Source organism: Pectobacterium atrosepticum, assembly GCF_000740965.1.
Taxonomy (GTDB): Bacteria; Pseudomonadota; Gammaproteobacteria; order Enterobacterales; family Enterobacteriaceae; genus Pectobacterium; species Pectobacterium atrosepticum.
In genome coordinates, this window is record NZ_CP009125.1 from 3112109 (window position 1) to 3169779 (window position 57671).

Consider the following 57671-nt stretch of genomic DNA (forward strand, 5'->3'; position numbering starts at 1 on the left):
ATCGCTTCCTGCACCCAGCGATGCGCATCGCTTCCCAATTGCAGCTGCTGAATATTGTCATCAATGCGCTGTTTCTCGGTCGCATCAATATGGCCGTCACTCTTGGCAGCAAAAACCAGCGCCTGAATCAGACGTCGAGCGCGAATATTATCGGCCGAGGATTGGGTACCAAACTGAGGATCATCCTGATGTGTGTCGCGAACACGTTTCTTATACTGATTCCACAACACCACACCCGCCGCCGCACTGCCCCCAATGATCAGGGCATTTTTACCCAATGAGCCCATAATTTTCCGTGCGGACTTATTCGACAACAACACACCCGCCAAACCGCCCAACGCCGCAGGTTTCAGCATATCGCCCAAATTGCCGTTTTTACCGCCTTGATGATGAGACCCCGGCTTGCTACCGGCACCTAATAAACCCTGAATTTGTTGCAGCCAATTATTCATTTTCATTCCTCAAGGAAAAGTGACATCACTGATGGTGTTGTCACCCATAGTAATGGTGCGGAAGGCGTTTGTTTGTCAGATTGTGTATAGCAATGAAAAGTATGGACCGCGGTTTCTACTCGGTCCATTTGGGCGGTCCATCTGGCTATGCTGGGAACGTTATGACGCGGGTTTCAACGGCGCTTTTCTCACTGGCGTGCTTCCAGCGACATAGTAGCGCGCCTTGCTGCGTGGCAGAGGCTGACGACGGCGAATTCGGTCTGCAATCTTCTCCGCGATCATGATGGTCGTCGCATTCAGATTACCAGTAATAATCTGCGGCATGATGGAAGCATCGACAACACGCAATCCTTCCATGCCGTGGACACACCCTTGCCCATCGACAACCGACATGTCGTCCTCTCCCATCTTGCAGGAGCAAGAGGGATGGAATGCCGTCTCAGCATGAGTGCGGATGAACTCATCCAGTTCCTCATCCGTCTGAACTGCCAGACCAGGACTGATCTCTCGCCCACGGTATTTATCGAGCGCTGGCTGCGCCATGATTTCACGCGTAATGCGGATCGCGTCACGAAACTCCTGCCAATCTTGTTCCGTTGACATGTAGTTGAACAGGATGCTAGGGTGCTCGCGGGCATCTTTGGAGCGCACCTGAACACGCCCCCGACTGAGTGAGCGCATAGAACCGACGTGCGCCTGAAACCCGTGCTCTTTCACTGCATTGCTGCCGTTGTAATTAATCGCGACGGGCAGGAAATGGTATTGAATATTCGGCCAGGTGAATTCGTCCCGACTGCGAATAAAACCGCCCGCCTCGAACTGGTTGCTAGCACCAATGCCTGTGCCGTTGAACAACCATTCCGCGCCGATTTTCGGCTGATTAAACCACTGCAATGCCGGATAGAGCGATACCGGTTCTTTGCAGGCATATTGCAAATACATTTCCAGATGGTCCTGCAAATTCTCGCCGACACCGGGCAAATCGTGCACCACTGAAATATCGAGCCTCTGGAGCAAATCTTTCGGCCCCACACCAGAACGTTGCAGAATTTGCGGTGAGGCAATTGCACCAGCACACAAAAGCACTTCGCGGCGTGCCTTTGCCGTCTGGGCACTTTCGCCTTTAAAGTAAGCCACGCCAACAGCACGTTTTCCGTCAAAGAGAATCCTGTCGGTTAAGGCATGCGTCACGATAGTCAGATTCTTACGGCTTTTCGCCTGATCCAAATAGCCACGGGCGGTGCTGGCGCGACGCCCCTTCGGCGTGACGGTTCTGTCCATCGGCCCAAAGCCTTCCTGCTGATACCCGTTGAGATCGTCCGTACGCGGATAGCCCGCCTGCACGCCAGCTTCAACCATCGCGTGAAACAGTTCGTTGTTTCCCATCTTCGGTGTTGTAACCGAAACAGGGCCAGACGCGCCATGGTAGTCATTCGCCCCCACATCCCGCGTTTCCGCTTTGCGGAAATACGGCAGGCAGTCAAGGTAACTCCAATCTTCCAGACCCGACATAGTCGCCCAGTGATCAAAATCCATCGCATTGCCGCGGATGTAACACATTCCGTTAATCAGCGACGAACCACCCAATCCTTTTCCTCGACCGCATTCCATTCGGCGATCATTCATATGAGGCTCGGGATCGGTTTCATAGGCCCAGTTATAGCGTTTCCCCTGTAATGGGAAGGCTAATGCGGCGGGCATCTGTGTACGAAAATCCAGCCGATAGTCGGGGCCACCCGCCTCAAGCAGCAGCACGCTCACATCGCTTTCTTCTGTTAAACGCGCAGCCAGCACATTGCCTGCTGAGCCAGCACCGATAATGATGTAATCATATTCCATTAGGCTTTATCCCCTTCGTTTAAAATACCGAGCGGAATTCACCCAGTTCAACCTGTATAGATTTAATTTGCGTGTAGTGTTCCAACGTTGTTACGCCGTTTTCACGTCCGACACCCGAATGTTTGTAGCCGCCCACAGGCATTTCGGCCGGAGATTCTCCCCAGGTGTTGATCCAACAAATCCCCGCCTCAAGCTGATGAATAACCCGATGCGCTCGATTTAGATCGCGGGTTACAATGCCAGCCGCTAGCCCATACTCACTATCATTGGCGCGGCGGATAACCTCATCCTCGTCCTGATACGTCAGAATACTCATGACCGGACCAAAAATTTCCTTTCGGACAATCTTCATGTCATCCCGGCAGTCAGTGAACACCGTAGGGGCAACGTATGCGCCTTGTGCATAGTCACCATCTGTCATAGGTTCACCGCCCACCAGCACGCGAGCGCCCTCTCGTTTTCCGCTTTCGATGTAACGCAGAACGGACTCTCTATGCGGGAAACTGACCAGTGGTCCAAAATTCACCGATTCATCGGTAGGATCGCCAGCGCGAATTCGCTGAACACGTGCCAGGATTTTTTCCTCAAACTGCGTCTGCAATGCCTGTGGTACAAAGACGCGCGTGCCGTTAGTGCACACCTGCCCTGAGCTGAAAAAATTCGCCATCATGGCAATGTCCGCCGCCTTATCAAGATCGGCATCATCAAAAATAATCAGCGGCGATTTCCCCCCCAGCTCCATCGTGACGTCTTTCAGCGTCGAGCCTGCGGCATTGGCCATGACCGTTTTCCCGCTGGTGATACCGCCAGTGAAAGAGACCTTGGCAATGCCAGGGTGTGTGGTCAGCGCCTGACCAACGGATTTCCCTGTTCCCGTCAGCACGTTAAATACACCTGCCGGCAACCCAGCTTCGGTGTAAATTTCCGCCAGCTTCAGCGCGGTGAGCGACGTGACTTCACTGGGTTTGAAGATCATTGCGTTGCCTGCCGCCAGCGCGGGCGCCGATTTCCACAACGCGATCTGAATGGGATAGTTCCAGGCACCGATACCGGCGACAACACCAAGCGGTTCACGACGTGTATAAACAAACGAGGTATCGCGCAGCGGGATCTGTTGACCTTCCAGCATAGGAATCAACCCCGCGTAATACTCCAAAACATCGGCGCCGGTCACGATATCGACGGTACGCGTTTCTGAAAGCGGCTTGCCGGTATCGTGCGTCTCAAGCAACGCGAGTTCACCATTGCGCTCACGTAAGATATCAACAGCACGGCGTAAAATGCGCGAACGCTCCATCGCCGTCATCGCCGCCCATACCTTCTGCCCTGCGGTGGCTGCGCTGACCGCCCGGTCAACGTCAGCGGCGGTGGCAGACTGAATACAGGCAATAATGTCGCCATTAGCAGGATTCACGGCATCAAACGTATCGTTACCTGTGCTATCGACATAGGCACCGTTGATGTAAAGCTGTTGTAAACCGTAGCGAGACATAAATTCTCCTGTCTGATGACTGCCCGATCGTGCGTTTCGAGCAGGGAAGGCAAAATAATAAGGAAGGATTACGCATGAGTGAGCTGCTGATCGATATAATCGTAGGTAATGCTCAGCGCTTCTTCACAGTTGAAGACGTTATGACTTAGCGCACCGCGCAGCCACAAGCCATCGATCAGCCCCGCCACTCCTTTTGCCGCAATGCGTGCTTTGTCTTTCGGCAAACAGCGGCTGAACTCGACACTCAAATTGGAGTAAAGCCGCCGATCGTTAACCTGCTGTAGCCGATGAAGCATGGGGGAATGCAGACTGCTGGCCCAAAACGCTAGCCAGGTTTTCATCGCTGCGCTATTCGTCTGGCTATCATCAAAATTCCCCTGAACAATCGCCCGCAAACGAGCACGAGGCGTATTTTCTGTCAGGTTCAGTAATCTTGATTTCACCGCTAACCCCAGATGGCTAATCAGATAGCGCATCGTCGCTTCCAATAAGCCATTTTTATCGCGGAAGTAATGACTGATGATTCCATTCGACACCCCTGCGCGTCGGGCAATCTGCACGATTGAGGCATCGTGCATCCCCACATCGTTAATCGCTGCCAGCGTCGCTTCGATGAGCTGCTGCCGTCTGATGGGCTGCATTCCGACTTTAGGCACCGCACTCTCCCTTCATTTTTTGTGTTATGAATCACGGTAAAAGACAGTTATTCGTGATCCGATTTATCCCATTAAACTTTTTTTTGATTGAACGTTCAATAAAAAATGAATATCTTTTATTACCGAAAGGTTAAAAGTCTGTATCAATTATCACGAAAAGTGGCTTTACTTCAGACGATAACGTCGCTTTAAAATAAATGACTTGTTTTTTGTTCTGACAACCATCTTCAGCGGAAAGCGTACTCAGCGGATGTCCTGCGCCTTGTTATTGGTCTGGGTTAAGCTCTTGGTATGCGCTAAGCGCGCTTCGTGGAAAGAGAAGTCAGAGTACTGGTTCACATAACGCAAGGGATAACCATGCCAGCCTCAGAAACCACCACCCAACAGGACCGCCTGAATCCTGTCGTGTTCTACACATCAGCGGGATTAATTCTGACCTTCTCGCTGATGACGATGCTGTTTAACAAAGAAGCGAACGAATGGATTACCCATGCTCTCAACTGGGTTTCTGCCACATTTGGTTGGTACTACCTGCTAGCCGCCACGCTCTACATCGTTTTCGTCATCTTCATTGCATCGTCTCGATTTGGGTCGATTAAACTCGGACCAGAGCAATCAAAGCCTGAATTTAGCCTGATGAGCTGGGCGGCGATGCTCTTTGCGGCAGGGATCGGCATCGATTTAATGTTCTTTTCCGTCGCGGAACCTATCACGCAATATATGATGCCGCCTGAGGGACAAGGGCAGACGATGGAGGCGGCGCGGCAGGCCATGGTCTGGACATTGTTTCACTACGGACTGACGGGCTGGTCAATGTACGCGCTGATGGGGATCGCGCTGGGTTACTTCAGTTACCGGTATAATTTGCCGCTGACGATTCGCTCGGCCCTGTATCCTATCTTTGGTAAACGCATCAATGGCCCGATTGGGCACAGCGTCGATATTGCAGCCGTGCTAGGCACCATTTTCGGTATCGCTACCACGCTGGGCATCGGGGTAGTTCAGCTTAACTACGGGCTGAAAGTGCTGTTCCAAATCCCAGAGAATCTCACCGTGCAGGCTTCCCTGATCCTGCTTTCCGTGATCATGGCGACCATTTCCGTAACGTCCGGTGTCAATCGCGGCATTCGCTTCCTCTCCGAGCTTAACGTTCTGCTCGCGCTGGGTTTAATTCTCTTCCTGCTCTTTTGGGGCGATACCGAGTTTCTGTTAAACGCGCTGGTGCTTAACGTGGGGGATTACATCAATCGCTTTACGGGCATGACGCTCAACAGTTTTGCGTTCGATCGCCCGACAGAATGGATGAATAGCTGGACGCTGTTTTTCTGGGCATGGTGGGTCGCGTGGGCACCGTTTGTTGGACTGTTTCTGGCACGCATCTCACGCGGTAGAACGATTCGCCAGTTCGTCGTCGGCACGCTGATCATTCCGTTTGTCTTTACGCTGCTATGGCTCTCCATTTTCGGCAACAGTGCGCTTTATCAGGTGATCCACGGTAATCTGGACTTTGCGAATGAAGTCATGCAGCACCCGGAACGCGGATTCTACAGTCTGCTGGCACAGTACCCGGGCTTCAGCCTGAGCGCCTCTGTCGCCACCATTACTGGCTTGCTGTTTTATGTCACGTCTGCCGATTCCGGTTCACTGGTGCTGGGCAACTTTACCTCTCGCCTTGCCGACATCAACAATGATGCGCCAAACTGGCTGCGCGTTTTCTGGTCAGTCGCCATTGGCCTGCTGACCCTGGGTATGCTGATGACAAACGGCGTTTCAGCATTACAGAACACCACCGTCATCATGGGGTTACCGTTTAGCTTTGTGATGTTCTTCATTATGGCAGGGTTATATAAATCACTACGGGTTGAGGACTACCGTAAAGCCAGCTCATTACAAACATCGGCACCCATGCCAATATCAGGCGACGATCGCTTGAACTGGAAGCAGCGCCTCTCGCGCGTCATGAATTTCCCCGGCACGACGCATACACAGAAAATGCTGGATAACGTCTGTAAAGCCGCGATGGACGATGTTGCACGTGAGCTACGTCTACGAGGCGCCAGCGTTGAAGTCAACACATTGCCCCCTGTCGAAGATGAACGCTTGAACCATCTCGAACTCTTGGTTGATTTGGGTGATGAACAGAACTTTCTTTATCAGATTTGGCCACAGCGTTATAGCGTCCCAGCGTTTACCTACCGCGCCCGCTCAGGCAAATCAGATTATTACCGACTTGAAACCTTCTTATTAGAAGGAAGTCAGGGGAATGACCTAATGGATTACAGCAAAGAACAGGTGATTAACGACATTTTGGATCAGTACGAACGACACCTGAATTTTCTTCATCTTAATCGAGAAGCACCGGGCAATACGCTCACCTTCCCCGATGCATGATCATCACCCCGATGGCGCTGGATACAGCGCCATTTTTCAATTACTTATCTCTGCACCACTCGTTTTCCCTTCATGGTGTTTTTCCCGAATTTACGGGCTGTGCCGCATTCTTTGCTTCCACGATTTGCGCTTTATTTTTGAAACGGTATACTGCACACATCAAATTGAAATACAGTTTTAAAAAATGTATTTGTCCGTCACAGAAAAGGAACGAACATGAAAATTGCACTGATTAATGAGAACAGCCAGGCTGCCAAAAACGCCATCATCGCCGAGTCTCTGACCAAAGCGGTTGCACCGTTGGGCCACACTGTACACAACTACGGCCAATACGCAGTTGAAGATGCAGCGCAGCTGACCTACATCCAGAACGGTATTCTGGCAGCTATCCTGCTGAACTCTGGCGCAGCTGATTTCGTCGTAACTGGTTGCGGTACTGGCCAAGGCGCAATGCTGGCTTGTAACTCCTTCCCTGGCGTAATCTGCGGTCTGGTTGTTGACCCATCTGATGCTTACCTGTTCTCTCAGATCAACAACGGCAACGCAGTATCCGTTCCTTACGCTAAAGGTTTTGGCTGGGGCGCTGAACTGAACCTGGAAAATCTGTTCACCCAGTTGTTCAAAGAAGAAGGCGGCAGAGGCTATCCAAGCGATCGCGTTGCTCCTCAACAACGTAACAAGAAAATCCTGGATGCTGTAAAAGCAGTGACCTACAACGATCTGATCACCATCCTGAAAGGTCTCGATCAGGATCTGGTTAAAGGTGCGATTGCTGGTCCTAAATTCCAGGAATACTTCTTCGCTAACAGCAAAGACGAAGCACTGACTAGCTACATCAAAACGCTGCTGGCATAATCGTCCAATAGCTGCAAAAAACCATAGGCCATCACGGTCTGTGGTTTTTTTATGCGATTTTTTCACTAATTTTGTCTGCATTTTGACGACACGGTTACATGGACTATCCGTTACCGTTCAATGCTTAGCCAGACGCACCAATCGCGCTAAATACTGCTTGACCGAAGCTAAGTGACTCCCTATAGTAGCGCCCCGTTGCCCCTTGTGGGTAACCCCCGGTGAGGTGTCCGAGAGGCTGAAGGAGCACGCCTGGAAAGTGTGTATACGTGAAAACGTATCAAGGGTTCGAATCCCTTCCTCACCGCCATATAAAAGAAAACGCCCCTGATGCAAATCAGGGGCGTTTTCTTTTATGCTGATGGCACGAGAATTTTTATTCCCGTGCCACACAGATATCAGCCATAGGCATGGAGCGTACGCTGGCACAATGCCGAGCGAACGCAGTCCTCTTTACCGAAAGAGACCACGCCAATCATGTCATCCTCAACAAAACGCTCCAGTGCGTCTCGCAGGCCGGATTTAACCCCAGCAGGCAAGTCACACTGCGTCACATCACCATTCACGATAACGGTGACATTCTCGCCTAAACGCGTCAGGAACATTTTCATTTGGTTCACCGTCACGTTTTGCGCTTCATCTAGAATCACAACCGCATTTTCAAACGTCCGCCCGCGCATATAGGCAAAAGGCGCGATTTCGACTTTGCCTATTTCCGGCCGTAAGCAATACTGCATAAAAGATGATCCCAGCCGGCGCAAGAGTATGTCGTAAACTGGGCGGAAATAAGGCGCAAACTTCTCCGAAATATCTCCGGGTAAAAAGCCAAGATCCTCATCGGCCTGTAATACCGGCCGCGTAACAATAATGCGCTCAACCTCTTTATGGATTAGTGCCTCCGCCGCTTTCGCAGCGCTCAGATACGTTTTACCGCAGCCAGCTTCGCCTGTGGCAAAAATCAACTGTTTATTTTCTATCTCAGACAAGTAATGTTCCTGGGCGGCGGTACGAGCTTGAATCACGGAATTATCACGATTCTCACGCGCCATTCCGATTGTTTCAATCCCGCCCATCTGTACCAGAGAAGTGACCGACTCTTCCTCACGCTGACGATGGCTACGCGAATCACGACGGATAACGCGTTTTGCTTCACGACGAGCTTTGATCACTGCTTTTTGTCTTCCCATAGTGGCACCTTACAGTTTGTTTCACTTACCGCACTGCTTTGCAGCGCGTGACGTTTAACTCACTAACGAGGTCAGGCTTCCTTATTAAGCCAATAGCGGACAGAAAATACACATGAGCCATCCACGAACCGAGTGAAAAACGGGCCGAGCATTCATGGATAGAAAAATAAAATAAATGGAGTGTTTGGGTAAAGAGAGAATGGCGCAGCGTTGAAAATAAGTGGGAGGAAAATCCCTCGCATCGGCGAGTCAGCAGCGTAGAATCTTGACATCGACTACAAAGTCCACAAAAGGACATTACCATTCGCGTTCCTCACTGTGACAACGACTATTCCACTGAATAATGATTGATCGCATCGTAGAACTACCGCTAACCATTGCCTAAAAATTAGTGCCGAATGATTTCAGTAGTATGACAGTGCAATAATTTGCCCCTGCAATGCAAGCATTTTTTACACTGTCATAACATTTACGTATAGTCAGTATCCCTTGGATTAGCAATGTCGGCCTGAGAACGACGCATATGCGCGTCAGAAATGTCGCTGCCAGTCCAAATATTGATCGTATTTTCGTAAGGCGCTGCGGTAGATATTTTGTTCAATGTCAGGAAGGTAATCGCATACCCGCTGCTGTATCCCACCACGGTGCCCGGAAAAGGTTTCTGCAGGATAATTATTTGCGACCAGCAATTCATCCAACCTCCGCAGACGAATGACATACTCGCGCATCGTGCTATGACGAACTTCGGTTTGCTCGATCAGATATTGTGTGAAAGCTTTAATATCGAAATAGCTAGCAGTGGTATTGCATAATATTTCGCTACAAAAGCGGCAAAGTGGGATTAATTCCTTCTGGAGACCAGACCATATTTCGTCATCGATAAGTCTGTCGATACTGCCAATCGATTTTTTATTTATAAGCTGGTTGCGAAACACCAGTGAAACGCGGTCGAGCTCTTTATCACACTGGGAACAGTTGGTCTGTCTATGTTTAAAGTCTTTCAGATAACGGCTTAGCAGCTGTTTCTTCCTAATTGATGGGTGCATGAATCCATTCCATGACAATATATAACTTCAACGCGAAGCAATAGCACCGCTCATCACGCCAGAGGGTCGGGTGCTAAAAAACAGACAGCATTGACTATTTAGGTACTGATACAAAACACTTATCAAGATTCAAAAATTGTCATAACGCTGCAGCTTCAGTGGATGAAGATATATTTTGATAACAGTATTCCTACGCAGCGCAATTAAACATCGTTCATTAATTTCACGCGCAGGCGCTTTATCGCCTGGCTATGCAACTGGCTGACTCTCGATTCTCCGACCTCAAGAACAGCACCGATCTCTTTCAGGTTCAACTCTTCCTGATAGTAGAGCGTCAACACCAACTTCTCACGTTCTGGCAAGTTTTCAATTGCATCCATCACACGATGGCGCAAGTTGCCTTCCATCAGTTGATGCAATGGGTTGGCATCTTCATTGCCTTCCAGTAACGCCTCGGCGCTATCACCATGTTCTTCACGCCATTCATCGTAAGAGAAAAGCTGACTATTGTTCGTATCCAGCAATATCTGACGATAATCTTCAAGCGTGATATTCAGGGTCTGCGCAACTTCCTGCTCCGTTGGAGTACGACCGAGTTGTTGTTCAGTCTGTTGCATTGCTTGTGCCACTTCCCGCGCATTACGCCGTACACTGCGTGGAGCCCAATCACGACTGCGTAATTCATCCAGCATCGAGCCACGGATTCGTTGAACGGCATAAGTGGTAAACGCCGTACCTTGCAACGAATCATAACGTTCAACTGCGCTCAGCAAGCCAATACCGCCAGCTTGTAGCAGATCGTCAAGTTCAACACTCGCGGGGAGACGAACCTGTAAACGCAAGGCTTCATGGCGCACTAGTGGAACGTAGCGCTTCCAAAGGGAATTTTTATCCATTGTGCCTTCGGCGGTATACAAATCGCTCACAGTGACAAATACCTACGATGATAATGTTATCGACACTATTATGCTTTTAGGTAGGGTAGCCAATCGCCTGAATAGCGTCAAAAAAGAAGGGTTATTCCTGCCATGTATGACAAGATTAGGTAAAGAATCTGCAGAGAGAAACACAAATGGCAGTCGCATAGAGTGCAACGAGACACCAAATTTGTGATGTACATCTCTTTCGAGGAAAAATGACTCTAGCGTAAACCACTAGCAGAGGAAAGGAAGTTTGATCGGTGACAGCTCAAAAAAAGGGATAACAGCGGATAATATTTTAACAACAAAATGTTGCCATTTTACGCATCACTGATGTCTGACTATACCGAACACACCAAAAGCGATGCCACTATAATTAAACTACATCAGTGATATCACAGCGATCAATAGTATTAAAGGAGTTATATCAGATTGCATTCCGTGAAAAATTCAAACCAGATGCAACCAATCTGGCAGATGCCTATAAAAATTATCAGCAACTGCCAAATCAGACCTAAATCAAAAGGAATACTACTATTGATTTATTCCTTTCTCGCAAAGTAAAAATATACTTGCGCAAAGGTCAGGGTATTGCTGACCAAGTTGGTAGCAACCGTCCAGATATTCTTTTGATAAGATATCCGTTTGCAATATTTGGTCCCATTGAAAATTAGCTAGCGCTTTAAAGAAAATGCCTGAACGATATGTAACCTGTAATCCAGCACGACTCGCATCACGCTCAAGCGTATCTAACGCATATGTGCAACGGTGCCCATGTGCGAATTCGGCTTCAGTCACGGCCGAATTATGGGAAATAATCCCCATTTTTACGGCTATCTGCCGGGACACTGCATTTGCATTAGGGCAAACGAGGAATAGACGCCCACCTTCAGCTAACCAATCGTCATTAATACGCTTAAGCAGAGCGACAGGATCATCAATATGTTCAAGCACATGCGTCAAAACGATATTATCGTAACGACGAGGTAACTGCGCATCTTCAAAACGTGAGTGAATATAAGTTATTCCGTCTTTTAATCGGCCCTGAGCATGTGAAATAGCTTCTTCGGAAGCTTCAACGCATGTGATGTCGTTGAAATGTTCCTGTAGCCGCAAAGTGAAATCACCTTTGAAGCTACCTAGCTCCAGTAAATTGCCTGGACGAAAGAAAGGAGTGAATGCGCGAACCATAAAAGGATGCATTACATCAAAGTCGAAATTATAGGCGTATTTATGACCTGCTGTATCCTTAATTTCCTGATCATAATTTCTGCTGATTGTCATGTTCTCGTCTCACAATGTCGGGTCATTTGTAGGATATTGCCGCTAATCTCTGACTGAATAAAAGCGTGTTTTAGATAGAAACCTCTGGCAACCTGATTACTTTCTTCAACTTCCAAACGTATTTCTATCGCACCTAGTGTTTGCATTTTCGTTATACATTGTTCTAACAGAATACCACCAGAACCTACCCCTTGGGCTTCCGTTAATACCGAAACATTAGTAATAAATGCAATCTTTGTTTGCGCATTAAAATAGGAAGCAACAAGGCCAACCAAACGTTCGTTTTTCCATCCTTCAATGCAATGAGCAAGGCGAGCGATTTTATCTGCGTAGGCCGCTATTTCAACTCGCTGCTCCAACGCACGGACAAACGCATCATCGCAGGCACGTAGATGACATGCGATATCCTCCGCCGTGGCGCTATTCTGGCGTATCATCATTCGCTGCATGCGGTTAACTCAGCCAGACCAAAACCTTCTTTTCCGAACGCGTTACCGTTGTAGAGCAAATACACTTTCTCATCACATTGGAAAAGGTGCGGATAACATTGCATTTCACTATCCCATTCACCGGATTCCGAAACAGCAGGCACCTGAGTATCATCTCTATGCCATGTGACAAGGTCGTCTGACCAAGCATAGCCAAGGCGGTATCCGCGCCCGCTACCTAAACGGAAATCGAAACATTCACGATAACAAAAAATCATGTGATATCGATTACCAACTTTGATCACCGTCGGCAGCGCCTGGCATTCATCGTCACCGAGCAGATCGGCAATGATGGGCTTACTCTCTCTCACCCAGTCAATGCCATCATCAGAAACAGCATGTGCAATTTTATAAATACGGTCTGGTGGAGAATCAGACTGTTGTCTTTTCCAACCCACGCCGTAGATGTACCACATATGGAAGCGCCCTTCGATATGCTGAACAAAAGCATCCCCGACCAAATAGGGTTCGTGTAAGGAGGCTGACATCACAGGACCTGTCGCATGCCGTTGAAATGTATCGCCGCCATCATGGCTAATTGCCAGGCCTATCGACGTATCTACGGAAACAGAGACTCGGCGATTCCACCCTGTAGTCCAGGCCATCACCGCCCCATTGTGACGCAAGACGTTGAAAGGGAAAATACCATGTTCATCAAACGTGCCTAATTCTGCGTGAGCAATCACAGGCGCCGCGCTAACTTTCAGGATTTCCTGCAGATTCTTATCCATATCTACATAGGAAACTCGGCTGATGAATTTATTATTTTTATCATCCAATTCGCGAGTAGAAAAATAGATACGGACAAAATCATCAAATACTAGCGCCTGGGGGGATTGGGCATACCCTGCCCCACCAATCAAAGGTGGATGTGCCTGAGGTGAGTAGATGAGCCCATGTTTACGCCATGTCAGCATTAGCGCAATTCTCCTTCTAACTGTGCCAAACCAAAACCATAGCGCCCAACTTGATCGCCTAGATATGCCATATAGACTTTACCATCAAGCTCAAACACATGGGGATAACTGATCATTTCCGAATCCCATCCAGTTTCAGATACATCAATTCCTACCTTTTCATCATCACGATGCCAGTCAATAAGATCGGAACTCCACGCATATCCAATACGATATCCATGCTTTTTCCCTCGATAATGCTCGCTGTAGCGGTAGCAAAAAAACATATGATACCTACCGTTCGCATAAAACACATCGGGGCTAGCCTGCGCTTCATCTTCTTCAATTCGACTGCTTATTAAGTCTTTATTTATCTTCCGCCAATTTGTGCCATCACTCGATACGGCCATGCGGATTTTATAAACGGGCTCTGCTCGTCCATCAACCAGTTTCCATCGACGACCTGCAATATAGAATAGTTGCCATTCGCCATTAAAACGGCGAATTTTTGGCCCACTCATGACAAAGGGTTCTTCAGGAGAATAACTAATAATTGGCCCCGGTCCAGCTTTGCGGAATACGTCCCCATCGTCACTAATCGCCATGCCAATAGCAACATTGAAAGGGACTGACTCACATCGGGTCCATCCAGCATAATACGCACGGAAAATATTCTCATCGCGAACAACGGATACGGGATAGGTACCAAATTCGTCAAACTCACCTGATTGCCCTAGTGGCAAAATAGGGTTTTCGGAAACACGTAATACATTGAAAAGGTTATTACGATCCAGATCTACCCAAGCTGAATAGCTAACATACATGCCATGTTCATCAGCAGGTGGACGACAAGAGAAATAAACACGGACAAAGTCATCAAAAACCAGAGTTGCAGGGGCTTGTGCGAACTCTTTAAGCCAAGGGCGGTCATTAATATCTTGCGGGGTAAACACCTTGCCTAATTTTTTCCACTGAAACATATTTATATCAACTCATATTCAGTAGTAATAAGGCGCAGTACCTCATCACTGGAATTAAACATCATGACATCAATGATTGATAACCAAGCCACAAAAGGTTGATCGAATTGTTTATAAATAATACTCTTTGGCTGGATAAAATTCAGAGTCATTCCATGCAAAGAAAAGGCTTCTTGGGAATACAGAGCAACACCACCTGGTGGATTACTATACGATTTCGCACCAAGGACGTTCCCGAAGGCAAGTACTTTATCTTGAGATTTTAGTGAATGATCAATGTTAATAGAAGATGACACTTTTATATCACACGTCAAACCAAGATATTTTTTAATACTTTCCAATGAGAACAATATATAGTCAAACAAATTATCATCTCGATAATTTATTATATCTTCTAGCAATGGGAAAACATCTTTAAAATAAGGTGCTCGATGATAGGCACCACGAATTTTGTTGACTAAATCCTCTCTATTAAACGTCTCTGATAACATTCTATCTTTAACATCCAAAAAATCGGAGTCTTTCTTTAAGGGTAAACTAAACGTGCTATCTTTACCATTTAACAAAATGCGGTTTCGATTTATCCATCCCTTCTTAGTGTATTTTATATTATCGTAAACCACAAAAACGTCTACTTCGGCCATCAACTGAAAATAGCCAATGTAAGGAAGGAAATAAGGTTGCATTACCGCATACTTTATCAACGCGCTCTCCTGATAAAACTAAAACGCTAACTAATATAGATTCCGCATTATAAATTACAAATTATATTTCATTGAAAATGATAATTTTCTTCCTAAAAATATCTTTCAGTTTACACAATCAGAAATACATTTAACGACATCCAATATACTTTCATCTGACAAGTCCGGGTAGATAGGAAGACAGAGAACATTGTCGGCGATATGAGATGCCGTCGGTAGACCATCTTCTTTCGCTGAGTCTAATCCCCGATACATCGGGAAAGTGCTAATCAGAGGATAAAAATATCGACGAGCATATATATTATTCTCCCTCAGAATATCGTAGACTTCGTCTCTTTTTTTAGGGAAGGCATCAGAGAAGAAAATAGGGAAATAGGCATAATTCCAAGTCACATTGTCAGGAATACTAATCACCTTAATTCCTGAGATATCTTTCAAAAGCTCACAGTATCTTGAATAAATATTTTTACGTTGATTTAATGCTGAATCAATATATTTCAATTGAAGCAATCCAAATGCAGCCTGAACCTCGTTCATTTTTGCATTAATACCAGGAGCAACAACTGTCACTTCATCGACAAATCCGAAATTTTTAAGATAATCAATTCTTTTTTTCGTTTTTTCATCTTGAGAAATAATCGCACCGCCTTCAATAGTGCTAAAAACCTTCGTTGCATGAAAGCTAAGTATAGAAAGATCTCCATGATTGAGTATGCTGACATCATTCTTTTTAACACCAAAAGCATGAGCCGCATCGTAGATCACTTTCAAACCATATATATCAGCTATATTTTGAATTCGGTCAACATCCGCAGGCAGTCCATAACAGTGCACCGGTAAAATTGCAGACGTTGCTGGCGTAATAGCTTGCTCTAATTTCGAAGGATCAAGATTACATGTCACTGGATCTATATCAACAAATACGGGCTTTAATCCATTCCATAATAATGTATGTGATGTCGCCACAAATGAGTAAGGCGTAGTAATTACCTCACCAGTGATACGTAACGTTTGCAAAGCAGTTAATAATGCCAGCGTGCCGTTGGAAAACAAACTAAGGTACGGAACACCTAGATAATCCGCCAAAGCTTGCTCTAAACGCTGATGGAAGGTGCCATTATTAGTCAGCCATTTATTTTCCCATATTTCCTCAAGATAAGGAGTAAATTCATCCAAAGGGGGTAATAACGGGCTTGTTACATACACTGGTTTTTTCATTTCACCATCTTCCGCTTATAGATTATTCGCAATCAACGCTACCGCCCTTGACTCACAGCTATCAAAGCGCTGAAACTTTACCCATATTGATGATATAAAAAGAAAATGTTCAGGTTTAGTACTCCTGACCAAAAATAGTAATGCTCCATTCTCTTTCTATAATACCCGTAGCCGACATCCACTTACACGGCAGTACGTTTGAAAATCATCTCTACAGATAATGGCATCAGAATAGATGCCATTATCTCATTCATTTACCAATCAGTCTGGTGACGTTCATCCGTGACAAAATACCACCTACATAACATCAGTTAATGGCCGATAGAATAACTTTTAGGCGGTTGGCCGTCACAGTAAGCTTTCCATACTGTTCTTAGCGCCTGCTCAAAGTACGTTGCGGCCGTTGCGTCAGAAGTATCGATATCGTATTCCATTTTCTTACGTAAGCTATGGCGAATTTGATTCAACTCATCCAAACGGTTATTACAGGAAATGGCTTTGTCGATGTAGTCCTCTTCTGAATGAGCAATAAACTCATTCAAACCAGCCTGACCAAGGTTTACAACCCCTTGGCGAGCAGCATAGGTTTCACCAGCCAGCGTCAGAGTTGGCACTCCCATCCACAAAGCGTAGTTCGTCGTTGTACCCCCGGTATAGGGGAAAGTATCCAGCAACACATCAATTTCCTGGTGCATAGCCAGATAATTCATGATGTTGACACGTTCGCGGAAAATGAGCTGCTCGGGTTGAACCCCCTGTGACTCTAGCTTTTTACGTATAAGGTCTCTCGTCTGCAGGCTAGGTAACGCACCAATAATCATCTTGCTAGTTGGCAACTGAACGAGGATCTTTCCCCAAGCCGATAATACAGTATCGTTAATCTTAGTCGGCCTGTTAAAGCTAGCAAAAGTGAGATAACCATTTTTCAATGCAGGAAGATCGTTAACTTCTGGGCCATTAACCACGGGTTCAAACTGTCGGTCAAATAACACATACAACAATTTTTCAGTAAATTGATGAGCTAAAACCTCTGGATATGGCGCATGATTCATAACCAGATAGTAATCCATCGCCTTTAATCCAGTCGTTCCCGGATAGCCAATCCAGCTAATCTGGATCGGCGCTGGCTTCATAGCAAACATTGATAAACGGTTATCGCCTGTATGGCCAGAAAGATCGAAAAGAATATCGATCTCATCCCGTTTAATTAGATCGAATAACTCAGTATCGCTACTACTTGCTACGTTACGCCATACTGTTGAATTTTTTTCCAACATGCGAGTGACATCATCATGATGATGTGATGTGGAATAGGCATAGAGGGAAAAGTGCTGATGATCGATGTCATTCCATACAGGCGATAAGAATTTGCTGACTGGGTGTGAATATAAATCACCAGAAACAAAACCAATACGTAGCACTCTGTCGGGATCTTTATTCTGCAGATAACGTACTGGAGCAAGCGCACCATTACGTTTTTCTACCACTTCGCCATATAACAAATGTTCTGCAAAAATCTCTGAAGCCGGAATCTTAGCATTATGCAGTAAAGCAAACAGAAGGTTACTGTATAAACTTAAATCTTCAGGGGCATTAGAGACAGCCTGACGATAATACTCAATTGCACTTTCGACATCAGATTTTTTATCCAACACCATTGCCATTGCATTTAATATGGCCGCATCGTTAGGCAGAAGTTTCATTGCTTTTTCTATACATACTTCTGCACCAGCCATATTTTCAAATTTTAAATAAACAAGTGCTACCACATTCCAGGCGACAGCAATATTGCCATCACAGCGAATAACTCTGTAAGCTAGATTAATTGCTTCCCAGTAATTATATGTACTATGTAATAAACTGGCTAGCTCACTGTAGACCAACCATGCATTGCTGTGCATAGAAATAACTTTTGCTAAAGAGAATATTGCTGCGTCTTTATCACCAGTGACGAAGTTTATTCTTTCCAGTGCGATCCAACTTTGTAGATTATTGGGTTGCTTTACGGTTAATTCTTCAGCCAGAGAGCGTGCTTCACCGTATTTTTGTTTCTGCAATAAATTATATAATTGTCCTTTGAGTTTCGCATCAATAGGATCATTAACAAATTCTTTTCTACTTTTTTCGACTTTTATTACATCGCTTGCCTTGAACAAACCACCGCCGCTCGTATTGCTAGAATACATAATCAACGGATTTATACTGTGGATTACGTCGTTAACATCCTTAGCCAATTCCAAACGTTTTTGGAAATAACGCTGCCATGCCAGCGCACTTCCAATCATTAGGCCTTTATGGTGCAATTCATCTAACAGCGCTAATGAGCCATCTTTTTGCTCATCTAATAGGCTCATTGGAATTTTTAATCCCTGAGCCTCTGTGGGTAACGTGAAAGATTCATACCAATAGTTGAATGTAGGATAAATATCCCCACAATTTGGTAATGCCCGCAGTGCGCTAAATTCACTTTTACGATAGGCACATTCACCGACGCAGAAATGAATGCTCGATATCCCCTGCTTTAACAAAGCATAAAGAGATTCACGGATATTATTTTCATGTTCTTGCTTGTCATTTTCTTTTTCAGGAAAATGAGTATTGAATATAAGTTGCTTAAAGGAAACACTCGCTGGCCACGCATTACCTAAGACATCCAGAATTTTCTGTGTAAGTTCGTGATCGGTCGATATCTGTATACCAGCATTGGTGACATGAGCGTTAGACGCCAGCCCTTTATTCAACATTACACGGCGGAAGCTACCAGCCCAGGAAAGTTTATCCAGTCGAGAGATATCAATTTCCGACTCCAGCTTTTCCGCTCGCTCAGTCGCCACTAACAGACTAAACCGGCGTTTACGCCCGACATTGAAATCCAGATACTGCTGCTTCAATACCTTATTGCCTGTTGGACAGATTGCACGCAGCAAATTATCTACCTGTTCACCATAGTGGGAGGCAATCTCGGTATGAGGTTCAATTTCACCGACATAAGACAAGCCTTCTTGCGCAATCAGTGCATTAAAGTCGAGCAGATAGCAGGGTTGGTTCAGGCCTTGCAAATAATTGAGTGCTAGCGACACATCACCCAGCTTTTCAGCTTCTTCAACCAACGTCGTAATAGCCGCTCTCTGGGGATTATCTGCAGACATGCCCAACGATAAATAGCTCAGCATGGCTCTGGCGCTAGCCTGCTGTTGTTCCGGTGTTTCTGCCAGACTGGCATGCAGGTTTAAGGCATCTTGCAGGATTTCCTCTGTCTTTCCACCTGGATAGGTCGAATAGGAAAAACACACCACGCCTTTTGCACTTAAGTGACGGTGACAATATGCCAACAACGCCGAGCGCGCTTCCCCGCTGATCAGTCCGAAAACACCATGAACAATAATATAATCAAATTTTCCGAGATCGCTGTCCAAAAGCGATCCCAAATCCATTGCCTGAAGTTGCAGATTGGTTAGCCCATATTGCTGTACCCACATCTGCCCTTGTGCAATTTTTTCCTCATCAAGATCGATACCAACAGCCTGTGCCTGCGGATATGCGGTGGCAAATGGCAGCAGATTCGCGCCACTCATGCATCCCAGTTCCAGTACTCGCGCTCTATCAGGATCCGCTGCCACAATGCCATGCAAGTATGCTACTGCCTGCAAATGCGTCGGTGAGGTATAAGGCAAAGGACAGCGATCAGCAGAATCCATTGTTGGATGGCCGGCAGCAGTATCTAAAGTCATCAGAAGGGAAAACCTTTCATGAGAGGAAAAGAAATTACTACTATCGTATCAACTATTAAGATACGCAATCTTATAAATAGAGGGAAATATTAGGCGTATAACATACGTTAGGGAGAGGTGGCACGGCTTCACAACAGAATAACGGATAGAACGTCTACTATAAAAAAACCAGTCCCGGAGGACTGGCTTATAAGATAAGCTACAGCGCTTGTCTGGCTGAAAATTAACGCAGCAGAGACAGAACGGTCTGTGGAACCTGGTTTGCCTGAGACAGTACAGAAGTACCAGCCTGCTGCAGAATCTGGCTACGGCTCATGTTTGATACTTCAGTTGCGTAGTCAGCGTCTTCGATACGGCTACGAGCAGAAGACAGGTTGTTGATAGAGTTGTTCAGGTTGGTGATGGTAGATTCGAAACGGTTCTGAATCGCACCCAGGTTACTACGTGCAGCATCAACAGCTGACAGAGCACTATCCAGAGAGGTGATCAGATCCTGAGCTGCTGAGTTAGCAGAACTACCGGTAGCAACAGCGCCCAGAGAAGTGATTTTAGATGCAACATCACTCATTGTACCACCAGTCGTTGCATCAATTAATGCGGTGCTGTCGATGGTGATAGTTTCAGTTGCACCAGTGTTAGCGCCAACCTGAATAATGATGCCAGCACTTGCAGAACCGTCCAGCAGTTTAGTACCGTTGAAAGAAGCACTCTGAGCAACACGGTTAACTTCGTTAATGCGCTGAGTCATTTCCTTAACGATTGAGTCACGGTCAGTTTTGCCGTTAGGATCGTTCGCTGCTTGAGTTGCAAGTTCACGGATACGTTGCAAGTTGTTGTTGATTTCGTTCAGGTTGCCTTCAGCAGTCTGAGTCAGGGAAATACCATCGTTGGCATTACGTGCGGCCTGAGTCATACCCTTAACCTGAGCGGTCATACGGTTAGCGATCGCTTGACCAGCTGCGTCATCTTTCGCGCTGTTGATACGCAGACCAGAAGACAGACGCTCAATAGCGGTACCCAGTGCAGACTGAGATTTGTTCAAGTTGTTCTGAGTAGTCAGAGACATGATGTTAGTATTAATTACTGCCATGATAGCGTTCCTTAATCAGTGGTTATAGGTTTCGGGTTAGACCCACGGGTTCATCCCCGTCGATAACATTTATCGGAACGCTTTCCAGAAGCTTTAACTTTTTTCGCAATTATTTTCATCGTCGGCTCGTTTCTATTTGGCCTATGGGTCAATAAAACCTCACCTGCTTTTATACTAAACTTATCATGCGCACTGCCGATAACCACTTTGTATATCGATATGCTCTAAATAAAAGGATTCGAACATGGCAAGTATCTCTTCATTAGGCGTCGGTTCAGGACTAGGTTTAGCTGACTTGTTAGCACAACTAAGGACAGCTGAAAATCAAAGACTTGTCCCATTAGCAAGTCAACAGTCAAGCTTCAAGGCACAACTAACAGGTGTTAGCGCCCTCAAAAGTGCTCTTGATAAGCTAAAGACTGCGAATGACGCATTAGCTAAGTCTGAATCTTTTGGCATTGTCAAAGGTTCAATTGATGGTATTACATCAACTAAAGTTTCCAGTACGAACAAAGCATTTACTACAACCACAGATAGTAAAGCGGTTGCGGGATCCTTCACTATTGAAGTGAATAATTTAGCTCAGGCGCATTCAATAACGTCTGCGGCCAAAACGAGTGCGACAGAACCATTAAGTGCAACAGACACAAAATTCGTTATCTCCCAAGACAATGGTAAGTTCACGAAAGTCGGTGATGATTACCTGAAATCTCTGGAAATTGATATCAAAGCGGGTGAAACATCGTTGAACGATGTCCGTGATGCAATCAATAAGGTCAATGGTACCGTGACCGCTAGTGTAGTAAAAGCGAAAGACAACGAGTATTACCTGATGCTCACCGCAAAGAACAGCGGTACCGATAGTAAAATTTCGGTTAGTGATAATGACGGTATTCTTGGCACCACGGTCGAAAAAGTTGCAGCACAAAACGCATCAATCGTAGCAAACGGCATTGCAATCGAAAGGCAGAGCAACACGATTAGTGATGCGTTTGAAGGCGTTACATTGACCCTGCAGGCTAAAACAGAAGCGAGCAAACCGGAAACGCTGACAATCGATCAAGATATTACCGGCATGAAAGACACCATCAAGGCATGGGTCGACGCATATAACTCGCTGCAAGATACAATCAATTCCCAAACCAAATACACAGCAGTAGAAGCTGGTGAAAATCAGGCAAACTCGAATGGTGCATTACTGGGTGACTCGACTGTTCGAGGTATTCAAAACCAGCTTAAAGCTCAGTTAACTACCATTCAGACTGAGAGCGATGATTTCCGTATTTTCGCGGACTTGGGTATTACTCAGAACTCCAAAACAGGCAAACTGGAGATCAGTGATACCAAATTGGACAAAGCCCTGAAAGAAGAACCAGGAAAAGTCCAAGCTTTCTTTGTTGGTGATAACGATAAGCAAGGATTTGCTACGCAGACTCGCACTTATCTGAAAGAAGTGCTTGATACGAATGAAGGGATAATCAAAAACAAAGAAGATGGCATTAACAGTACGTTGAGAAAACTAGATACGCAATCTACCCGTATGAAAAACGGAATAGAAGACACGATTGCCCGTTATCAGAAGCAATTTGTCGAGCTTGATAAAGCCATGACAAAAATGAACGGTACGTTGAGCAGTTTAACGAGCATGTTCTCTAAACTCTAAAAACTTTAAATTCTCGATGAAAGAAAGATAGGTAACGTGATGTACAACATGAAAGGCAGCCAAGCCTATGCTCAAGTAGGCCTCGAAAGCAGCGTGATGAGCGCAAGCCCTCACCAGCTTATCGTCATGCTGTTTGATGGCGCGCGCAGTGCGATGGTGCGCGCACGCATCCTCATGGAGCAAGGCGACATCCCAGGCAAAGGCATGGCTTTATCTAAAGCAATCAACATTATCAATAATGGGCTAAAAGCTGGGTTAGATGCGGAAGGCGGGGGTGAGCTCGTTGAAAACCTATCCGCGCTGTACGACTACATGTCTCATCGTTTATTGATTGCCAATTTACATAATGATGCAAAAGCGATAGAAGAAGTTGAAGCGTTGCTGGAAAATATCGCTGATGCCTGGCGCCAAATCGGCCCTAATTACAAACCAGAGCAGGAAGTACGTTAATGGTCTCCCCCCATCGGCTTCTAAAAGATTACCAACAACTTTTGTCTCTGAGTCAAAAAATTCTTCATTTGGCCATCAGCGGCCAATGGGATACGTTGGTTGAGCAAGAGATTGTTTATGTTCAGTCCGTTGAAGGCTTAGTTAACACGCCAATTCCTGACGAAATTGACAGCGTGATGCGACTGCATCTGCGACAAATTTTGCAGGAAGTGATGGATAATGAAGCGAAAGTGAAACAACTTTTGCAGAAGCGGATGGATGAGTTAAGTTCGTTAATGGGGCAATCACTGAAGCAAAAGTCAATTAATGCAACTTATAGCGAATTTGCAGGGCAGCGACGGTTACTTGACGACCCCTTGCCTGACGAAACGCGCTCATAACGCACAATAAATTGTACCGCGCGCGCCTTTGTTTTTACGAGGCGCGTTCTTTTTGTCTATAGCTATAGTTTTTGATCTACAGATTCAGGCTATCAGCTAACGAAATAAGTACGCTTTAACGACAAAGGAATAAAGCAGGTGGGAAACTGACATACAAATAAAGATTGCGCGAAATCCCATGACTCCTGCCTTAACAGTGGAATCACGCGCAATAACGTTAATAATTACAGGTTGATGCCATGGGCGACATCAAACGGACATGTTCATCACTTCCTGATACGCAGATACCAGTTTATTACGCACCTGAATGCCCATTTGCATTGAGATGGATGATTTCTGCAAATCCACCATCACGTCATTCAATGCCACGCCCGGCAAACCTAGGGTAAATTTTTCGGCCTGCGTACGAGCGACCTGTTGTGTGTCGCTGATCTTATCGATCGCGGCTTTCAACTCACTGGCAAAACCAGGTTCTACTGATGGTCTGGCTATTGGCGTGTCAGAAGCTTGCAGAGCTTTGACCTGCATTTGTTGCAGAACGCCATCAATACCTTGAACCGACATAACACCTCACTGAACCATACAGGTTAGACTGCTTATGCATTTTCTATGACAGCATTACCCTACCACACTGCTTTTCAGATAAATCGCACAATTAGCGCGAAAAATGCCACCTTATCGACCCATCGATTTTTCTTTTACGGAAAATAATGACATGCCGATAAATGTAGGCGAAATGTTTTATTGATTGCGCAATCAGGGAGTTCTGTTTTGTCACGTCACAACGTTAAGTATATCGTTCAACAACCAAGCAGAGATAGAGTATGAACGCCTCATTAACCGGCTCCGCTACCGGTAAAAATAGCTTTGGCGAAATACTCAACCGGTTACGCGCCAATCCGAAAATTCCGCTATTGATCGCAGCAGCTGCGACTATAGCAATCGTCGTCGCGTTGACGTTATGGGCTAAAGGCCCTGATTATCGGGTACTTTATAGCAATATAAACGACCGAGACGGCGGCGCAATTGTCAGCGAATTAACAAAGCTGAATATCCCTTACCGCTTTGCGGAAAGCGGTGGCGCGATCATGATTCCCGCCGCAAACGTCTATGAGACTCGACTCCGACTGGCCCAATTGGGGCTGCCAAAAGGTGGCGCTGTTGGATTTGAATTGCTCGACCAGGAAAAGTTTGGCATCAGCCAATTCAGTGAACAGATTAATTACCAGCGTGCGCTGGAAGGCGAGCTCTCCAGAACGATAGAGACATTAGGCCCCGTTCAGAATGCGCGGGTTCATCTTGCCATACCGAAGCCTTCACTGTTCGTTCGTGAGCAGAAATCCCCCTCTTCTTCTGTCACTCTGACATTACAACCGGGTCGCGCATTAGATGAAGGTCAAATCAACTCCATCGTTTACATGGTTTCCAGCAGCGTTGCTGGCCTGCCGCCGGATAATGTTACGGTCGTCGATCAGACCGGGCGTCTGTTAACTCAAGCAGGTGGCAGTGGTCGCGACCTGAATGCTGCTCAGCTTAAGTACAGCAACGAAGTTGAAGCGATGTACCAACGTCGTATAGAGTCAATCATCGCGCCGATGGTTGGCATGGGCAACGTGCATGCTCAGGTCACCGCACAAATTGACTTCTCAGCCCGCGAACAAACTGACGAACAGTATCAGCCCAACCAACCACCGGATAAAGCGGCCGTTCGCTCTCAACAAACCAGCCAGAGTGAGCAGAAAGGAGGCCCGAACGTAGGTGGCGTTCCTGGTGCATTGACCAATCAGCCGGCACCGGCACCGACAGCACCTATCGCGACGCCGCCAAATAATGCCAATGCCAACGCAAATGCGAATAATCAGGCAGGCCAGCAGAACCAAAACAACGCGGCGGGCGCCCAAGCCAATGCCGCAAATACCAATACCACCATTCAGACATCAAATGTCCGCAATGACGCAACAACCAACTATGAAGTCGACAAGACCATTTTACACACCAAACACAGCACGGGTGGTGTGAAGCGCTTGTCTGCAGCTATCATCGTCAACTATCAGCCTCCTGGTGAGGATGGCAAACCCGTCGCGTTGACGGAAGATCAGATCAAACAGATTGAAACAGTAGCACGAGAAGCAATGGGTTTCTCTGCCGAACGTGGTGATACATTAAATGTCGTTAACACGCCATTTATGGACAGCACCGATGGTTCTGGCGAGCTTCCATTCTGGCAAAAACAAGCATTTTTCGATCTCCTGATGGAAGCAGGTCGTTGGCTGCTGGTTCTGATCGTTGCCTGGATTCTGTGGCGTAAATTGGTTCGTCCGCAATTGCAGAAAAAAGCACAGCAACAAGAAGCGGCACTGGCAGCGGCTACCCTGTCTCAGGGTACAGATAACGATGTTATGGTCAACTTGAGTAGCTCGGAAGTTGAGCAACAGCGGAAATCGCAACAACGTGTCAATGCAGAAATGCAAAGTAACCGTATACGTGAAATGGCAGAGAACGATCCACGCGTCGTCGCCCTGGTCATTCGCCAATGGATGAGTACTGAACTATGAGCCTGACAGGAACAGAAAAAAGCGCCATCTTATTGATGACCATTGGTGAAGACCGTGCTGCGGAAGTGTTTACTCATCTTTCGACCAAAGAAGTACAGCATCTCAGTGCTGCCATGGCGAACATGAGACAGGTATCACAACAGCAGTTGCTCGAGATTCTGAGGGAATTTGAGGCTGACTCCGAGCAATATGCCGCTCTCAGTGTGAATGCTGGCGACTATCTTCGTTCAGTGCTTATCAAAGCACTTGGTGAAGAGCGAGCTTCTAGCCTGTTGGAAGATATTCTTGAGAGTCGCGACTCCACAAGTGGAATGGAAACACTCAACTTTATGGAGCCGCAGATTGCCGCAGACCTTATTCGCGACGAACATCCACAGATTATCGCCACAATCTTGGTGCACCTGAAACGCGCTCAAGCTGCCGATATCTTAGCCCTGTTTGACGAGCGCCTGCGCCATGACGTCATGTTACGTATTGCGACCTTCGGCGGCGTTCAGCCTTCCGCACTAGCAGAATTGACGGACGTTCTAAATGGCTTGCTCGATGGCCAGAACCTCAAACGCAGCAAAATGGGTGGTGTTCGTACTGCGGCTGAGATTATCAATCTGATGAAAACTCAGCAGGAAGAAGCCGTTATCGATGCTGTACGCGAGTTCGATGGCGAATTGGCACAGAAAATCATCGACGAAATGTTCCTATTCGAAAATCTGGTGGAAGTGGACGACCGCAGCATCCAGCGTCTTCTACAGGAAGTCGAGTCCGAGTCTCTGCTGTTGGCATTGAAAGGCGCAGAAGAACCGTTACGCGAGAAATTCCTGCGCAACATGTCTCAGCGTGCGGCAGAAATTCTTCGCGACGACCTCTCAACTCGTGGTCCGGTACGTATGTCGCAGGTCGAAAACGAACAGAAAGCGATTCTACTTATCGTCCGTCGACTGTCAGACAGCGGCGAGATGATTATCGGCGGCGGCGAGGATGCCTATGTCTAACGCCCCCAAAAATCTGGCCTGGCAGCCCTGGAAGCCCAATGACCTGGCTGAACCAATTTCAAAGTCCGTACCGACATATCAGGTAAATGATGAACCTGAAGTGCCTGCGATTGAGCGTTTCAATGAAGAGAACGCCGTCCCTACCTTAGAGGATGAGCTAGCGTCTCTGCGTGAAAGCATGATGCAACAGGCACGAGAAACAGGTTTTTCGCAAGGGCATCAACAAGGTTATGACGCAGGTTATCAGGAAGGTTTAGCCAAAGGACAGCAGCAGGGTTTGCAAAACTCCTTGCAGCAGCAGCAGCCGATCATAGAACAGATGCAGCAAATGGTCACCGAGTTCCAGCAGACGTTGGATACTCTTGACAGTGTGATCCCTGCTCGCCTGATGCAGCTGGCTTTGACCGCAGCCAAGCAGATCCTGGGGCAACCTCCAGTGTGTGACGGTAACGCTCTGCTAGGCCAGATACAGCAACTGCTCCAGCAAGAACCTATGTTTTCAGGTAAGACGCAATTACGCGTTCACCCTTCTGATCTGGAACGCGTTGAACAATATTTGGGCCCGACACTCAGCTTACATGGCTGGAGATTGCTTGCTGATAGTCAGCTCCATCCGGGGGGTTGCAAGGTCAGCGCGGAAGAAGGCGATCTGGATGCCAGCCTGGCAACACGCTGGCATGAACTTTGCCGTTTAGCCGCCCCCGGAGAGTTATGATGACTTCACGCCTCGGACGCTGGCTCTCTTCTCTTGATTCATTTGAGAAACGCATTGACGACACACCTTCAGTGCGTCGTTACGGCCGCTTAACCCGGGCGACAGGTTTGGTATTAGAAGCGACAGGGTTGCACATGCCACTGGGTGCCACCTGCCTCATCGAACGGCAGAATGGCTCTAAGGTTGAAGAAATCGAAAGCGAAGTTGTCGGTTTCAACGGGCAAAAACTCTTTCTTATGCCGCTGGAAGAAGTTGAAGGTATTACCCCTGGAGCACGTGTTTACGCACGCGTCGGCCAAGACAGCAGCAGTCAAGGAAAGCAATTACCATTAGGGCCTGAATTACTGGGGCGTGTGCTAGATGGTAGCGCAAAACCGCTGGATGGTTTACCCGCACCCGATACAGGCTATCGCGCACCGTTGATTACGCCACCAGTCAACCCATTACAGAGAACAGCAATCGACAGTGTTCTAGACGTGGGCGTTCGAGCCATCAATGCCTTGCTCACTGTGGGCCGAGGGCAGCGAATGGGCTTATTTGCTGGCTCGGGGGTGGGTAAAAGTGTGCTATTGGGTATGATGGCACGCTATACTCAGGCTGACGTCATTGTTGTTGGCCTTATCGGCGAACGTGGCCGAGAAGTGAAAGATTTTATCGAAAATATCCTGGGCACGGAAGGCCGAGCTCGATCTGTCGTTATTGCCGCACCTGCTGATGTTTCTCCATTATTAAGGATGCAGGGGGCAGCGTATGCCACGCGTATTGCTGAAGATTTTCGCGATCGCGGTCATCACGTTCTGCTCATCATGGATTCGCTCACGCGTTATGCCATGGCACAGCGTGAAATTGCTTTAGCTATTGGCGAGCCGCCGGCAACCAAGGGTTATCCCCCTTCTGTCTTCGCCAAATTACCCGCGCTGGTTGAACGCGCAGGAAATGGTATTCATGGCGGTGGTTCAGTCACCGCCTTCTATACTGTTCTGACAGAGGGTGACGATCAGCAGGATCCTATAGCCGACTCCGCTCGCGCCATCCTTGATGGACATATCGTGCTGTCCCGTCAACTCGCAGAGTCTGGTCATTATCCGGCAATTGATATTGAAGCATCGATTAGTCGTGCGATGACAGCGCTGATCGATGAAGACCACTATGCTTCGGTAAGGCAGTTCAAACAGTTACTATCTAGCTACCAACGTAACCGTGATTTAGTCAGTGTTGGAGCCTACGCCGCAGGCAGTGACCCTATGCTTGACAAAGCAATTCGTCTCTATCCGCACTTGGAGGCCTTCTTGCAGCAGGGTATGTTTGAGCAAAGTGACTATGAAGAATCCTGTCAGGCGTTGCACACTATTTTCCCTCGTAATGAGTAGGAGAGCAGATGAAAACCCAGTCACCGCTGGTTACACTACGCGAACTGGCGCAGAAGGATGTTGAGAAAGCCGCAGGGCAGTTGGGCCAGGTACGTCAGGCTCATCAACAGGCCGAGCAGCAACTCAATATGCTGTTAAACTATCAGGATGACTATCGTCAAAAATTGAACTCGACGATGTCCTCTGGTATGGCGAATAATAGCTGGCAAAATTACCAGCAATTCATCCGAACGCTGGACGGCGCAATTGAGCAACACAGACAACAGCTCTCGCAATGGACGTCACGTTTAGATTTAGCAATGAAGACTTGGCAAGAAAAACAGCAGCGATTAAATGCATTTGAGAAACTGCAGGATCGCGAAGTGACAAGACAGCTTGCCAAAGAAAATAAAATAGAACAAAAACAAATGGATGAATTTGCCCAACGGGCCTCACAGAGGAAAGCAGAATCATGAATCTGTCCGCGTTACCTATAGCTACCACTGCCAGTGATACAAGCAGTTCTTCTGCTTCTCTACTGACACAGGGTGAGCTACCAAAAGATTTTGTTGATCTGTTGAGCAAACGCATATCACAAGTAGCCGATACCTCGGGTAAAAAGACGCTCGACAAAGTAGATGAAGAAGCCCTGCTAAACGCTTTAGGGAAAAATAATGCTTCGCTCAGTCGTGATGATTTAAATGCCCTGCTTTCTTCATTCAGTTCTCTGACTGGGGCAACCATTACAGCAGGTAAGCAAAATCCAGAAATTGCAGAACAGGCGAAGTTAAAAGGTCTGGGTAAAAAAGATAGCGACAATACTGCAGAAGACGCGATGGTAATGCAGGCACTGCTTGCCATGTTGCAAACAGCACCACTGCCTACGCCAACTGCAGCCGATAGTATCGCAGCGACTGTCGTTAATACGACGGGTTTAAATATTCCGGGACTCATTGATGCTAAGCGCCAGAATGAAGCTCCAGCAGCTGCACTAAACAATGCAGGTGAGAGCGCCAAAGGCACGCTGGCAAAGCTGCTCGACACATCAGTAATGCCAGATAAAAATGCTGATATCTCACGCGATCTGCATCATGCAACTAAACAGGCCTCATCGACAGCGACCGAGTCTACGGACAATGCTGCAAAATTTGCGCTGACGACACCGCATTCCCTTGCTGGCGATCGCAATGCGTCTGAACCGGTTTCTACGTTAGGCAACGGCGCGTCTCAAACAACACCATCGGTGGTGCAGGCAATGCACGTTCAACCTGCATCAGTTGGAAGTACCGCTCCAGCCCCGCAGGCAGCAAGTGCTCAGTTGAATGCCCCGTTTGGCTCGCCTCAATGGCAAGATGCATTGGGACAGCAGATCATTATGTTCAGCCGTAATGGTCAGCAGACAGTAGAGTTGCGTTTGAATCCACAGGAATTGGGCGCACTGCACATCAGTCTAAAAATTGATGACAACCAAGCACAAATTCATCTGGCTTCAGCAAGTAGTCAGGTACGTTCAGCGCTGGAAGCTGCGCTGCCCCACTTGCGTAATGCGATGGCAGAGAGCGGGATTAACCTTGGTCAGAGCAGTGTAGGCAGTGACTCCTCTGCCTGGCAGCAGCAAATGGCGAGTAATAACAACGATGGCAACAGCCGTGGCCCGTCTTATCAGCAGCAATTTGGTCATTCATCGGAAAGCACGAGTGAATTATTAGACGTACCAGAAACGTTGAGATCGATGGCATCATCAGTCAACGGCGTTGATATCTTTGCCTGAAAGTGAAGTAAACGAATAAGTTAGCACAATTTTCCCTGTCTATTCTCTGTATTGAACATTGCAATAGGCAGGATAATCATCGACATTACGCATTTATTTATTGCTGGTTTCATCCAGCAATAAATATCGATAAGTAACGGGAACTATCTTTGGCTATGTCTGATATGCAAGTTCGACCAGGACGTAAACGGTCTATTTGGCTAATACTACTGATTATCGTTGCTCTCGCTGCAACTGGTGCTGCGGGCACTGCCTGGTGGCTATTAAATCAGAAAAACGCGGCAACGGCTGAGCAGGAAGCACCACCACCGCCAGAGCCTGTTTTCATGCCACTGGATACCTTTACCGTTAATCTTGTCAATGCAGATAATGACCCTGACCGCGTGTTATATGTTGGATTCACGCTGCGTTTGCCAGATGAGGCAACGCGCACACGCTTCACTAATTATCTGCCAGAAGTTCGCAGCCGTCTGTTATTGTTGCTTTCTCGTCAGGACGCAATTGCGCTTGCCAATGAGCAAGGTAAACAGAAGCTGATCGAGCAAATTAAGCAAGTGCTAAGCCCACCATTAGTTCCTGGTCAACCTAACCAGGTCGTTACTGATGTTCTGTTCACGGCCTTTATACTGCGGTAACCATTATGGGCGATAGTATTCTTTCACAAGCAGAAATTGATGCACTATTAAATGGCGACAGCGGCGATAGTGACGCTGATGCAAATGCGGCATCAAAAACGGATGGGGGTGTTAAACCCTATGATCCGAATACTCAGCGACGCGTTATCCGCGAGCGTTTACAGGCATTAGAAATTATTAATGAACGTTTCGCGCGCCAATTCAGAATGTCGTTGTTTAACCTGTTGCGTCGTAGCCCCGATATTACCGTCGGTGGAATCAAGATCCAGCCTTATCACGAATTTGCCAGGAACCTTCCAGTACCGACAAACCTGAACCTTATTCACTTAAAACCGCTACGTGGTACTGCGTTATTCGTGTTTTCGCCAAGTTTGGTGTTTATCGCTGTCGATAACCTCTTCGGCGGTGATGGGCGCTTCCCGACGAAGGTCGAAGGTCGCGAATTTACGCACACAGAGCAGCGAGTGGTTAAGCGCATGTTACGCTTGGCTCTGGAAGCCTATGGTGAAGCCTGGAATGCGATTTATAAACTTGATATCGAATACGTGCGTTCAGAAATGCAGGTCAAGTTTACCAATATCACAACATCACCTAATGATATCGTCGTGACGACACCGTTTCATGTTGAAATCGGTTCACTAACTGGCGAATTTAACATCTGTATTCCTTTTTCAATGATAGAACCGCTGCGCGAACTGCTCGCGAATCCGCCATTGGAAAACTCACGTCAGGAAGATCAAAGTTGGCGGGACACCTTAGCTAAGCAGGTACAACATTCCGAATTGGAATTAGTTGCAAGTTTTGTTGATATTCCGCTGCGACTGTCCAAAATTCTGAAGTTGCAGCCCGGCGATGTGTTACCGATCGACAAACCAGACAAAATCGTTGCTCATGTTGACGGAGTGCCTGTGCTGACCAGCCAATATGGCACATTGAACGGGCAATATGCCCTACGTGTTGAACATTTGATTAACCCTATATTGAATTCTCTGGATAACGAGGAACAGCCCCATGAGTGACACCAAGAAACCGTCCGACGACAAGGAATCAGTGGACGATTTGTGGGCTGATGCATTTAACGAGCAGCAGGCTGCAGAAAAACCGGCCGCGACAACAGAAGGCATTTTTAAGTCGCTAGACGGTCATGACCCGTTGGGTGCCCTTCAAGATATTGATCTGATATTGGATATTCCAGTCAAACTCACTGTTGAGCTCGGCCGGACCAAAATGACGATAAAAGAGCTCCTGCGCCTAACCCAAGGCTCTGTTGTTGCACTTGATGGCTTAGCGGGTGAACCGTTGGATATCTTGATCAATGGCTATCTGATCGCCCAAGGTGAGGTCGTCGTCGTGTCTGACAAGTATGGTGTTCGTATTACAGACATCATTACACCATCTGAACGTATGCGCCGCCTGAGTCGTTAATGGCAACAGCCTCGGTATCATCCCCTACTTCAGTAGCAAGCCAGCAGTCGACTCTTGTTACTGAACCACCACTTACCGGCAGCATGTTACTGACACAGGTTGGTAGCGTGCTTGCTGGTATTTTATTGTTTATTCTGCTGATTGCCTGGCTTGCCCGTAAACTCGGTTTTGCTCCGCAAACCAAGCAAAACAAGTTGCTAAAAGTCGTATCCAGTTGCCCTGTAGGACAGCGTGAGCGAGTAGTTATTGTAGAAGTTGATAATACTTGGCTAGTCTTAGGTGTTACAGCTCAGCAAATTACGCCGCTGCATACACTTCCAGCACAACCAATCAACGACAGTTCCTCCACTGGCGACACCAAGCCAGTAGATTTCAACCAACTGTTAAAGAAAGTTTTAAAGCGTCCGGAAAAATCGGAATGAGTGCCTTGCCTAATTATTTTCGTATCACCACCTTGCTTCACACCCTTCGCTATGGTTTAGCCATCGGTTTATTGTTCATGGCACCATCAGTATGGGCGCAGCTTCCTGGAATTGTGACGCAACCGCTACCTAACGGTGGGCAGAGCTGGACACTATCAGTACAAACGCTGGTTTTCCTAACGTCACTAACCTTTCTCCCTGCCGCCTTGCTAATGATGACCAGCTTCACCCGTATCATCATTGTACTGAGTTTGTTACGCAATGCGCTGGGTACACCAACCGCGCCACCGAATCAGGTGTTACTCGGATTGACGCTTTTTCTGACGTTTTTTGTCATGTCGCCGGTATTAAACCGTGTTTATGACGAAGCCTATCTTCCATTCAGTCAGGACCAAATCAGCATGGAAGTCGCCATCGAACGTGGCGCGGAGCCTCTTCGTGAGTTCATGTTGCGGCAAACCCGGGAAACCGACTTGGCATTGTTTACCAGGCTAGCAGAAATCCCGGAAATTCAGGGACCTGAAGCGGTACCCATGCGTGTACTTCTTCCCGCATTTGTGACAAGTGAACTAAAAACCGCTTTCCAGATTGGTTTTACCGTATTTATTCCTTTCCTCATTATCGATCTCGTTGTTGCCAGCGTATTGATGGCACTGGGGATGATGATGGTTCCTCCGGCGACAATTTCATTGCCTTTTAAACTCATGCTTTTCGTATTAGTCGATGGCTGGCAGCTGCTACTCGGTTCATTAGCCCAAAGTTTTTACAGTTAGACGAATAGAGGAATGCGACTATGACACCAGAATCGGTGATGGCGCTTGGCTATGAAGCAATGAAAGTAGCATTAGCGCTGGCGGCCCCGCCCCTGATAGCGGCACTGCTCAGCGGGCTGACGATTAGCCTCTTGCAGGCAGCTACTCAGGTAAACGAAATGACATTGTCATTTATCCCTAAAATACTAACAGTATTCTTCACTTTAGTGATCGCTGGGCCTTGGATGTTAAACCTCATGCTGGACTATATGCGCACGCTATTCGGCCAGTTACCTAACATTATTGGGTAAGCATGCTGACGTTTAACAGTTGGGATATGGTGAATTGGGTTAGCCAGTTTTTCTGGCCCTTTGTCAGAATTCTTGCATTGATCAGTACCGCACCAGTCTTTAACGAAAGAGCGATTGGTAATCGGATAAAGATCGGCCTAGGTGTACTGATTACCCTGCTGGTTGCGCCTTATTTGCCGTTAAACACCACGCCTATTTTTTCTGTTGCAGGCGTGTGGCTACTAATACAGCAAATACTTATCGGTGTGACACTAGGCTTATCAATGCAGTTAGCATTTGCCGCTATTCGCCATGCGGGAGAGCTCATTGGCTTACAGATGGGGCTCGCTTTTGCGACCTTCTTTGATCCAACGGGTGGCCCGAATATGCAGGTAATAGCCCGTTTCTTGAATATTCTCGCAATCCTACTGTTCTTAACCTTTGATGGACATCTCTGGCTTATTTCGTTGTTGGCAGATAGTTTCTATACCCTGCCTATCAGTACCAATCCAATTAACAGCCATGCTTTCCTCGCGCTTGCACGTGCCGGTGGATTAATTTTTATTAACGGATTGATGCTGGCGCTTCCCATCATAACCCTCTTGCTTACTATCAACCTGGCGTTAGGCATGCTTAACCGTATGGCGCCTCAACTCTCAATATTTGTTGTAGGCTTCCCGATTACACTCACTGTCGGAATTATGACGCTAGGCTTATTACTCCCGCTCATTCCACCATTCGCGGAGCATTTATTCAGCGAGGTTTTCGATTTACTCGCGGATATTCTTAGCCAATTATCAACTCCGTAGTTACTGACAAATCCGTAGGGTAAAAAGATAAAGCAATGCGGATTTCGTATCCGCAGACTTGCCCCTCATTTCAACATACCACGCTGTCAGGCCCAGCATATATCTATAGAATAAGTGATGGTGATAAACAGCATTTATCAATGCCGCATCAGATATCGATGTGATGAAGAGGAATGCGTTATATAAAAATAGTAGAGATAACTCAGAACGATAGGGAATAAAAAATGGCATGTCATCCATTCAGTATAATGAAAAGAGTGACACGCCTAAAAAATACGCCCGGTTTAAGCGTATTCAAATCGTAAAGTAGAATAGATGAATATCGTCTATTACTACTATTTCATCTGGAACAACGACATTCCCTGCATGTTCTGGAAAGAAGTATAGGAAGCTTGCAAAGAGGACTGCTGCATAATATAAGACGAGATCGCCTCATACCAGTCAGTATCCTGCAATTGCGACAGTGTCGTTTTATTCGCCACATCACGATCTTTACCAACCGCATCGAGATTATCAACTTCATTGAGTTGGATACCCAACTCTGCACGAACGGCTGAAATATTATTAAATGAATTGTTTAAACCGCGGTTTGCAGTCTCTAATGCTGCAGCAACACCTGCTTTTGTTGCATCATCAGCGCCATCGAGAGGGGTTTCAAGCGCTTTGATTGCAATATCCAGTGTTTCAAATAAATCCGATTGGATACTACCATCTGGCTCTTTTTTAGCATCGCCCGTTATACCGTTGAAAACCGCAGATCCAACATGGCTAACCGTCATATCTCGGGCTGCATCTACACGCTGCGAAATAGCCTGAAATCCGCCCTTATATTCAATGCCAGCGGCACCTTCAACAAAGGGAGCCTTATCAGTTTCATAACCAGAAAAAATATAGTTACCATTACCATCGGTACTGTTAGCCATATTCAGCAATTCAGCTTTCATACCGCGCAGAGAGGTCGCGACCGATTTGCGGTCATCATCATTTAGAACACCGCCACCTTTGATTACTTCGGTCAATGCGCTGCTAACAGTGGTAGTACTCTTACCCAGTATAGATTCTTCCAAGGTCATACTTTGCTTTGCAAAGGTGCGGGCCAACGTATACTGACTGTTCTCCGACTGGGCCTGGCCGAGCATAACAACACCAGCCGCCGCTATCGGATCATCTGATGGATTTACGACACGTTTACCGGTTGACAACTGCTCACCCGTTTTCTGCCACGTGGCCTGACCATTAATAATGCCTTGCATATTTTGCTGGTACATCATGCTAGTACTTAAGCGCATGGTATCAATTCCTCTTTCTTAAATGGTCAAACTAGCTACGGGCCGCTAAAAGTGCATCAAATATGGATTGTGCTGTTTTGATGACCTGAGCATTTGCCATGTAATATTGCTGAAAACGCATCAGATCGCCGTACTCTTCATCCAGATTCACACCGGATACGGACTGCTGTTCTGCAGTCAGTTGCTTAACAACGTTTTGCTGCGATGTATTATTTATCTTCAGGGTGCTGGCCTGGTTACCAATCGAACCAACCAGGCTGGCGTATGCACCAGAAACACTGGCCTTCCCGCCCACAATTTTCTCATTTTGTAGAGCAAGTAATGCTTTCGCATTGGTATTATCACTAACACCACCAAAGACAGGGTCACCGTTTACATCCAGGACAGGGGCGCCATTCTCATCAACCTTAGTGGATGCAGCAGCAATCTTATTCGGGTCGGAAACAGCTACTGCCATATCGATAATGACGTCATTAACCGGCTTAAGCAGGAAATTGTCATTCGTTGCAGGTGTTCCTGTGATGGTCATTTTAACGCCGTCAAAACTCAAGCTGCTTTCAGGAGGAGTCCCTGCTGTCGTCACTGCCGCCGTAAATTTTGAATTATCAGACAAACGGGTTACTTGCCAATTAGCGCCATCGTATTTAATCGCATAATTAGTTGCCTGCACATCTTTGGTATCGGTGTAAGACGGTGTCAAAACTGCGTTACCGCCATTTTTACTGTCATTTAAGACAACCGCTTTGCCAAATGAGAAGAAATCGCCGCCTTTAACACCATTGCGATCGTAACCTTGCTGATGTTGAGCATTGAACGCATCGGCGAATGCCAGTGCTAACTGCCCCAACTGGCCGCGCGCCTCATCTAGCGTTTCGCTGCGGAAAGAGAGTAAACCGCCTAATGAACCGCCCGTTAACGTACTCTCATTCAGCGTGACAACGTCATTTGTTTGATCTTTATATCCGATGGTGAGACGAGACGGATCGCTGCTGGAGTTAACTGCAACTAGCTGATTGCTCGTGCCTGCCTGAACTAGATTGGTACCATTTTTCAATGCGACGTTGTAAACAATTCCATCCTGAACGGTAACATCAACGCCAACCAATTTGTTAAGCTGATCGACAAGAAGATCGCGCTGATCGAGCAAATCATTAGGCATAGTGCCGCTATTTGCGCCCATCAGCTTCATAATTTCGTTATTTAAAGAGGAAATCTGATCGGTGTACGTATTAATTTGGCCAACAGTACTTTGAATCTGTGTATTCAGGCCGCTGTCCATGTCACGCAGGTATTTATCCGTGACTTTGAATTGGTTTACCAGCCCTTCCGCTTTACCCAGTACGGTTTGGCGAGTCGACGAATCGCCCGCGTTACTAGTGAGGTTTTGCAGGTTAGAAAAGAAACCCTGAATGGTTGATGAAAGACTGGTTGTACTGCTGGCCAGCAGATTATCAATCTTGGAAATCTGCTCGTAGTAAGTAGAAACAGAACTGCTTGTCGTTTGCGAAGCACGCAACTGATTGGTGATGAATTCGTTGTACTGGCGATTAATGCTAACAACATTGACACCGTTACCAATATATCCAGCCGATGTGCTGCTGCTAATTGCTTGCTCAAGTATCGCATTTTGCCGACTATACCCGGTAACAGCCTGATTACTAATGTTGTTACTCACGGTACTCAGCGCAATCTGTGCACCTTTTAAGCCACTCATCGCGGTGTTAATTAAATTGGACATAAGGTGTTGTTCCTTTTACACAGGCTCTTTTCGCCCTGCGCGATTAACTAAATGCTGAAGGCAGCAAATACGCTACATAAGTTAATTACTTTATCGGTCAGGAAGCGCAAATCTTGAATAAAAAAATCAAAATAGCCTGCTCAAATCGTGAGTGTAAGCTTTCGCCACTTTCTCACCTGAATTCTTCATTTGCTGGATCATACTAACCAGTTTCTGAGCATATTGCGGATCCGTTGCATAACCCGCTTTTTGTAATGCATGAGCCGCTTGCTCAGCAGTTCCAGCGCTCATCACAGCAGAATAGCGTGGGTTATTGGTCAGCAATTTCACATAGTCGCCAATAGCCTCAATATAGGAATCGTAAACTCTGAAGCTGGCTTTTACCTTTTTGGCCACACCTTGCTCATACTCTGTCGTGGTTATTTCAGTTGTCGGTCCATTCCAACTGCCACCCGCCTTGATACCGAACAGATTGTGGCTTGGGCGCCCATCCTCAGTAGTGATTTCACGCTGCCCCCAGCCAGATTCAAGCGCCGCCTGGGCAATGATAAGGTGATGAGGTATGCCGCTATGCTGGCTGGCAATCTGTGCAGGCAAAGAAATCTGAGACACAAAATTGCTGTTGGATAATGGCAAGGCTGAACCCGTTGTTGGTAATTTGGGCAACGCTTTACGTACCATCTGCTCCACTGCCGCCGTTGGCATGCTTTTGAGCACATCGCCATCAAACGTTAATGGAACCGAGGGAACAGCAGCTTTAGCCGCCGTGGTATCTGGGGATTGTCGGGTCAATTGTTCAACCATGACATCGGCGAGCCCAAGTCCCTTGCCCTTAGTTGAAATCTCTTGAGCAATTTGCTGGTCATACATTGAGGTATACAGACGCGTCTGATCGCTGCTGAAGAGTCCGTCCTGCGGAATCGCAGAGCGCATGCTTTTCATCATCAATTGTACAAACACGCCTTCCATCTGTTGCGCAACCGCCCTGATGCCCTCTTTACTTTGAGGATTACCTGAAACTTCACGCTTCAACGTATTCAGGGACTGCGCATCATAGGCCGCGTTATTCAGCGTCTGCATATCACTCATCAGATAATTTCCAGTTTGGCACGCAAGCAGCCAGCACTTTGCATCGCCTGCAGAATAGACATCAGCTCCATCGGCGTCGCACCCAAGGAATTCAGTGCACGCACGACGTTGTTGAGGTTGGCGCTGGAATTAACTCGCTGTAAAACGCCGCCTGTTTGCTGAACTGAAATCTCTGTTTGCGGAGTCACAACCGTCTGACCGCCACCAAATGGGGTATTTGGCTGACTGACGTTGGCCTGCTGATTAATCGTCACAGAAAGGTTGCCCTGAGCGATAGCACAGCTATCCAGTGTGACATCACGATTCATTACGACAGAACCGGTGCGGGAGTTGATCACCACTTTAGCGTCCTGAATACCGACGTTGACTTCAATATTCTGAACATCGGCCAAAAAGCGTACCTGAGAGCTGTTGCCATGTGGAGCAAGAACCTGAATAGTGCGAGAGTCCAGTGGGGACGCTGTACCGCCGTATCCAGAGCGATTGATCGCATCACTGACTTTCTGCGCCATCGAGAAGTCGTCATTCTTCAGTTGCAGCATGATCGTATTTGACGTGCCAAACGTGCTGGGTAACTCACGTTCAATAACTGCACCGTTGCTAATTCGTCCACCGGCTAGTTGGTTAACCTGAACACTGCTTCCGCCAGCTGAGGCACCGGCACCGCCAACCAAAACGTTCCCTTGAGCCAAGGCGTATACTTGGTTATCCACCCCTTTTAATGGGGTCATTAGCAACGTCCCGCCTCGCAAGCTCTTCGCATTACCAAGTGAAGACACAACAATATCAATATTTTGGCCTGTTCTGCCAAACGGTGGAAGTTCTGCCGTTACCATCACCGCAGCTACATTCTTCAACTGCATGTTAGTGCCGGCAGGGACAGTAATACCTAATTGGGAAAGCATGTTTGTTAAGCTTTGCGTGGTAAACGGTGTCTGCATGGTCTGGTCACCAGAACCATCCAGACCGACAACTAAACCGTAACCAATTAACGCATTACCACGTACGCCCTGGATATTAACCAGATCGCGAATTCTCTCTGCCGACGCAGGCGTAATATTCAGCGTCAGTAACGTCAGCAGTACAGTGAAAAATGATGCAATCCGCATGGCAGGCCTCTTAAGCTTAGAACGGAGAAACATTGAGGAAGAACCGCTGTAACCAGCCCATGTTTTGCGCTTCATTAATATAGCCATTACCGACATATTCAATGCGCGCATCCGCTACCTGGGTTGATGGCACCGAGTTGTTACCACTAATGGTTCTCGGATTTACCACGCCAGAGAAACGGATAAACTCTGTTCCCTGATTAATTGCAATTTGTTTTTCGCCAACGACGTTAAGGTTGCCATTAGCCAACACTTGACCGACCGTGACTGTAATCGTGCCACTGAACGTGTTATTGGCGTTAGCACCACCTTTCCCTGAAAAATCATTCGTGCCTGTGGCATCCAATGCAGCACGGTTGTTCCCCAGAGGTCCTTCGAGATAGCGCGGTGTTGTCGCTACACCAAACGTTGACGACCCATTACGAGCAGCATTAGCTGATGAGCTTTTACTAGCGCTAACATTTTCCTGTAATACGATCGTCAATGTATCGCCAATATTGCGTGGGCGACGATCTTCAAACATCGGCTGATAGCCATAATTCATTGGCTGCACGGTTTGGAAAATAGAACCATTAGGACCCGCTAATACCGGCGATCCCGGCTGGGCTGTTGTAGGCCCAGTGACAACTTTATCATGCGGAATATAGGCGCAACCGTTAAGTGCTAACATCGCGATCAATGCCAGCAGACGGGGTCGGCGGAGTGGTTTGATAACCGACTTTGCATTCATTATCACTGCGGATATCGCCTTAAATTAATCTATTTCACATATTCACGGGGTAAATCAAAACCATATTTGCTCCACTCATCTGGTGGTTATGGTCATCATTACCCCGTTAAACACTGTCTATGTTGCCAACATCAAGCCACCAGAGCACCAGCTCTCACCCCTGACGTTAGCGGGTTACCATTACAGCTGGGTCAATTTCTGCAACATTTGGTCAGAAGAAGAAATTGCTTTACTGTTGATTTCATAGGCACGCTGAGTCTGAATCATCGATACCAATTCTTCAGCCACATTGACGTTGGAAGTTTCGACATACTTCTGATACAGCAGACCTGCGCCATTCAAACCTGGGTTCGTTTCATTCGGCGCACCAGAGCTCGCGGTTTCCAGATACAGGTTTTCACCCATGCTCTCAAGGCCGCTATCGTTAATAAAGGTCGTTAGAGTCAACTGACCAATCTGGTTTGTTGCTGCCTGTCCCTGCACTTTAACGCTGACAATACCATCACGACCAATATTCAGTTCAGTCGCATTCGCTGGAACGGTAATGGCAGGCTGAACTTGATAACCGCTGGACGTCACTAACTGGCCGTTACCATCAAGCTGGAAGGCACCATCGCGCGTGTAAGCCGTTGTCCCATCAGGCAACTGAACCTGAAAGAACCCTTGACCTTTAATGGCAACGTCCTTCGAGTTCCCCGTCTCAGAAAACGTCCCTTGAGTATGGATACGTTCTGTTGATACCGGACGAACACCGGTACCTAACTGCAAACCAGACGGTAGCATGGTTTGCTCTGAAGACTGAGCACCGGGCTGACGAATTGTTTGATACATCAAGTCTTCAAATACCGCACGCTGACGCTTGAAACCATTAGTGCTGACGTTTGCCAAGTTATTGGAAATAACGTCCATATTGGTTTGCTGAGCATTCAAGCCGGTTTTTGCAATCCACAAAGAACGGATCATTTATTCACTCCTGTGCGCACTCGGCGCTTAACCCATTGCTAATATCTGATTAGCGCGTTGTGCATTATCGTCGACGCTGCTAATGACTTTCATCTGCATTTCAAAGCGACGGGCATTGGCAATCATATCGACCATAGTATCGACCGTGTTCACGTTACTGCCTTCGATCACACCCGGCATAATGCGCACGGTGGGATCGTTTTGCAGAACATTACCACGTTGCTGCTGAGCCTGTTGCGTCAAGCGAAACAATCCATCATCAGAACGCTCAACTTCTTGTCCGGTAGCTTTGACAAGCTTCAAACGCCCCAACTGGGCAATCGTATTAGGTGGATCCCCAGCATTAAGGGCAGAAATCGTACCATCAGCAGAAATGCTGATCTGAGCCTGCGGAGGGATGTCAATCGGTCCACCGTCGCCCATGACTACACGCCCCTGAATAGTCAACTGCCCATCAGCGTTGATCTCCATATTACCATTACGGGTGTACGCTTCACCGCCATTAGCAGTTTGCACCGCTAACCAACTCTCTTTCGGTAAAGCGACATCCATTGCACGGCCAGTATAATTCATCACGCCTTCGGTCATATCAGCGCCAGGCGTTGAAGCGACAACCAGCGTTCGGGTGGGCAGTGTCAACCCATTTACCGGCACAGCGCGCAATGCTGATAGCTGAGCCCGAAAACCCGGCGTTGAGGCATTAGCCAAGTTGTTCGCAGTAATCGCCTGCTTTTCCAATGACTGACTCGCGCCACCCATTGCCGTATAAATCGCGTGATCCATGCAACGTCCCCGTTAGGATAATTAACGCAGGCTAACCAGCGTTTGTAGAATGGAATCCTGCGTTTTGATGGTTTGCGCGTTTGACTGGTAGTTACGCTGCGCAACGATCATGCTAACTAGCTCTTTACTCAGATCAACGTTCGAGCTTTCGGTAGATTTGCCGATCAGTTTACCCAGACTTCCTGTACCCGCCAGACCAACAACAGCCTGACCAGAACTTGCTGTTTCAGACCAAGCGTTATCACCTTCAGGCGACAAACCTTCTGGGTTGGCAAAACTAGCCAACAGAATTTGGCCTAACGCTTGCTTTTGACCATTGCTGTAGCTACCTTCGATCGTACCATCGTCATTGATCGCAAAACCCGTCAGTGAGCCTGGAGCGAAACCATTCTGGGTCGGGCTCTTATAGCTATATTCGGTATTTTGCTGCACGCTGCCAGTCAGATTGAGAGTGAAGGTACCATTCGCAGCACCATTCGTTCCCGTAAGATTGAGAGTAAAAGGTGTGTGTGCAGTAGCCCCAGTAGAACTTAAGGCACCATTCGCTTCAAAATTCAGCGTTCCTGCATTTTGATACGTAGCTGGATTGATTGAGTCATCCTTAGCATACGTCTGCCATGTATTGTTTGCCGTTTTAACAAAATACAGGGTGAAGTTATGCACGTTACCCTGACTATCATAGGTTGTAAGTGCAGTTTTGCTGTTATAGGTGCCTTCTGCACCAGGCGTTGTAGCCCAAGCGTTTGTTGGAACCGAGTCTGAAGATTTCAGGTTAGCCTTAATTGATGCAACTGACGTTTGGCTCGCCAGCATATCTCCATCAGGAACAGTCAACGGTACTGGATCGGCCCCTGTTTGAACAGTTGGCGGCGTACCCGCAACTGGGTAACCCGTCAATTGCATGCCTTGTGCGTTGACGATATTACGGCCGTTCAGCATAAACTGACCATTACGGCTGTAATAAGTAGAACCATTGGTGTCTTGTAGACGGTAAAAACCGCCGCCGCTAATCGCGATATCCAAGTCTCGTGAAGACGACGTAACAGTACCGTTACCGAAATCCTGCAATACCGATGCGACCTTCACACCCATACCAACTTTAGAACCCGCAAACATATCAGCAAATGTGACGTTCCCGGATTTAAAACCCACTGTCGCTGAGTTAGCGATGTTATTACCGATAACATCAAGATTATTAGATGCTGCGTTTAAACCACTGACCGCCTGAGAAAAACCCATGCCGTTCTCCAGATGAATTGATTAAGTCATATTCCAGGTAGTGAGTTTTACTGGAATAATATGAAATTTATATCGTTACAGAATCTGCCTTACATCGTCCAGAGTGGCTTTGCCGCGCAGACCTAAATCAAGCAATGCGCCGCTATCGCCGCGAACAACACTATTTACAACCGCATAGCTCAATGGCTGTACAACTTGCTGCGCGCCACCCGTGCTGGCAGCAACCGTAAAGGTATAAGCCCCATCTGGTGCAACAGTGCCATCAGCAAGCTTACTATCCCAGTTGAACGAGTGAACCCCAGCAGACAGCGTCCCTAATTCGATCGTACGAACAGCTTTACCTGTCGCATCATTAACGGTAACAGTGACAACTTCAGCCGCTTTTTCCAGTTCAACACCAAAAGGCGTACTGGTTTCTTTACCAACCAGAATGTCTTTTCCAGGGATCATGACACTGTGGCCAATCAGCGTTGATGCCTGCATAGACTGGTTGTTATTGATCTGCCCAGAGATAGAACCCAACGTGGTATTCAACTTCTCGATACCGCTAACCGTATTAAGCTGAGCAAGTTGACTTACCAACTGATCATTACTCATCGGATTCGTCGGATCCTGATTCTTCAACTGCGCAACCAGCAATGTCAGGAACTGATTCTGTAGGTCAGCGCTGCTGTTTTTCTCTACCGCCGTTGTCGACGAGAGACCCTGCGTGCTACTCGCCGAGGAGGTATCATTAATTGTTACAGACATTATTTCGTCTCCCGATTATTGCCCGATCGTTAACGTCTTCAGCATCATCGATTTTGTCGTATTCAAGACTTCGACGTTTGCCTGATAACTGCGTGATGCTGAAATGGTGTTCACCATCTCAGCCACTGGGTCAACATTCGGCATGCGAACGTATCCCTGCCCATCAGCCAGTGGGTTGCCCGGCTCGTAAACCAGTCGAGCAGGTGATGGGTCTTCGATAACATTAGCAACGCGCACGCCGCCAGTTGATTGCCCCGGGGCTGCATTCACTTCGAATACTACCTGCTTGGCACGATAAGGTTGACCATCAGGACCCGTCACGCTGTCTGCGTTAGCCAGGTTGCTGGCGCTCACATTAAGGCGCTGAGATTGCGCAGAAAGCGCAGAGCCTGAAATTTCGAATATATTTAATAACGACATGAATATTTACCTTCTCACCGCGCTACGATCACGAACCTGACTGCAGGACCGACATCATGCCTTTAATCTGTCCGCCCAGAACGGTCAGGTTGGTTTGATATTTCAGGCTATTATCGGCAAAATTAGTGCGTTCACGATCCATATCGACCGTATTGCCATCCAACGCAGGTTGATCGGGCACGCGATATAACAAATCAAGCTCCGGCGGCTGAAAACTCTGCGCAGGTATATGCCGCACAGAGGTAGTTTTCAGTGCGATACCTGTACCGTTCACACGCCCCTGCTCCATAGTTTTACTGAGCTGGCTGGCAAAATCGATATCCCTGGCCTGATAGCCTGGCGTATCCGCATTGGCAATATTCGCGGCCAGAATTTCCTGCCGCTGGGCACGCAAGTTCAACGCTTCCTGCTGAAACCGCAACGAGGCGTCTAATTTATCAAGCATGCTCCCTCCGCAAGTTAGAATTTGGAGTGAGTAGGATAATTCTCATTATGGCTATACCATCGAACGAATAGACGCCAAATGCAGCGCTATTTATTGCCTTAACCTTACACTGACATCGTTACACTTATGCCCGATATAAACAGAACCAGGAGAGCGAACTAAAATGAAAACAATACATTATTATCTCTGCCTGGCGGTGTCCTGTTTTTTCGTCCTATGTGCCCCCGTCAATGCGAACGACCTTCCGGCACAGATCAATCAATTTTTTGCCTCACGCTTTCAGGGAAGCACGAATGCCGTTAACGTTGTGGTAAAATCGCCAGAGTCGCAGTGGCCACAGTGCGAAGCGCCCCAAATCACGTTCCCCGGGAATACGAAAATGTGGGGTAATGTGAGCCTGTCTGTACGGTGTGGGCAGCAGCGCCGCTTCATTCAAACTGAAGTTCAGGTAACAGGGAACTATGTCATCAGTTCACGGCCTATAAATCGCGGGACAGCGCTGACGGAAAAAGATATTAGTCTGACAAAGGGCAGGCTCGATTTATTACCGCTGCGCCCTATACTGACGTTGCAAGGTGCACAGGGTGCGGTCATTTTACGCGACCTAACACCTGGACAGGTTATTACTACGTCCATGATCAGACGTGCCTGGATAGTAAAAGCAGGTCAGTCGGTGCAAATTATCGCCCAAGGGGAAGGCTTTACGATTAATGGCGAAGGAAAAGCCATGAACAATGCGGCAGCCGGACAAGCAGTCAGAGTCAGAACAGCAAATGGACAAATAATCAGCGGAATCACAAATGAAGATGGGATTATTCTGATCTCACAGTAATTAATTAAAGATTTGCTCATGTTTGCCGATGATAGTTACATAGTCATTACTGACGACGTTTTAAAATTGAACACCAATGTGATGAACGTTCCGTAACACATTGATGATTAACTATTTATCCTCAAACCAGAGGGATGTATTATGAGTATTGATCGCACACAGTCACTGAAGCCGGTCAGTCAAGTTCAGCAACGTGAATCTGGCGATGTCGCTAAAACCAAACGCAAACAGGCTGAAGCTCAGTCTGAAGTTAGTGCAACACAGGTAAAACTGAGCGATGCACAGGCAAAGTTGATGCAGCCAGGCACGCAGGACATTGATATGAATCGCGTGGAAACCTTAAAGCAGGCGATTCGTGATGGCTCACTAAAAATTGATGCTGGAAAAATCGCGGATGCATTACTTAAAGAAACGCAGGATTTTTTAGCAGGTAATTAATATTTATGGAAAATCTGCAATCAATTCTGGATCAACTGCTAAGTAATCTACGTGAGCTTGATGCGGTTCTGTCTGAAGAGCAAACGCTGCTTTGTGCCGGGTATATTAATAACATTGCTCTGCAACAGGTGACTGAGAGGAAGACGTCCTTGCTGGCGACGATGCAGCATTTGGAAACGCGACGCCATGAATCCGAATCCGCTCTTACGCTACAAGCGCCTTATGACGGCATTGAACCGTTGTCTGTATACTGGCAGCAAGTTCAAGAGTTAACCAGACGTCTAAATAATCAGAATAAGCATAATGGCCTTCTGCTTAGTCGCCATATTGCGTATACGAACGAAGCCATCAATATATTGAAGCCTCGTCATGGCCAAGGGTTATATGGTCCTGATGGTCAGTCGAAAGGTGTGACCGTTGGCGGTAGAAAAATCACGTTCTAAAAGTCTCTGCATCTTAGCAGAGACTTTTCATCATTTAAAACAGCCCGTTATTTAAAGATAACCATTTCAAAAATCACTTATAGTTCACCGCAATGTCGATCGTACGGACGCTGAACGAGTGGTTAATACGTCCATTTCCTTCAATGTAGTATACAAAACGAAACTCATTATTTGCCGCTAACCCATCAAATGCCTGAGTTTGTCCGTCGCCACTACCATCTAAGTCAACACAGCGCTGCGGCGATTGTGAACACAGTTTCACAACAAGCCCTACAGGTATCGCTGAATCAATCACATGCCGCCAATATATTGTCGTAATCGTTTCATCTGGCTTAACCGCTATATTAGGAATAAAAGCTGACGTCGTAACCATTTCACCACGATGATCAAGTTTTATTCCCGGCATGCTTCCGTTCCAACTACCTGGCGTCGCAATAGCACAAAGTGGGAATACTAGCGCTGTTGCTACCAGAGAACGTATCACCTTCCTCATTTCTGAGCTTCTCCAATAACCGATGTCATGCGAATTTGGCGATGATCGCTGATTTCCAAATTAGAAAGTACGGCCATGTTCGGTAGGCTACGATGCAAGAATCGGGCGAGTAAAGCACGTAAAGCATGGTTCACAAGCAGAACCGGCGGAGCACCCAACATTTCCTGCCGCTGTAGCGCTTGTTTCGCCTGTTCAAGTAGACGATCGGCAAGCCCTGGCTCGAGGCCACCACCGCCTTGAAGCGCCTGTAGCAGAAGGCGCTCCAACGACCCTTCCAGGCCGATAACCTGAAGCTCACTGTCTCCCGGAAACCACTGCTGAGTGATAGCCCGTCCCAGAGCAACCCTAACCACCGTGGTGAGTTCATAAGGGTCTGGCTGCACTGGCGCATGTTCAGCCAATGTCTCCATGATAGTGCGCATATCCCTAATCGAAACTCTCTCGCTAAGCAGATTTTGCAAGACCTTGTGCAAGGTAGTTAGCGTTACCACACCAGGAATGAAATCTTCTGTCAGTTTTGGCATTTCCTGAGCAACGCGCTCCATCAATTGCTGAGCTTCTTGTCGACCAAACAGTTCACTGGCATGTAAGGCAATTAGGTGGTTCAAGTGTGTTGCAACCACTGTACTTGCTTCTACTACCGTGAATCCCTGAGCTTGCGCTTGATCTTTCAATGCATTATCAATCCAGACTGCTGGCAGCCCAAACGCAGGATCCTGCGTGATATCTCCAGACAAAGAACCAACCGCATTACCCGGATTGATAGCCATCCAACGACCAGGATGAGCTTCACCGCTACCCACCTCAACACCTTTCATCAATATGCGATAACTAGCAGGCTGGAGCTCTAAATTATCCCGGATATGAACCACTGGCGGTAAGTATCCCATTTCCTGAGCAAACTTCTTCCTGATACTACGAATCCTACCCAGTAGTTCGCCATCTTGCTGCGCGTCAACCATTGGGATCAATCGATAGCCAACTTCCATACCCAGCGGGTCTTCAAGCTGTACATCAGACCAGCTGGCTTCAATAACCTGATGTTTCTCCATTGATGCCGGAATAGGTTGCATAGCGGGTTCTTTTGTCTGTTCCCCACGTATCCACCAAGCAAGCCCCAATAAAGATGCAGTGAATAACAGAAAGACAAAATTAGGCATTCCAGGAACCAACCCAATGAGCCCAATTACCGCAGCACTCAGCACCATAACCCGCGGATTATTGAATAGCTGGGTGACCATCTGTTGGCCAACATCTTGATCGGTACTCACGCGAGTAACAATGACACCCGCCGCGGTAGAAATAATCAGAGCAGGGATCTGAGCAACCAAGCCATCACCGATAGTAAGCAGCGTATAACTCTCCGCAGCCTGCCCTACCGGCATTCCGTGCTGTACAACACCGACGATCAATCCACCAACAATGTTGATGACCATGATAATCAATCCTGCGACAGCATCACCACGCACGAATTTACTAGCACCATCCATTGAGCCATAGAAATCTGACTCCTGAGTTACCTCGGTGCGACGCTTTTTCGCCTCTTCTTCACCAATTATCCCAGCATTAAGATCGGCATCGATCGCCATCTGTTTACCTGGCATACCATCCAACACAAAGCGGGCACCAACTTCAGCGATACGTCCGGCACCTTTGGTGATAACCATAAAGTTGATTAGGACAAGAATGATAAAGACCACAATACCAATGGCAAAATTCCCACCTACCAGAAAGTGTCCGAATGCTTCGACAACCTTCCCAGCTGCGGCAGTCCCTGTGTGCCCATCCAACAAAATAATACGGGTAGATGCAACGTTGAGTGACAAACGCAATAGCGTAGAAAACAGTAGAATGGTAGGAAATGCGGCAAATTCCAGTGTCCGTTGCGTAAACATCGCAACCAGCAATACCATGATTGATAGTGCGATGTTAAAGGTAAATAGCAGATCCAGAATGAATGGCGGCAGCGGCAATACCATCATGGAAAGTATCAGCAGGATCAGTATTGGTCCGGCTAATATTTGCCATTGACTACCTTTCATATTACTCGGTAAACGAAGCAAAGAGGCCAAATTAGCCATCAGTAGTATTCTCTTTAGCAAAATCCAGTGCATCCGGCACTGGTAGATGTTTCGGTTTTCTAGGAATTAAGCCACCTTCACGCTTCCAGCGTTTCAGTTGATAAACCCAGGCTAAGACTTCTGCAACAGCAGCATACAGCGCAGCCGGAATGTGCTGCCCGACCTCTGAATGACGAAATAGTGCTCGCGCCAACGGTGGTGCTTCTAAAATAGGAACGCGGTGTTCTGTCCCCAGTTCACGAATACGTAAAGCGATGTCGCCAGCTCCTTTAGCCAACACTTTCGGCGCATTCATTTTTTTATCATCATAGCGTAATGCTACTGCATAATGCGTCGGGTTAGTGACTATAACATCAGCCTTAGGGACATCAGCCATCATCCTACGTTGGGCCATTGCCCTTTGTTGCTGACGAATACGTCCTTTAACATGGGGATCGCCTTCGCTCTGTTTATGCTCGTCACGGATTTCCTGCTTCGTCATCCGTAATTTTTTGATGTGACTCCAGACTTGCCAAAACACATCAAAAGCGACCATCGGAATAAGGCCAATAATGATGAGAAAGCCACACATTACGGCCAATTCCAACGCATCACCTAACGCCGCAATCGGCGCTTCGGATACCAGATGCAATATTTTAGGCCAGTTGTGAATCAAGAATAAGGTACTAATGATCCCAACTATGACTGATTTCAATATCGCCTTAAAAAGTTCAGCTAATGCTTGGGAAGAAAATAACCGTTTCAGCCCAGAAATAGGATCTAATTTTTTGAAGTCAACTTTTAATGACTTAGTACTAAATAATATCCCACCCAGTAGCATCGGTGCAGACAGCGCAACTAATACGGCCCCGAGCATAATCGGTACCAGCGCCGACACAGCCTGGCGCAATAGTGAACCAACATGGCGTAGCATTTGGGTATCATCGCCAATCGTCGCGTAATCAAAATTTAACGACTGTGAGACAATTCTGGCCAAACGGCCAGCCATGACATCGCCCCCTATCCACAGAATAGCCAATCCTGCGACCATCATCAGAACAGAAGTCAGCTCTCTAGATCGCGGGATCTGGCCTTCTTCTCGCGCCTTCTCCTCTTTTTGGGGAGTGGGGGCTTCTGTTTTTTCTAGATCGCTATCTTCAGCCACGTTGGCGTTCCTGTTACGACTTTCGGGATAGGAATTTGCTGCCTAGCATGACAAATACGAGAAAGTTTTATGGCTGGAACAACGAGAAAAACCGACGCTTTTTTAACGAATAGTAAAAAAGAAAGGGAGGGAGAAATCGATCTTGGTTATTTATGGCCATAAATACTGGCCATAAATAGCTGGGGCATTGGTGCTCGTAGCCTTTTCAAAAAAGAAGATGACTCCTTTTTCTGACGCAAGACTCATTAGAATCCGAGACTATCCAGAAGGTCGTCAACCTGATCCTGATTGGCTACGATACCAGCTGCACCTTTATCCAACTGAGGTCCATTCAGAAGACCATCATTTACACGCTTAGGTGCATCTGGTTTTTCTGGAATATTGTCAAGCAACACCATCAGCAGTTGTTTTTCAATCTCTTGAACAACATCCATCATACGCTTGATTACCTGACCGGTAAGGTCCTGGAAATCCTGCGCCATCATAATTTCCAACAGCTGAGCGTTGGTAAACGAGGTATGCTGTGGTACATCTTCAAGATAGCTACGCGTATCCGTCACTAATTCGCGGGCATCGGCCAGTTCGATTGGATTTTCAAACCATTCATCCCAACGTACCTTCAGAGATTTAGCATCAGCTTCTAGCAGGTTCTGACGTGGTTGCGCAGCCTCTACGCAGTTCAGAGCACGTTCTGCCGCTTGCGCAGTCATCTGGACTACATAGTCAAGACGATCGCGTGCATCAGGAATAGCCTCTGCTGCTTCTGCTATCGCATTATCGAGACCCAGTTCTTTCAAACTGTCGCGCAGCATACGAGTCAATTGGCCGATACGCGAAATAATCTCGGTTGCTGAAGCTGTGTCGTTCACGGACGGCATCTGTGGCGTCATAAGATCCCCTTACATACCCAATTTTTCGAAAATCTTACTTAGTTTTTCTTCGAGGGTAGCTGCAGTAAATGGTTTAACTACATAGCCGCTAGCACCTGCTTGTGCTGCAGCAATAATGTTCTCTTTCTTCGCTTCTGCCGTTACCATCAGTACGGGAAGCTTGGAAAGCGCGCCGTCAGCACGAATAGTCTGCAATAGCTCCAATCCATCCATATTGGGCATATTCCAGTCAGAAATGACGAAATCAAAAGCACCGGAGCGAAGCTTATTCAGCGCATCTGAGCCATCTTCTGCCTCTTCTACGTTATTAAAGCCCAGTTCCTTAAGCAGGTTACGGACAATTCGGCGCATTGTCGAAAAATCATCCACTACCAGAAATCTGAGTTCTTTATCGGCCATACCTACTCCTAAAATATTTATTGCTCACCGAGAGCTGCTTATATACGTAATGCCTGTCCGGCAGAGATTTGTGCCAACATTCGCTGGCTCACCTGGTGCAAATCCACCACTTCATCGACGCCACCCATCGCAATCGCTTCACGTGGCATCCCAAAAACCACACAACTTGCTTCATTTTGGGCCAGAGTATAAGCACCAGCCTGATGGAGTTCCAACATGCCGGCCGCCCCATCATTCCCCATTCCCGTGAGGATTACCCCTACGGCATTTCGCCCAGCGTATTGGGCAACCGAACGGAATAACACATCAACAGATGGACGATGCCGATTGACGGGTGGTCCATCATTTAAACGTACCTGGTAGTTTGCCCCACTGCGCGCCAACTCAAGATGGCGAGCCCCCGGCGCAATATAGGCATGTCCAGGAAGGACACGTTCCCCATCTTCTGCTTCTTTCACCGTAATCTGGCATAACTTATTCAAACGCTCGGCGAAAGATTTCGTAAAGCCCGGAGGCATGTGCTGTGTAATCAATAACGCAGGACTTGTCGGCGGCAGGGGTTGTAATACATGCCGTATCGCTTCCGTTCCCCCTGTGGATGCACCAATCGCGATTAGTTTTTCACTACTGAGCAATGGCATATGCTGAATAATTTTTGTTGGCTCTGCCGTTGTACTACGTTGCGGCAGACGCGCCTTCGCTGCCATGCGAATTTTTTCCGCAATCAGTTCGCTGTATGCAAGCATCCCCTCGCGGATACCTAACTGCGGTTTGGTGACAAAATCAATAGCACCAAGCTCCAGAGCGCGAAGCGTAATTTCAGAGCCTTTTCCCGTTAAAGATGACACCATTACAACAGGCATCGGGCGCAGGCGCATAAGCTTTTCAAGAAAATCCAGCCCATCCATGCGCGGCATTTCAACGTCCAGCGTTAATACCTGAGGATTGAATTTTTTAATCAAATCACGAGCAACTAATGGGTCTGGCGCAGTCGCGACAACTTCCATATCAGGATGGCTATTAATTATTTCAGTCATGATCTGACGCATTAGGGCAGAATCATCAACGCATAATACTCTTATCTTGCTCATTATCTTTCCTTAGCCAGTCCATATACAGTTTGCCCGCGCAAATAGAATTCACGACTGATCTGGCTGAAATTCTCTGAATGCCCAGCAAATAACAGTCCACCCGGTTTAAGCATCGGGACGAATCGACGGAGAATACGCTCTTGAGTTTCTTTATCGAAATAAATCATTACATTGCGACAAAAAATAGCATCGAATGGTGCGGGGACGGACCAATCAGGTGCGAGCAGATTTAGTTGTTGGAAATGCACCATGGACGCAAGCTCAGGGCGAACGCGAACCAAACCGCTATGTGGCCCAGTACCGCGTAAAAAAAACCGCTGTAGTTGCTGTGGAGAAAGAGAGCGCAATTCTTCTTGGCGATAGATGCCAGCCGTTGCCTTTTCTAACACTTGGGTATCAATGTCACTGGCCCATACCTGACATCCACTCGCTTTGTTACCTAAGACCTCAGCAAGTGTCATCGCCAATGAATAAGGTTCTTCCCCTGTAGACGCCGCCGTACTCCAGATGGTGTAGCCATTTGGACGTTTTTTTGCATGTTCTGCCAATATGGGAAAATGGTGGGCTTCGCGGAAAAACGCTGTCAGGTTAGTCGTTAATGCATTAACAAAGGCTTGCCATTCCGCACTGTTAGGATCTGACTCCAGTAGTGCTAAATACTGGCCAAAGTCATTGATACCCAATAAACGGAGACGTCTGACCAAACGGTTATAAACCATTTCGCGTTTGTGATCGGCGAGGACAATGCCGGCACGCTGATATATTAATTGGCTGATTCGACGGAAATGTGTGTCCGACAACGGCAACCGGTCAACCATCTGCGTCAGAATAGAAGCAGATTCAGGGCGATTTTGCGATGGTGTACTTTTCATATCAAACCGCTCTAATCTTGTTTTTTGCTATGGTGTTTTTCAATCTGAACTTTCCTTTACAGCTAACGCAGGTTTTTATTGTCATTCGTCAATTATTTATCGCATTGCGATTAAAACTGACACTGTATTGGTAATACACCCCGCAAGTTCTGAAAACCGAACCGCATAGCGGTGCCTGTTCTACCAAAGCCACATGCTGTTGGGTGGCGTTGTCCCTCTCATCACAGCTGTGCTACCTGCTTGCTTTGCTCTTTGGCCTTAATATTTTTAGCCTTAATACCAAAGCCACCTCACCCCATCACATCCATAACACAAGTTACAGATTGAACAATACCATGAATTACCATACCGCAAAGTACCGAGCACCACCTTACGATAATCCAAGTGCACACCGATAAATTACTCGCATATTCATTTTTTAAATTATGGCGAGTAAACAATCACCCAGCCACTTACATGTAAGCGGCTGGGGATGTACTTAGTAACGGCTTTACTGCATTTTGGGCTTATTTATAGAGCCTATGCCACGGTTTTTATCAGAAGGTTTCCCAATTGTCAGTTGATGAACCTTCTTTCGCTTTCTTACCGCCATTCACCGATGGGGCCAACAACACAGGTTTCTGACCCGCGGTTGCCTGTGTCGTTCTTCTGAACGACCCCGTATCTTCCGACAAACGGAATACAGCGACGGCCTGATTCAGCACTTTCACTTGTTCTTCCAATGCAACGGCGGCAGCCGCAGATTCTTCAACCAAGGAGGCATTTTGTTGCGTAACCCGATCCATCTCAGTTACAGCCTGACCGACCTGATCAATACCTTTACTTTGCTCATCAGAAGCAGAGGCAATTTCGCCCATAATATCCGTTACACGAGTGACGGCACTGACGATCTCTCCCATCGTCTCACCAGCACTTTCAACCAAGACAGAACCTTCATCGACCCGGCTGACAGAATCTTCAATCAGACTTTTAATTTCTTTTGCAGCCTGAGCACTACGCTGCGCCAAATTACGAACTTCCCCTGCAACAACCGCGAATCCACGGCCCTGCTCTCCTGCCCTGGCAGCTTCAACCGCCGCATTCAGCGCAAGAATGTTGGTTTGGAAAGCAATACCATCAATTACACTAGTAATATCGGCAATTTTTTGGGAACTTCCAGCAATATTGTGCATGGTTCTGACGACATTATCGACGACCTTGCCACCCTTCTGCGCCGTCTCTGACGCACTCAGTGCCAACTGGCTGGCCTGACGAGCATTTTCCGCATTCTGTTTAACTGTTGCCGTCAGCTGTTCCATGCTTGCCGCCGTTTCTTCTAGCGAGGCAGCCTGTTGTTCAGTACGTGAGGAAAGATCGTTATTCCCTGCACTAATTTCTGTAGCGCCGGTATAAATAGCATCAGCACCTTGTCGAACCGCGCTCACCGTCGAAACAAACTCACTTTGCATATGGCGAATGCTGTCAGCCAGAATTCCCATTTCATTACTACTGTGAAAATCAGTCGTTTTTGTCAGATCGCCTTTCGCAATATGGCGAATATGTTCAACAATACTATTTAGCGGTCTAATTAATAATTGTTGAATACCAAACCAGGAAAACAAGGCTAGGGCAAAAACCAAAGTAATGATAGAACCTAGAATCCAAAGCGCCGAGTCATACGCTGCATCATTTTTAGCTATACCAGCCTGATAAAGTTTATCGTTTTCTGCTTTATAGACGTAATACGCTTTTTCAAAGTTATCCTGAAAGCGCTGGGTCGGTTGCTCAATAAACTTCTTAAACTCCCCTGCGTTCAAAAACTGAATGAGTTCGGTCAGTGCCGCATTCAGAGCGACATAGTTTTCTTTTACGCCACGAGAAATACTGTCATCCTGCCGTGCATCCTGAGGCATTTTCTCATAGCGGATGAAATAATCATTTGCCACTGCAAGCTGCTTTTCAGCAGAGGTGAGAAGCTCTTTACCACCAACTCCCGCCCCCGTCCCGCTTACATCAAGGGCAAAACGCGTACCCGCGCGGTTGAGTGTATTACGGGTCTGTAATAAATATGACCATGCAGAGTCCAACTCGGAACGCTTCTGGTTAATAACCTGCGTTGAGCTGAAGATATCCTTATCATTTTTTAATGCACTAAAGAATAAACCACCAGAAATAAGCTGGAGTGCCCCAAACAACACCAGTACAAGCATCAAACCGGTAACAACTTTTATACGGTTAAACATATAACGCCTTTTGAGTAGAACAACCACCGATAATATCGGCATTATTCTGGATATCTTTACGAATTTTCGAACTGACAAGGATATGACTAAGGAAGGTTTTTGGGGCCACTTTCGTAGCCCCTGACGGTCGATGAATTAGACCTTCAATACGCTATCGACCAGCGCCATTTCTTCGCTGCTCAACAGTTTCTCGATATCAACCAGAATCAGCATTCTCTCGCCCAGAGAGCCCAAACCAGTCAGGTACTCTGTTGACAGCGTTACAGCAAACTCAGGTGCTGGTCGAATTTGGTCCGCAGTCAGTGACAACACATCAGACACGCCATCTACAACGATGCCGACTACGCGCTGGCCAAGGTTCAGAACAATAACAACCGTGTTGTCGTCGTATTCAACATCCAGCTTGGCGAATTTAACGCGTAAATCAACAATCGGTACAATGACACCGCGTAGGTTGGTGACACCTTTAATGAAGGAAGGTGTATTGGCAATACGTGTTACCTGGTCATAACCACGAATCTCTTGTACTTTTAAAATATCAACGCCGTACTCTTCGTCACCCAGCGTAAAAATCAGGAATTCCTGTCCTACTGTTTCGCCAGTTAATTTCGTGACGCTTGCAAGTCCAGTCATGTTTTCCACCCTTTATTAACGATCTGTTTTATTAAGCAGCAGTTTCAACCACACGCTTTTCACGATTAAGCGCTTGTAACGCTGAAACATCCACAATCAGCGCAACGCTGCCATCACCAAGAATGGTAGCGGCTGAAACGCCTGGTA

Annotated in this window: 58 protein-coding genes and 1 tRNA gene (2 of these 59 running past the window's edge); 22 read left to right on the forward strand and 37 right to left on the reverse strand. The window is 47.1% G+C overall.

Going from position 1 to position 57671, the window contains the following annotated elements; all coding sequences use genetic code 11:
- The 4 genes from GZ59_RS13740 to betI form a co-directional block, all read right to left on the reverse strand.
- On the reverse strand, nt 1-452 hold the 5' portion of the coding sequence (locus GZ59_RS13740; RefSeq protein WP_011093323.1) for a tellurite resistance TerB family protein. 202 nt of this gene lie to the left of the window's left edge; only the first 452 of its 654 coding nucleotides appear in the window; the start codon lies at nt 450-452; the stop codon falls past the left edge of the window.
- A gap of 159 nt (nt 453-611) precedes the next feature.
- The gene (betA, locus tag GZ59_RS13745) at nt 612-2291 is read right to left on the reverse strand and encodes a choline dehydrogenase (protein ID WP_011093322.1); all 1680 of its coding nucleotides are present in this window, start codon (nt 2289-2291) and stop codon (nt 612-614) included.
- Nucleotides 2292-2310: 19 nt separating this feature from the next.
- Entirely contained in the window at nt 2311-3783 is a 1473-nt protein-coding gene (gene betB / locus GZ59_RS13750; protein ID WP_039292514.1) for a betaine-aldehyde dehydrogenase, read from the reverse strand.
- Between the two features lie 68 nt (nt 3784-3851).
- Nucleotides 3852-4439 (reverse strand): transcriptional regulator BetI, encoded by a 588-nt coding sequence (gene betI, locus GZ59_RS13755; protein WP_011093320.1) that lies wholly within the window; start codon nt 4437-4439, stop codon nt 3852-3854.
- A gap of 357 nt (nt 4440-4796) precedes the next feature.
- Here betI and GZ59_RS13760 point away from each other — a divergent pair, with 357 nt between their 5' ends.
- The 3 genes from GZ59_RS13760 (at nt 4797) to GZ59_RS13770 (ending at nt 7992) form a co-directional block, all read left to right on the forward strand.
- Nucleotides 4797-6830 (forward strand): choline transporter, encoded by a 2034-nt coding sequence (locus tag GZ59_RS13760; RefSeq protein WP_039292519.1) that lies wholly within the window; start codon nt 4797-4799, stop codon nt 6828-6830.
- 216 nt (nt 6831-7046) lie between these two features.
- Nucleotides 7047-7685, forward strand: a complete 639-nt coding sequence (locus GZ59_RS13765; protein ID WP_010287191.1) for an RpiB/LacA/LacB family sugar-phosphate isomerase — start codon at nt 7047-7049, stop codon at nt 7683-7685.
- 217 nt (nt 7686-7902) lie between these two features.
- Nucleotides 7903-7992: transfer RNA gene (locus tag GZ59_RS13770), tRNA-Ser, on the forward strand.
- An 88-nt stretch (nt 7993-8080) separates the two neighbouring features.
- On the opposite strand, the gene phoH is transcribed toward GZ59_RS13770, so the two are convergent.
- From phoH to GZ59_RS13825, 11 genes are all read right to left on the reverse strand, one after another.
- Nucleotides 8081-8869 (reverse strand): phosphate starvation-inducible protein PhoH, encoded by a 789-nt coding sequence (phoH, locus tag GZ59_RS13775; RefSeq protein ID WP_039292522.1) that lies wholly within the window; start codon nt 8867-8869, stop codon nt 8081-8083.
- Nucleotides 8870-9399: 530 nt separating this feature from the next.
- Nucleotides 9400-9915 carry a flagella biosynthesis regulatory protein FliZ gene (fliZ, locus tag GZ59_RS13780; RefSeq protein WP_039292524.1) on the reverse strand — a complete coding sequence of 172 codons (516 nt, stop codon included), beginning with the start codon at nt 9913-9915 and terminating at the stop codon, nt 9400-9402.
- A 203-nt stretch (nt 9916-10118) separates the two neighbouring features.
- Nucleotides 10119-10841, reverse strand: a complete 723-nt coding sequence (locus GZ59_RS13785; RefSeq protein ID WP_011093316.1) for an RNA polymerase sigma factor FliA — start codon at nt 10839-10841, stop codon at nt 10119-10121.
- Nucleotides 10842-11369: 528 nt separating this feature from the next.
- Nucleotides 11370-12119 (reverse strand): class I SAM-dependent methyltransferase, encoded by a 750-nt coding sequence (locus GZ59_RS13790; RefSeq protein ID WP_039292527.1) that lies wholly within the window; start codon nt 12117-12119, stop codon nt 11370-11372.
- On the reverse strand, nt 12116-12568 hold the full coding sequence (locus GZ59_RS13795; protein ID WP_039292530.1) for a GNAT family N-acetyltransferase: 453 nt from the start codon (nt 12566-12568) through the stop codon (nt 12116-12118). Before GZ59_RS13795 ends, GZ59_RS13790 begins: the two co-directional genes overlap by 4 nt.
- The gene (locus GZ59_RS13800; protein ID WP_011093313.1) at nt 12556-13524 is read right to left on the reverse strand and encodes a glycoside hydrolase family protein; all 969 of its coding nucleotides are present in this window, start codon (nt 13522-13524) and stop codon (nt 12556-12558) included. Before GZ59_RS13800 ends, GZ59_RS13795 begins: the two co-directional genes overlap by 13 nt.
- Nucleotides 13524-14483 carry a glycoside hydrolase family protein gene (locus tag GZ59_RS13805; RefSeq protein ID WP_039292532.1) on the reverse strand — a complete coding sequence of 320 codons (960 nt, stop codon included), beginning with the start codon at nt 14481-14483 and terminating at the stop codon, nt 13524-13526. Before GZ59_RS13805 ends, GZ59_RS13800 begins: the two co-directional genes overlap by 1 nt.
- A 2-nt stretch (nt 14484-14485) precedes the next feature.
- On the reverse strand, nt 14486-15187 hold the full coding sequence (locus GZ59_RS13810) for a WbqC family protein (RefSeq protein ID WP_039292536.1): 702 nt from the start codon (nt 15185-15187) through the stop codon (nt 14486-14488).
- Nucleotides 15188-15292: 105 nt separating this feature from the next.
- Nucleotides 15293-16405, reverse strand: coding sequence for a DegT/DnrJ/EryC1/StrS family aminotransferase (locus tag GZ59_RS13815; RefSeq protein WP_039292538.1), 1113 nt, complete (start codon nt 16403-16405; stop codon nt 15293-15295).
- Nucleotides 16406-16716: 311 nt separating this feature from the next.
- Entirely contained in the window at nt 16717-20136 is a 3420-nt protein-coding gene (locus tag GZ59_RS13820) for an O-linked N-acetylglucosamine transferase family protein (protein ID WP_039292540.1), read from the reverse strand.
- 223 nt (nt 20137-20359) lie between these two features.
- Nucleotides 20360-21226: a flagellin N-terminal helical domain-containing protein gene (locus tag GZ59_RS13825; protein WP_039292542.1), complete on the reverse strand. Its 867-nt coding sequence runs from the start codon at nt 21224-21226 to the stop codon at nt 20360-20362.
- Nucleotides 21227-21470: 244 nt separating this feature from the next.
- Between GZ59_RS13825 and fliD the strand changes: the two genes are divergently transcribed.
- From fliD to fliT, 3 genes are read left to right on the forward strand one after another with little or no spacing between them, the layout of a single operon-like run.
- Nucleotides 21471-22889 carry a flagellar filament capping protein FliD gene (fliD, locus tag GZ59_RS13830; RefSeq protein ID WP_011093307.1) on the forward strand — a complete coding sequence of 473 codons (1419 nt, stop codon included), beginning with the start codon at nt 21471-21473 and terminating at the stop codon, nt 22887-22889.
- 39 nt (nt 22890-22928) lie between these two features.
- Nucleotides 22929-23339 carry a flagellar export chaperone FliS gene (fliS, locus tag GZ59_RS13835; RefSeq protein ID WP_011093306.1) on the forward strand — a complete coding sequence of 137 codons (411 nt, stop codon included), beginning with the start codon at nt 22929-22931 and terminating at the stop codon, nt 23337-23339.
- A complete protein-coding gene (fliT, locus tag GZ59_RS13840; protein ID WP_011093305.1) occupies nt 23339-23719 on the forward strand; it encodes a flagella biosynthesis regulatory protein FliT in 381 nt (126 codons plus the stop codon). The genes fliS and fliT overlap by 1 nt, the downstream gene beginning before the upstream one ends.
- Before the next feature lie 249 nt (nt 23720-23968).
- Here fliT and fliE read toward each other — a convergent pair whose 3' ends face one another.
- Nucleotides 23969-24283: a flagellar hook-basal body complex protein FliE gene (fliE, locus tag GZ59_RS13845; RefSeq protein ID WP_039292546.1), complete on the reverse strand. Its 315-nt coding sequence runs from the start codon at nt 24281-24283 to the stop codon at nt 23969-23971.
- A gap of 260 nt (nt 24284-24543) precedes the next feature.
- On the opposite strand from fliE, the gene fliF reads away from it, so the two are divergent.
- The 13 genes from fliF (at nt 24544) to fliR (ending at nt 35431) form a co-directional block, all read left to right on the forward strand.
- Nucleotides 24544-26274, forward strand: a complete 1731-nt coding sequence (gene fliF, locus GZ59_RS13850) for a flagellar basal-body MS-ring/collar protein FliF (protein ID WP_039292549.1) — start codon at nt 24544-24546, stop codon at nt 26272-26274.
- Complete coding sequence (gene fliG / locus GZ59_RS13855) at nt 26271-27263, forward strand: flagellar motor switch protein FliG (RefSeq protein ID WP_011093302.1); 993 nt, start codon at nt 26271-26273, stop codon at nt 27261-27263. Before fliF ends, fliG begins: the two co-directional genes overlap by 4 nt.
- Nucleotides 27256-27978, forward strand: coding sequence for a flagellar assembly protein FliH (fliH, locus tag GZ59_RS13860; RefSeq protein WP_011093301.1), 723 nt, complete (start codon nt 27256-27258; stop codon nt 27976-27978). Before fliG ends, fliH begins: the two co-directional genes overlap by 8 nt.
- The gene (fliI, locus tag GZ59_RS13865) at nt 27978-29348 is read left to right on the forward strand and encodes a flagellar protein export ATPase FliI (protein ID WP_039292553.1); all 1371 of its coding nucleotides are present in this window, start codon (nt 27978-27980) and stop codon (nt 29346-29348) included. Before fliH ends, fliI begins: the two co-directional genes overlap by 1 nt.
- An 8-nt stretch (nt 29349-29356) precedes the next feature.
- Complete coding sequence (gene fliJ / locus GZ59_RS13870; RefSeq protein WP_011093299.1) at nt 29357-29803, forward strand: flagellar export protein FliJ; 447 nt, start codon at nt 29357-29359, stop codon at nt 29801-29803.
- The gene (locus tag GZ59_RS13875) at nt 29800-31098 is read left to right on the forward strand and encodes a flagellar hook-length control protein FliK (protein ID WP_039292556.1); all 1299 of its coding nucleotides are present in this window, start codon (nt 29800-29802) and stop codon (nt 31096-31098) included. Before fliJ ends, GZ59_RS13875 begins: the two co-directional genes overlap by 4 nt.
- A gap of 155 nt (nt 31099-31253) precedes the next feature.
- A complete protein-coding gene (gene fliL / locus GZ59_RS13880) occupies nt 31254-31733 on the forward strand; it encodes a flagellar basal body-associated protein FliL (RefSeq protein WP_039292559.1) in 480 nt (159 codons plus the stop codon).
- Between the two features lie 5 nt (nt 31734-31738).
- Nucleotides 31739-32752, forward strand: a complete 1014-nt coding sequence (gene fliM / locus GZ59_RS13885) for a flagellar motor switch protein FliM (RefSeq protein WP_011093296.1) — start codon at nt 31739-31741, stop codon at nt 32750-32752.
- Nucleotides 32745-33158, forward strand: a complete 414-nt coding sequence (gene fliN, locus GZ59_RS13890) for a flagellar motor switch protein FliN (RefSeq protein ID WP_010279616.1) — start codon at nt 32745-32747, stop codon at nt 33156-33158. Before fliM ends, fliN begins: the two co-directional genes overlap by 8 nt.
- Nucleotides 33158-33580: a flagellar biosynthetic protein FliO gene (gene fliO, locus GZ59_RS13895; protein WP_011093295.1), complete on the forward strand. Its 423-nt coding sequence runs from the start codon at nt 33158-33160 to the stop codon at nt 33578-33580. The genes fliN and fliO overlap by 1 nt, the downstream gene beginning before the upstream one ends.
- A 77-nt stretch (nt 33581-33657) precedes the next feature.
- Nucleotides 33658-34353 carry a flagellar type III secretion system pore protein FliP gene (gene fliP / locus GZ59_RS13900; RefSeq protein WP_173361626.1) on the forward strand — a complete coding sequence of 232 codons (696 nt, stop codon included), beginning with the start codon at nt 33658-33660 and terminating at the stop codon, nt 34351-34353.
- 20 nt (nt 34354-34373) lie between these two features.
- On the forward strand, nt 34374-34643 hold the full coding sequence (gene fliQ, locus GZ59_RS13905) for a flagellar biosynthesis protein FliQ (protein WP_011093293.1): 270 nt from the start codon (nt 34374-34376) through the stop codon (nt 34641-34643).
- A 2-nt stretch (nt 34644-34645) separates the two neighbouring features.
- The gene (gene fliR, locus GZ59_RS13910; protein WP_011093292.1) at nt 34646-35431 is read left to right on the forward strand and encodes a flagellar biosynthetic protein FliR; all 786 of its coding nucleotides are present in this window, start codon (nt 34646-34648) and stop codon (nt 35429-35431) included.
- 335 nt (nt 35432-35766) lie between these two features.
- Here the strand turns inward: fliR and flgL are convergent, their stop codons facing one another.
- The 11 genes from flgL to flgB all read right to left on the reverse strand — a co-directional run bounded on the left by flgL (nt 35767) and on the right by flgB (nt 45986).
- Nucleotides 35767-36720 (reverse strand): flagellar hook-associated protein FlgL, encoded by a 954-nt coding sequence (flgL, locus tag GZ59_RS13915; protein ID WP_011093291.1) that lies wholly within the window; start codon nt 36718-36720, stop codon nt 35767-35769.
- A 31-nt stretch (nt 36721-36751) separates the two neighbouring features.
- Entirely contained in the window at nt 36752-38458 is a 1707-nt protein-coding gene (flgK, locus tag GZ59_RS13920) for a flagellar hook-associated protein FlgK (RefSeq protein WP_011093290.1), read from the reverse strand.
- A gap of 126 nt (nt 38459-38584) precedes the next feature.
- Nucleotides 38585-39547 carry a flagellar assembly peptidoglycan hydrolase FlgJ gene (flgJ, locus tag GZ59_RS13925; protein ID WP_011093289.1) on the reverse strand — a complete coding sequence of 321 codons (963 nt, stop codon included), beginning with the start codon at nt 39545-39547 and terminating at the stop codon, nt 38585-38587.
- The gene (locus GZ59_RS13930) at nt 39547-40656 is read right to left on the reverse strand and encodes a flagellar basal body P-ring protein FlgI (RefSeq protein WP_011093288.1); all 1110 of its coding nucleotides are present in this window, start codon (nt 40654-40656) and stop codon (nt 39547-39549) included. Before GZ59_RS13930 ends, flgJ begins: the two co-directional genes overlap by 1 nt.
- A gap of 16 nt (nt 40657-40672) precedes the next feature.
- The gene (locus tag GZ59_RS13935) at nt 40673-41386 is read right to left on the reverse strand and encodes a flagellar basal body L-ring protein FlgH (RefSeq protein ID WP_039292566.1); all 714 of its coding nucleotides are present in this window, start codon (nt 41384-41386) and stop codon (nt 40673-40675) included.
- A 180-nt stretch (nt 41387-41566) separates the two neighbouring features.
- A complete protein-coding gene (flgG, locus tag GZ59_RS13940) occupies nt 41567-42349 on the reverse strand; it encodes a flagellar basal-body rod protein FlgG (RefSeq protein WP_011093286.1) in 783 nt (260 codons plus the stop codon).
- Between the two features lie 27 nt (nt 42350-42376).
- On the reverse strand, nt 42377-43132 hold the full coding sequence (locus GZ59_RS13945) for a flagellar basal body rod protein FlgF (RefSeq protein WP_011093285.1): 756 nt from the start codon (nt 43130-43132) through the stop codon (nt 42377-42379).
- Nucleotides 43133-43153: 21 nt separating this feature from the next.
- Nucleotides 43154-44371 carry a flagellar hook protein FlgE gene (gene flgE, locus GZ59_RS13950; protein ID WP_011093284.1) on the reverse strand — a complete coding sequence of 406 codons (1218 nt, stop codon included), beginning with the start codon at nt 44369-44371 and terminating at the stop codon, nt 43154-43156.
- 75 nt (nt 44372-44446) lie between these two features.
- On the reverse strand, nt 44447-45121 hold the full coding sequence (gene flgD, locus GZ59_RS13955) for a flagellar hook assembly protein FlgD (RefSeq protein ID WP_011093283.1): 675 nt from the start codon (nt 45119-45121) through the stop codon (nt 44447-44449).
- A gap of 15 nt (nt 45122-45136) precedes the next feature.
- Entirely contained in the window at nt 45137-45541 is a 405-nt protein-coding gene (flgC, locus tag GZ59_RS13960; protein WP_011093282.1) for a flagellar basal body rod protein FlgC, read from the reverse strand.
- 28 nt (nt 45542-45569) lie between these two features.
- Nucleotides 45570-45986, reverse strand: coding sequence for a flagellar basal body rod protein FlgB (gene flgB / locus GZ59_RS13965; protein WP_011093281.1), 417 nt, complete (start codon nt 45984-45986; stop codon nt 45570-45572).
- 163 nt (nt 45987-46149) lie between these two features.
- Between flgB and flgA the strand changes: the two genes are divergently transcribed.
- The 3 genes from flgA to GZ59_RS13980 all read left to right on the forward strand — a co-directional run bounded on the left by flgA (nt 46150) and on the right by GZ59_RS13980 (nt 47699).
- A complete protein-coding gene (gene flgA / locus GZ59_RS13970) occupies nt 46150-46818 on the forward strand; it encodes a flagellar basal body P-ring formation chaperone FlgA (protein ID WP_011093280.1) in 669 nt (222 codons plus the stop codon).
- 141 nt (nt 46819-46959) lie between these two features.
- Nucleotides 46960-47256, forward strand: coding sequence for a flagellar biosynthesis anti-sigma factor FlgM (gene flgM, locus GZ59_RS13975; protein WP_011093279.1), 297 nt, complete (start codon nt 46960-46962; stop codon nt 47254-47256).
- Between the two features lie 5 nt (nt 47257-47261).
- Nucleotides 47262-47699: a flagella synthesis protein FlgN gene (locus GZ59_RS13980; RefSeq protein ID WP_011093278.1), complete on the forward strand. Its 438-nt coding sequence runs from the start codon at nt 47262-47264 to the stop codon at nt 47697-47699.
- A 73-nt stretch (nt 47700-47772) separates the two neighbouring features.
- Here the strand turns inward: GZ59_RS13980 and GZ59_RS13985 are convergent, their stop codons facing one another.
- From GZ59_RS13985 to cheA, 10 genes are all read right to left on the reverse strand, one after another.
- The gene (locus tag GZ59_RS13985) at nt 47773-48192 is read right to left on the reverse strand and encodes a flagellar protein FlhE (RefSeq protein ID WP_011093277.1); all 420 of its coding nucleotides are present in this window, start codon (nt 48190-48192) and stop codon (nt 47773-47775) included.
- Nucleotides 48189-50273, reverse strand: a complete 2085-nt coding sequence (flhA, locus tag GZ59_RS13990; protein ID WP_011093276.1) for a flagellar biosynthesis protein FlhA — start codon at nt 50271-50273, stop codon at nt 48189-48191. The genes GZ59_RS13985 and flhA overlap by 4 nt, the downstream gene beginning before the upstream one ends.
- Nucleotides 50266-51417: a flagellar biosynthesis protein FlhB gene (gene flhB, locus GZ59_RS13995; protein WP_011093275.1), complete on the reverse strand. Its 1152-nt coding sequence runs from the start codon at nt 51415-51417 to the stop codon at nt 50266-50268. Before flhB ends, flhA begins: the two co-directional genes overlap by 8 nt.
- A 245-nt stretch (nt 51418-51662) precedes the next feature.
- Nucleotides 51663-52307: a protein phosphatase CheZ gene (gene cheZ, locus GZ59_RS14000; protein WP_011093274.1), complete on the reverse strand. Its 645-nt coding sequence runs from the start codon at nt 52305-52307 to the stop codon at nt 51663-51665.
- 9 nt (nt 52308-52316) lie between these two features.
- A complete protein-coding gene (gene cheY / locus GZ59_RS14005) occupies nt 52317-52706 on the reverse strand; it encodes a chemotaxis response regulator CheY (RefSeq protein ID WP_011093273.1) in 390 nt (129 codons plus the stop codon).
- A gap of 38 nt (nt 52707-52744) precedes the next feature.
- Nucleotides 52745-53797: a protein-glutamate methylesterase/protein-glutamine glutaminase gene (locus tag GZ59_RS14010; RefSeq protein WP_011093272.1), complete on the reverse strand. Its 1053-nt coding sequence runs from the start codon at nt 53795-53797 to the stop codon at nt 52745-52747.
- On the reverse strand, nt 53797-54669 hold the full coding sequence (cheR, locus tag GZ59_RS14015; protein ID WP_011093271.1) for a protein-glutamate O-methyltransferase CheR: 873 nt from the start codon (nt 54667-54669) through the stop codon (nt 53797-53799). The genes GZ59_RS14010 and cheR overlap by 1 nt, the downstream gene beginning before the upstream one ends.
- Before the next feature lie 536 nt (nt 54670-55205).
- Nucleotides 55206-56891, reverse strand: coding sequence for a methyl-accepting chemotaxis protein (locus GZ59_RS14020; protein ID WP_011093270.1), 1686 nt, complete (start codon nt 56889-56891; stop codon nt 55206-55208).
- A gap of 135 nt (nt 56892-57026) precedes the next feature.
- Nucleotides 57027-57524: a chemotaxis protein CheW gene (gene cheW, locus GZ59_RS14025; RefSeq protein WP_011093269.1), complete on the reverse strand. Its 498-nt coding sequence runs from the start codon at nt 57522-57524 to the stop codon at nt 57027-57029.
- A gap of 31 nt (nt 57525-57555) precedes the next feature.
- Nucleotides 57556-57671: the end of a chemotaxis protein CheA gene (cheA, locus tag GZ59_RS14030; protein ID WP_173361604.1), read on the reverse strand. The gene runs 1873 nt beyond the window's last position; the window shows 116 of its 1989 coding nt (coding positions 1874-1989); the start codon falls outside the window, past its right edge; its stop codon occupies nt 57556-57558.

Excerpts from the sequence above, each read along its gene's own strand:
- betA (WP_011093322.1), bottom strand. The coding sequence starts at position 2,291 with ATGGAATATGATTACATCATTATCGGTGCTGGCTCAGCAGGCAATGTG.
- betB (WP_039292514.1), bottom strand. The coding sequence starts at position 3,783 with ATGTCTCGCTACGGTTTACAACAGCTTTACATCAACGGTGCCTATGTC.
- GZ59_RS13760 (WP_039292519.1), top strand. The coding sequence starts at position 4,797 with ATGCCAGCCTCAGAAACCACCACCCAACAGGACCGCCTGAATCCTGTC.
- GZ59_RS13765 (WP_010287191.1), top strand. The coding sequence starts at position 7,047 with ATGAAAATTGCACTGATTAATGAGAACAGCCAGGCTGCCAAAAACGCC.
- phoH (WP_039292522.1), bottom strand. The coding sequence starts at position 8,869 with ATGGGAAGACAAAAAGCAGTGATCAAAGCTCGTCGTGAAGCAAAACGC.
- fliZ (WP_039292524.1), bottom strand. The coding sequence starts at position 9,915 with ATGCACCCATCAATTAGGAAGAAACAGCTGCTAAGCCGTTATCTGAAA.
- GZ59_RS13790 (WP_039292527.1), bottom strand. The coding sequence starts at position 12,119 with ATGACAATCAGCAGAAATTATGATCAGGAAATTAAGGATACAGCAGGT.
- GZ59_RS13795 (WP_039292530.1), bottom strand. The coding sequence starts at position 12,568 with ATGCAGCGAATGATGATACGCCAGAATAGCGCCACGGCGGAGGATATC.
- GZ59_RS13800 (WP_011093313.1), bottom strand. The coding sequence starts at position 13,524 with ATGCTGACATGGCGTAAACATGGGCTCATCTACTCACCTCAGGCACAT.
- GZ59_RS13805 (WP_039292532.1), bottom strand. The coding sequence starts at position 14,483 with ATGTTTCAGTGGAAAAAATTAGGCAAGGTGTTTACCCCGCAAGATATT.
- GZ59_RS13815 (WP_039292538.1), bottom strand. The coding sequence starts at position 16,405 with ATGAAAAAACCAGTGTATGTAACAAGCCCGTTATTACCCCCTTTGGAT.
- GZ59_RS13820 (WP_039292540.1), bottom strand. The coding sequence starts at position 20,136 with ATGACTTTAGATACTGCTGCCGGCCATCCAACAATGGATTCTGCTGAT.
- GZ59_RS13825 (WP_039292542.1), bottom strand. The coding sequence starts at position 21,226 with ATGGCAGTAATTAATACTAACATCATGTCTCTGACTACTCAGAACAAC.
- fliD (WP_011093307.1), top strand. The coding sequence starts at position 21,471 with ATGGCAAGTATCTCTTCATTAGGCGTCGGTTCAGGACTAGGTTTAGCT.
- fliS (WP_011093306.1), top strand. The coding sequence starts at position 22,929 with ATGTACAACATGAAAGGCAGCCAAGCCTATGCTCAAGTAGGCCTCGAA.
- fliT (WP_011093305.1), top strand. The coding sequence starts at position 23,339 with ATGGTCTCCCCCCATCGGCTTCTAAAAGATTACCAACAACTTTTGTCT.
- fliE (WP_039292546.1), bottom strand. The coding sequence starts at position 24,283 with ATGTCGGTTCAAGGTATTGATGGCGTTCTGCAACAAATGCAGGTCAAA.
- fliF (WP_039292549.1), top strand. The coding sequence starts at position 24,544 with ATGAACGCCTCATTAACCGGCTCCGCTACCGGTAAAAATAGCTTTGGC.
- fliG (WP_011093302.1), top strand. The coding sequence starts at position 26,271 with ATGAGCCTGACAGGAACAGAAAAAAGCGCCATCTTATTGATGACCATT.
- fliH (WP_011093301.1), top strand. The coding sequence starts at position 27,256 with ATGTCTAACGCCCCCAAAAATCTGGCCTGGCAGCCCTGGAAGCCCAAT.
- fliI (WP_039292553.1), top strand. The coding sequence starts at position 27,978 with ATGACTTCACGCCTCGGACGCTGGCTCTCTTCTCTTGATTCATTTGAG.
- fliJ (WP_011093299.1), top strand. The coding sequence starts at position 29,357 with ATGAAAACCCAGTCACCGCTGGTTACACTACGCGAACTGGCGCAGAAG.
- GZ59_RS13875 (WP_039292556.1), top strand. The coding sequence starts at position 29,800 with ATGAATCTGTCCGCGTTACCTATAGCTACCACTGCCAGTGATACAAGC.
- fliL (WP_039292559.1), top strand. The coding sequence starts at position 31,254 with ATGTCTGATATGCAAGTTCGACCAGGACGTAAACGGTCTATTTGGCTA.
- fliM (WP_011093296.1), top strand. The coding sequence starts at position 31,739 with ATGGGCGATAGTATTCTTTCACAAGCAGAAATTGATGCACTATTAAAT.
- fliN (WP_010279616.1), top strand. The coding sequence starts at position 32,745 with ATGAGTGACACCAAGAAACCGTCCGACGACAAGGAATCAGTGGACGAT.
- fliO (WP_011093295.1), top strand. The coding sequence starts at position 33,158 with ATGGCAACAGCCTCGGTATCATCCCCTACTTCAGTAGCAAGCCAGCAG.
- fliP (WP_173361626.1), top strand. The coding sequence starts at position 33,658 with ATGGCACCATCAGTATGGGCGCAGCTTCCTGGAATTGTGACGCAACCG.
- fliQ (WP_011093293.1), top strand. The coding sequence starts at position 34,374 with ATGACACCAGAATCGGTGATGGCGCTTGGCTATGAAGCAATGAAAGTA.
- fliR (WP_011093292.1), top strand. The coding sequence starts at position 34,646 with ATGCTGACGTTTAACAGTTGGGATATGGTGAATTGGGTTAGCCAGTTT.
- flgL (WP_011093291.1), bottom strand. The coding sequence starts at position 36,720 with ATGCGCTTAAGTACTAGCATGATGTACCAGCAAAATATGCAAGGCATT.
- flgK (WP_011093290.1), bottom strand. The coding sequence starts at position 38,458 with ATGTCCAATTTAATTAACACCGCGATGAGTGGCTTAAAAGGTGCACAG.
- flgJ (WP_011093289.1), bottom strand. The coding sequence starts at position 39,547 with ATGAGTGATATGCAGACGCTGAATAACGCGGCCTATGATGCGCAGTCC.
- GZ59_RS13930 (WP_011093288.1), bottom strand. The coding sequence starts at position 40,656 with ATGCGGATTGCATCATTTTTCACTGTACTGCTGACGTTACTGACGCTG.
- GZ59_RS13935 (WP_039292566.1), bottom strand. The coding sequence starts at position 41,386 with ATGAATGCAAAGTCGGTTATCAAACCACTCCGCCGACCCCGTCTGCTG.
- flgG (WP_011093286.1), bottom strand. The coding sequence starts at position 42,349 with ATGATCCGTTCTTTGTGGATTGCAAAAACCGGCTTGAATGCTCAGCAA.
- GZ59_RS13945 (WP_011093285.1), bottom strand. The coding sequence starts at position 43,132 with ATGGATCACGCGATTTATACGGCAATGGGTGGCGCGAGTCAGTCATTG.
- flgE (WP_011093284.1), bottom strand. The coding sequence starts at position 44,371 with ATGGGTTTTTCTCAGGCGGTCAGTGGTTTAAACGCAGCATCTAATAAT.
- flgD (WP_011093283.1), bottom strand. The coding sequence starts at position 45,121 with ATGTCTGTAACAATTAATGATACCTCCTCGGCGAGTAGCACGCAGGGT.
- flgC (WP_011093282.1), bottom strand. The coding sequence starts at position 45,541 with ATGTCGTTATTAAATATATTCGAAATTTCAGGCTCTGCGCTTTCTGCG.
- flgB (WP_011093281.1), bottom strand. The coding sequence starts at position 45,986 with ATGCTTGATAAATTAGACGCCTCGTTGCGGTTTCAGCAGGAAGCGTTG.
- flgA (WP_011093280.1), top strand. The coding sequence starts at position 46,150 with ATGAAAACAATACATTATTATCTCTGCCTGGCGGTGTCCTGTTTTTTC.
- flgM (WP_011093279.1), top strand. The coding sequence starts at position 46,960 with ATGAGTATTGATCGCACACAGTCACTGAAGCCGGTCAGTCAAGTTCAG.
- GZ59_RS13980 (WP_011093278.1), top strand. The coding sequence starts at position 47,262 with ATGGAAAATCTGCAATCAATTCTGGATCAACTGCTAAGTAATCTACGT.
- GZ59_RS13985 (WP_011093277.1), bottom strand. The coding sequence starts at position 48,192 with ATGAGGAAGGTGATACGTTCTCTGGTAGCAACAGCGCTAGTATTCCCA.
- flhA (WP_011093276.1), bottom strand. The coding sequence starts at position 50,273 with ATGGCTAATTTGGCCTCTTTGCTTCGTTTACCGAGTAATATGAAAGGT.
- cheZ (WP_011093274.1), bottom strand. The coding sequence starts at position 52,307 with ATGACGCCACAGATGCCGTCCGTGAACGACACAGCTTCAGCAACCGAG.
- cheY (WP_011093273.1), bottom strand. The coding sequence starts at position 52,706 with ATGGCCGATAAAGAACTCAGATTTCTGGTAGTGGATGATTTTTCGACA.
- GZ59_RS14010 (WP_011093272.1), bottom strand. The coding sequence starts at position 53,797 with ATGAGCAAGATAAGAGTATTATGCGTTGATGATTCTGCCCTAATGCGT.
- cheR (WP_011093271.1), bottom strand. The coding sequence starts at position 54,669 with ATGAAAAGTACACCATCGCAAAATCGCCCTGAATCTGCTTCTATTCTG.
- GZ59_RS14020 (WP_011093270.1), bottom strand. The coding sequence starts at position 56,891 with ATGTTTAACCGTATAAAAGTTGTTACCGGTTTGATGCTTGTACTGGTG.
- cheW (WP_011093269.1), bottom strand. The coding sequence starts at position 57,524 with ATGACTGGACTTGCAAGCGTCACGAAATTAACTGGCGAAACAGTAGGA.